The following is a 57,671-nucleotide window of genomic DNA, read 5'->3' as shown; positions in this document are numbered from 1 at the left end:
AGTTTTCAGGTTATTGAAAGTAACTTGTACTTTCTGATCATACTCATTGACGGCATTGACCAGGCCACTTTGCGCCTCGCCAGTCAGCGACACCGCATTACCATCCTTATCTGCCGTAAACTGGAACTCCCCGCCACTAAAGGCCACATTTTCGTCGCCTTTCTCGTAGTTCAGCGGTTTGAGGGAGAGATCGGAACGGGTATCCCCACTGTAGCCAATACGGGAATTAATGATGAATGGCGTCTCACCTTTGGCAATATCAAACAGCGGTTTCGTCACGTCGTTATTGACCAGCGTCGTTTTCACGGAGGCCATTGCCGGAACAAGATTCAGTGATTTCAGCTGAGCCAGCGGGAAAGGACCGTGATCAACGGTTTCATTCAGGACGATGCTTTGTCCCGGTTTCAGCCAGGAATCTGCCTGCCCGGCAACAGGTTTCACCACCAACTGCAGTTGGCTATTGAACACGCCGCGCTGGTAGTTTTGATAACTCAGTTCAATGCCCGCCTCTGGGGAGTAGCGTTTTAACTGATCGTTTGCCTGCGTCACCATCTCGGCGAGATGCGTTTCGAGTTTCTTTCCTGTGTACCAGGCGCCGCCCGTCCAGACGATACCCAGTGCAACCACCACACCCGCAGCTACCAGCGATTTTTTCATTTTGATATCCATAAAATAAAACCAGGCGTTTGAAGACGCCTGGAGGAGTGACATGTCTTTAACTCACTACAGCTTAGCAAGAGTTGTTAAAAATATCAGTATCTTGCTACAGCTTGTTATAAACCCGAGCTAAACGGCCCGTGCCGCTGATGTTTACCGGCGATTCATTCGCGCTAATAAAGGCCGACTCACCCGGCTGCAGCACCAGACGCTGCTCGCCCTTGCTCAGCACGGCTTCACCTTCGATGCAGAACAAAATGGCCGCACTTTGCTGGCTGATATCTGCGCCATTGGCGGTCAGTTCATGTAAGGAGAACGCGAAATCGTCGACCGGAATGGGGAAGTCCAGTTCGCTGTCAGTCTTAACTGGCGTGGTCAGCAGTTGATTGGCTGGCTTGGCGACAAACTTAACGTTGGCGACCAGCTCCGGGATATCAATGTATTTTGGCGTCAGTCCGGCGCGCAGCACGTTGTCCGAGTTAGCCATTACCTCCAGCGCCACACCTTGCAGGTAGGCGTGTGGGGTTTCGGCAAATAAGAACATCGCTTCGCCAGGATTGAGTTTCACCACATTGAGCAGCAGCGGTGAGAAGAGCCCGCTGTCATTCGGATAGAAATCGGCGATCAGGCGAATGGTTTGCCACGGTTCACCCTGCTGGCTGTTCAGCGCCGATTTCAGGATCGCCAGCGCATGGGATTTCTCCTCATCCTGCATATTCAGCAAGCTGGCGAAAAGATAGCTCAGACGTTCCGCGCTCGGTTCCTGCAGGAAATGCGCTATAGCCGGATGCGCGGCGGACACCGGTTGTAACAATGCGACAATGTCTGAGAACTCGCGGAATGCGTTCATCGCCAGGAACGGTGTCAAAGCAAAAACCAGTTCCGGTTTGTGGTTAGGATCTTTGTAATTGCGCTCGGCGGCATCCATCGGGATCCCCGCCGCGTTTTCTTTGGCAAATCCGATTTCAGAGTTGTGCTTGTTAGGATGAACCTGGATCGAAAGAGGTTGCGCGGCGCACAGCACTTTAAACAGGAAAGGCAGTTCACCAAAGCGTTTCGCAACGGCATCGCCTAACAGTGCGGATTTATCGTGTTCGATGACATCACGCAGAGCGACCGTCTGGCCGTCAGCGTTCAGAACCTGCGAACTGCTTTTCGGATGCGCGCCCATCCACAGCTCAGCCATCGGTTGCTGACTGGGGTTGGCAATCCCATAAAGTTCCGTTAACGCAGTTTTACTTCCCCAGGCGTAGTTCTGCACTGAGTTGATGAGTTTTTGCATTCTCAAGCCCTGTTTCAATGTGGAATTTTCTACGGCTATTAAACCAAGAAACCCTGAGCGAAGTAACCTGCACATGTAAAAAGTCGTACTTGTCTCAGTTTTTGTTAAAAAATTGTGTAGGATATGGTGACTCGCTTTTAATACCCTGAGTAATTCCGGTTGCAGAAAGCCTTTCCTTCTACAACCCGACCTGCGGCAGGGAAGCAGGGCAATGGAACATCTGCCCAGAGAATAACCAGACCGAGCAGTAAGTGAGAGCACAATGTCAAACAAACCCTTTCATTATCAGCATCCTTTCCCCCTCAAAAAGGATGATACCGAATACTATCTGCTGACCAGCGACCATGTCTCCGTTGCCGAATTTGAAGGGCAGGAGATCGTTAAAGTCGCGCCGCAAGCCTTAACGCTGCTGGCTCGTCAGGCCTTCCATGATGCATCGTTTATGCTGCGTCCTGCGCATCAGCAGCAGGTGGCCGACATTCTGCGTGACCCGGAGGCCAGCGAAAACGACAAATATGTGGCCCTGCAATTCCTGCGTAACTCTGATATTGCGGCAAAAGGTATTTTGCCGACCTGTCAGGACACCGGCACCGCGATTATCGTGGGTAAAAAAGGTCAGCGCGTCTGGACCGGCGGCGGTGATGAAGCTGCGCTGGCGCGCGGTGTGTATAACACCTACATCGAAGATAACCTGCGCTATTCACAAAACGCCGCGCTGGATATGTATAAAGAGGTGAACACCGGTACCAACCTGCCGGCACAGATAGATTTGTATACCGTCGATGGCGATGAATACAAATTCCTGTGTATTGCCAAAGGCGGTGGTTCGGCGAACAAAACCTATCTGTACCAGGAGACTAAAGCGCTGCTCACGCCGGGCAAATTAAAAAATTACCTGGTTGAGAAAATGCGAACGCTGGGAACAGCGGCCTGTCCGCCGTATCACATTGCGTTTGTGATCGGTGGAACGTCAGCGGAAGCCACGCTGAAAACGGTGAAACTGGCGTCGGCTAAATATTACGATGAGCTGCCGACCGAAGGTAACGAACATGGTCAGGCATTCCGCGATGTGGCGCTGGAAAAAGAGCTGCTGATTGAGGCACAGAATTTGGGGCTGGGCGCGCAGTTCGGCGGGAAGTATTTCGCTCATGATATCCGCGTGATCCGCCTGCCGCGTCACGGTGCGTCGTGTCCGGTTGGTATGGGCGTTTCTTGCTCAGCCGATCGAAATATCAAAGCTAAGATCAACCGTGAAGGTATCTGGATCGAAAAACTGGAGCATAATCCAGGCAAATATATACCAGAAGAGTTGCGCCAGGCGGGAGAAGGCGAAGCGGTACGCGTTGACCTCAATCGTCCGATGAAAGAGATCCTGGCTCAGCTGTCGCAGTACCCGGTTTCTACACGTCTGTCGCTTAACGGTACCATCATTGTTGGCCGTGATATTGCGCATGCGAAACTGAAAGAACGGCTGGATAACGGCGAAAGTTTGCCGCAGTATGTTAAAGATCATCCGATCTATTACGCTGGCCCGGCAAAAACGCCGGAAGGCTATGCCTCTGGTTCGCTTGGACCAACCACGGCAGGGCGTATGGATTCGTATGTTGACCAGCTTCAGTCCGCAGGTGGCAGCATGATCATGCTGGCGAAAGGCAACCGCAGCCAGCAGGTGACCGATGCCTGTCATAAGCATGGCGGCTTCTACTTAGGCAGTATCGGCGGCCCGGCAGCGGTGCTGGCCCAGGGCAGTATCAAGAGTCTGGAGTGTGTGGAATACCCTGAACTGGGGATGGAAGCCATCTGGAAAATTGAAGTGGAAGATTTCCCGGCGTTTATCCTGGTGGATGACAAAGGCAACGATTTCTTCAAGCAGATTCAGACGTCGCAGTGCGCACGCTGCGTTAAGTAACGTCAGCCGCCCTTCGGGGCGGTTTTTTTTTACCGCACGAACCACCAAACGACAGATTAATCCTCGTTAATACTCATAAGACCAATGCAAATGGGCAATGTCGAAACATAACCTAATCAATTGTTAATGTAAGGAGCAGGTAATGGTAACGGTACGCCGCGAGAATGATTCAATGGGGGCGATTGATGTTCCAGCCGATAAGCTTTGGGGCGCGCAAACCCAACGTTCACTGGAGCATTTTCGTATCTCTACGGAGAAAATGCCGGTCTCGCTGATCCATGCGCTGGCGCTGACGAAACGCGCCGCAGCAAAGGTTAACCAGGATCTCGGGCTGCTGGCGGAGGATAAAGCCAGGGCTATTATGCAGGCCGCAGATGAGGTGTTGGCGGATAAACACCGCGATGAGTTTCCGCTGGCCATCTGGCAAACCGGGTCAGGTACACAAAGCAATATGAACATGAACGAGGTGCTGGCAAACCGGGCCAGCGAGTTGCTGGGCGGCGTGCGGGGGATGGAACGGAAAGTTCACCCCAACGATGATGTAAATAAAAGCCAAAGCTCGAATGATGTGTTCCCGACCGCAATGCACGTTGCCGCTCTGCTGGTGCTGCGTAACTCACTGATCCCGCAGTTAAATGTGTTAACTAAAACGCTCAGTGATAAATCACACGCTTTCGCGGATATCGTCAAAATTGGTCGTACACATCTGCAAGATGCAACCCCGCTTACGCTCGGCCAGGAGATTTCCGGCTGGGTGGCAATGCTTGAACATAACCTCAGACACATTGAAAACAGCTTACCCCACGTGGCGGAACTGGCGCTGGGAGGAACCGCGGTAGGGACCGGACTGAACACGCATCCGGAATATGCCCGTCGGGTCGCGGATGAATTGCGGGACATTACCTGTGCGCCGTTCGTTACCGCACCGAATAAATTTGAAGCGCTAGCTACCTGCGATGCACTGGTTCATGCCCACGGCGCGCTAAAAGGGTTGGCGGCATCGCTGATGAAAATCGCCAACGATGTGCGCTGGCTGGCATCCGGTCCGCGTTGCGGGATTGGCGAAATTTCGATTCCAGAAAATGAACCGGGCAGCTCCATTATGCCGGGTAAGGTCAATCCTACCCAGTGTGAAGCGCTCACCATGCTTTGCTGTCAGGTAATGGGCAACGATGTCGCCATCAACATGGGCGGAGCGTCAGGTAATTTTGAGCTCAACGTTTACCGACCAATGGTCATCCACAATTTCCTGCAGTCGGTGCGTCTGCTGGCTGACGGTATGGAAAGCTTTAACGAGCACTGCGCGACAGGAATCGAGCCTAATCGTGAACGAATCGATCAACTGCTCAACGAGTCGCTAATGCTGGTGACCGCGCTCAATACCCATATCGGTTATGATAAAGCCGCTGAAATTGCCAAAAAGGCGCACAAAGAGGGGCTGACGTTAAAAGCTTCCGCCCTGGCGCTGGGGTATCTAACCGAAGCGGAGTTTGACAGCTGGGTACGCCCGGAACTGATGGTTGGCAGTATGCGGCCAGGCAGTTAATCCGCAACGTACAGGTGCAGCCGGGGAATAATCAATCTCAACGGCTGCGCCTGAGGTTTAAAACGATGCTGAACATTGTCGGCATCATAATTCAGTAACTCGCCGATATCTGGTACGGTCATACCGTTTTCATTGTTGAGCAACGCGATCAAGGGCGTCGGGCAGGCATATTGCACCTGCTTTTGTTCTCCTTTGTACCAGACGCGGGCGATGGGCTGCACTTTTACAGGCCGTTTAATCTTCAGGCGCGCCTGCTGGCCCAGGGCGGCGACATCCTGATATTCCCGTTCAAGTTTCGCCTGCCACTCTTCCCGCGTCCAGGGATGTACGCTGCGCGGCGACGTCAGGCTTTTTTCCAGTTGTTGCAGTACTTCATCGCGTTTCAGATTTTTAATAATGTGTTTGTTGGCCCAGCCAAATCGCAGGGTGGCAGGCTCTCTGACAAGGGTGAGCGTACGATAGGCATTCAGTGTAATCAGTCCCGGCAGGTGACGATGCACCCATTCAAAACGCGCTGCCGGTGCCAGCCCTGATTCCACCGTGACAATGCGCTCGAAGGTGGTTTTTAGCTGGTTAATACGCTGTATATGCTCTTCCAGAGCGCGCTGAGCTGCGTTATCTACCTGATAACACAGTACGCCTGGCAGGCGGACGGCCGCTTTGCTGCTACGATTCTCGGACTGTTGCTGGATAAACAGATGACGATAGTGGCGTAGCGCCAGCGTTTCAGCCTCTTTACCTAAATGCTGCTTAACATCAATGTTCTGCAGTGGGGCATGCTCTGCCTCTTTGGCCACTTCCGGTAACGAGAAGACGCGCGCAATCAGCAGCGTCTGCTGCAAAAGATTGTCGTTCAGAAGCGCCAGCTCTTGCTCCATCTGGCGGAAGGTGCCGTTCAGGCGGTCGACGATATCGTAACGGGCCATAGATTTACCATTTTAGTTACAACATACTTTTTTATAGCACAACCTCTACCATTTGACCACCGAGCCGAATGGGTCATGCAGCTGAAATTTCAGGAATGTTATGCCAGACGGGCCAACTGAAACAAAAGCGGGCGCCGCCGAGTTCACTTTCATCACAGACGACCGTACCGCCCATAGCCAATGCGATCGAGTGAACAATGGCTAGCCCAAGCCCGCAACCACCGGTCGCCCGGTCACGGCTGGGGTCAAGGCGTACAAACGGTTCAAAAACCTGTTCGCGCGCGTCTGGAGCAATTCCGGGACCGTCATCTTCCACAACCAGCGTCGCCTGATTGCCATTCAATAACAGGCTCGCTTGCACCGTAGACTGGCAATAGCGCAGGGCGTTATTCAGTAGATTATCCAGTACGCGCTCCATCAGGCGCATATCCAGCGCGCCGTAGTCGCCAATATTAAGATGGCGTAAGCGCACCGCACGCTCAGGGTTTACGCTTTGCACATCCTCCAGATGGGTTGTCAGCCAAACGGCCAGGTCTGGTACGCTGAGCTTCAGTTCATTTTGCGGGCGGTCCAGCCGGGCATAGGTCAGTAATTCTTCGATTAACCCTTCCAGTTGGCCAATATCGCGATTTAGCGCCTGGGATTCCTGCGCGGTGAGGTTATCACTCATTTCCAGCCGGTAACGTAAGCGTACCAGTGGGGTACGAAGCTCATGGGCAATGCCATCGATAAGTTGTTTCTTACTGGCGATTAGCGCATTGATATTGTCTGCCATCTGGTTAAACGCGATACCCAATCGCTCAAAGCTGGAACCGCTGTCAAAATGGAGGCGTTCGCCCAGATGTCCTTCCCCAAAACGCTGTGCAGCAGCTTCCAGTCGCAGCATTTCCTGCCAGTGCGGACGCATCCAGATAAGTACCGGAAAGGCCAGCGAGATGGCAATAAATGCCATCAACGCGATGTCCAGCAAGCGCATTTGATGAAGAAAATAGAGATAGGGAAGTGGGCCGACGGCCAGCACGTAATGGCTGCGTGGGATCCGTTGAATAAATGTGTATTGATCGTCAAGCGCCACGATATCGCCTTCGCGCAAACGTTGCATTGTTTGAACGTCCAGCGTGTACTTATTTAGCGGTTCAACGCGCAGGTCAAAGGAGAGGTTCAAATCCATCTCCTTCAGCGTTTTACCCCAGTCACGTGGCGGGATCTCGCGAAGCTCGCTGCGCATCAGGTATAACGAGCTTTTCATTAAATCGTCAAGCGATTGTCTGCCTGCGCGCTCTGCGGTGAATTTATAGACCAGGCCGACCAGCAGGGTCATCACCAGAAAGCAGACAAACAGCAGGAGATAAAACTGTACAAACAGCTTCTTCATGAAATACCACCGGAACTTCAATACGTTAACTAGTGCGCATCTTCCTCTGGGGGCGGCTGGGGGACACTGCTGTATCCACCGATTCGCTGGTTCAGGAATGCTATCTGATCACCATCAAGCGCGTTTATCCAGGCAGAGTACACTGTATAAACCATTTCTGCATTCTCGTGCCCCATCTGATTTGCAATAAACGCAGGGTTGGCTCCAGCGGAGAGCATCCAGCATGCATAAATATGCCGGGTTTGATATGGACGACGATGACGCACGCCAGAACGCCTGATGGTTGTCTCCCAGAGTGAGCTTATCGAATTAACAGGCCTGTTCGCCTTTCTCCTGCCGTGGCATAAATACGAAGTGAAGCTGGTGGATCTAAGTTTTTCCGAATTCACGTATCTGGATTTCTACAGGAACTTTGGGGAAGTTACTCGTTAATATATGTTGGGCCCTCATGGCCTCACCTGTTGGCGACGCGAGCATCATGCTACTGCAACAAACAGGTTTATCAGCGGTTAGTGTATGATGGTTTCACACCTCGCTCGTTACGTTCAACTGAATGGCTGTTATGAGCGAGGTGCGAATTAGGCTTCCTGACTGTTTATATTATAACTTATCTACTTACAGTAGGAATGTGCATTGTCTCTATTTCAATTCGCACTGATTTTCAAGCAACTTCTGGAGCAGCATTAGAATATTTACAAAATCCTTAATCCACGGAATCCATCTTAGTAATATGTCAGCCGCAGGAGAATTCAGGGTTGCTAGAATTTCATCAAGTGGTTTTTTAACATTTTTGTTGTAGTATATACATACATCTTCAAAATCTTTCGGAGCTACATTGTTAACTGAGTCACTTAGTTTTTTTATATCATCAAGGAGATTGATTACAATATCTTGGCTTTTATTGTCAGACATAGATACCTCGGCTATATATTTGAATATCCAGCGGAATGCTTTCTTATCACTAACATGATAGTTAACTCTCAGATGTTGGTATTAAAGTATGGTTGTTAGGTTTATCCCATATAGTTAAGTTGGCGAGTCTAAGTTTTTCAAAAATACCCATGTTTTTATTTATGGTAATGTCTTGTTTTTTAGTGTTAAAATTTAATTAGTTAAATAAATCGTTTTTATGTCAGGTTGTTTATTAATGGCTCGGCTACATCCTCGGGTTTAGGATGAAGATCCACTTAGGTGATGTGGCCTAACAAAGCGAATTGGTGTCTTATTAATATTAGTGAGTTGACCACTCCAGGCAAGTTGATATAAGTTTTTTAAATCTTTCTTGTCTGTGTCTGTTAGTTCACTAAGTGCACCATAGTTCATAATAGAAAACGCGGTATGTGTACCAAATACTTCTGCTGGCCAAGCTTGTTCTTGGAGTAGTGCGAAGAAATGACGAAGCCCGAATACATGGCCAAATTCATGGGTGAGTGTATCTGTTTGCTCTTTTTCAGACTGTTCGAATATTTTTGGATAGATAACCAACTCATGCTGGCCAGCATCTGGGAAGAAGGCACTTGCTAATGTACAACCGTTGATGTCGCAATCATCTGCATTACGAACTGCGATTTCAAAATCCCAGTTATCTATATGCTCAGAGAACATAACCGGAACCGCATCACCCCATGCCAAAAGTGCTTTTCCAATGAGCGTTCTGACTTTATCTTTTATTCCTCCAGGGTCTACTAATGCCGCAAGTGATGACTCCTGAAATCTCCAATGAAGAGTGGTTCCTTTTTCCCAGAGAGCTATGAAGCCATCCGGTTTGTTAATGACAAGTTCCAACGGACTCTTGTTGTCCGGCGTTATGTATCCGCGAGTCTCTGTTTGACACTTAAAACCTTTACCAAAGGTATGGACATGACTCACTGTGGCCTTCTGGAGATCTTTTCCTGTAAGAAACTGCAAAGTGTGGGTTATGGTTTTCGCTGGTTTTGTGTTATTACTTACCTTCATATAAACCCCCATTAGTTTTTGGCTTTTTCAAGTGACTCTGCGCGATATGGTTATTTAGCGCACACTTTTGGAAAGCAAATTATCATGAGATATAAAATGATCATAAAACATAGCTATGAACATTGGGCATTAACTAGATCTGGTAAAACGAACTGTCATCCAAGGATGTAAAATACATGCTCTACATAAAGATTATCTAGTATATTACTATTATGGTTTAAAGGTAAATGAAAGAAATAATACGATTATATTAATTTCATTTTTCACATTAGTAATGATGTTGTAATGTGTTAGTGAAAGGCATGCAATAACTCGAAGACAAAAGTATGATGACTGGAATCAGCTAATGGGATGCTTACGAGAGCGGTACTGTTCACCCCGTTCGGTTATTGGGCGTTTTTGCAATACTTTAGGGCGAGATTCTGGAGCAAATTTGTGGTCATTAGGACATAAAAAGGGGAATTAACCTGTCAGTTTTTGTTTGAGTTTGTCAGTTAATGAACTTGAAGTATTTCATTATTTAGTAGGCATATTTTTGATAGTTAAATAATTTCTCTTTACTTCGCTATCTAAAAATGTAAAACACTTTCTTCATCTAAATCATCAGACGCTCAAAAGCTTAGCAAATCTAATCGAGAATTTGCAGGTGTGGGATAACCATTGAACGCCGTCAAGAACATAAGTGCAGTAGATTACACTGTATCAATTATTTCTGCGTTCTCATGGTACACTCGGCGCTCTGGTGCTTATGACGATAATGCGACTTCGATACACTCTGAGATATTTCGCGACTAAAAATATGAATTTCAATCGCTGTTGTTATTTACTACTCATTTTCACGGCGTTAGGCTGCATTTTCACCTCGCATCCCTTTGTTATATGGTTTTTGCTCGCCAACATACTGACGTTGGCAATGTACGGTGCGGATAAAATGGCAGCGCGCAGGGCCTGGCGCCGAGTGCCGGAGTCCACTTTGCTGCTGTTTGGCGTTGTTGGCGGGTGGGGTGGCGCGATAGCCGCTCAACAACTCTTTCGCCATAAAACACAAAAACAGCCATTCAAAACCTACTTCATTATCAGTGTGATAGTGAATGTGTCTGTCATCGGAGCGGCCTATCATTTCTATCCCATTTCATCCTGGTGAACGTCAGTGACAGGCAGCCTGCTTACTTGAGACAGGAAACGTACTTTTCACCTGAGAGCTGCACGATGTCATCGGCATTTTTCGTTATGTCTTTCCCTTCAAACGCGCCATAGAGTTGCTTAAATTTCACCGTACTCAGGCGGTGGGTAATGTCGCTGACCGTTGCGGCTGGCAATGGCAACATATTGGGGTAGCTCCACATAAAGGAGACGGCATGCGCCCCAGGGGTGACCTGAACGATATCGCCGGAAAGCACCACGCCTTCATCTCGCGCCCAGTGCAGAACGCAGCCGCCAGCAAAGTGTCCGCCGAGGCGTATCACACTGACGTCGCGTGTCAGTTCCAGGGTGTTGCCATCCCAAAATTTAATCCACGGGCTGTCGCGCATTACCCACTTGCGGTCGTTGGCATGGAGATAAATGGGAGCGTTAAATTCGTCAGCCCAGTCTTGCATGGTGGTGTAGTAATGAGGATGCGAAATCGCGATGGCCTTAAGCCCGCCCAGGGACGTTATTAGCATTTTTGTGGCGTCGTCGAGCGTGGCAATGCAGTCCCATAAAATATTGCCTTCCGGAGTACGCAGAATAAACGCCCGTTGATCAATTGCAAAACCAGGAACGGTGCGGATGCTGAGGAGGTCGCTATCATGCTGCCGCCACTTATTTGTGTGCGAAGCACAAAGTGCGGCAAAATCGACCCATTCCTGCCCGGTCGCGGGAACATACTGACGTTCGTCCTGGCAGATATCGCAATGTTCAGGAAGGGCGTCTGCCACCTCATAGGATGTTCCACAGGCTTTGCATAACGTGATCATCGTGTCTTCCTCTATTGAAAAAACACAGTCAGCATGGCACACCGATACGCAAGGGTGTGGTCTTTCGTGCTCTACACGATAAGCCAGGAATGGTGGGCGTGGGTCGTTGTGGCCCAACCAGCAGAAAGCAGGAATAATGTCTACACCGTCCCTGTCGAGAGTCATTTCCAGCGAAAAATGAGGATAATGTTTGGAAAATAGTCTGTTCAACACCTGGCTCAGCCGTTGGGGACTTACTCCTGATGGCCAACCGTTTGAGACGCACACATCACAGCTTTTGCCCGTGGTGACCAAAGATGGTCAGAAAGCCATACTCAAACTCACCGACGATGACAGTGAACGAAACGGCTGCGAACTAATGGTCTGGTGGAACGGGAATGGTGCTGCGAAAGTGCTTGCTCATGCAGCAGGGGCGATTCTGTTAGAACGTGCAACAGGGGCGGGGTCTTTAGCGGACATGTCCTGGTCTGGCAATGATGCGCAGGCCTGTCGCATTATTTGCCATGCAGCCAGTCGACTCCATCTCCCCCGGAATGCGTCAACGCCTGCGTTAACACCGCTACTTTATTGGTTTCGCTGTCTGGCTCCTGCCGCGAAAAAGCATGGCGGTATCCTGACGCATTGTGCAGAGGTGGCAAACGTATTGCTCTCCTCTCCCCAGAATGAAGTCGTATTGCACGGTGACTTACACCACGGCAATATTCTCGATTTCGGAACGAAAGGATGGCTGGCTATCGATCCTAAAGGGCTGGTGGGCGAGCGTGGCTTTGATTACGCCAATATTTTTACTAATCCCGATCTTGCCGACCCCACCAAACCTGTCGCCATTGAGCCAGAAAGATTCACACAACGGGTAAATATTGTGTCTGAAATCGCGAGGATTGAACGGCAACGTTTGCTGATGTGGATTATTGCCTGGGGTGGGTTGTCGTCTGCCTGGTTTCTGCAAGAAGGAGACTGCGCCACGATACCCCTGCGCATCGCAGAGTTAGCGAGCGCGGAACTCGCTTTTGGGGGTAATCAATTTTGATCTACGACACTGGGCTGGTAATTCTTTAGAGTTATCATTAGCCTGGTAAATGTTTTATTAATCAATCAGTGAACGGCGGTGTAGTGTGTTTTTTAGCGCAAATTTGACAGGCTGTGAGCAATGAACGCATTGTTTTTATTATTAAAAAAGCGCCCGAACATTATTTTGTTGATGGTCTTACTCATCGGGGCAAACATCGTGGCGTGGCTGTGGGCTTACAGCGCGTTTAGCAACAACACGTCGTTACTGGCGCTTAGTCTGATCGCATGGTGCTATGGTTTGCGCCATGCTGTTGATGCCGATCATATCGCCGCGATAGATAGCGCTACGCGCAAACTTATGCAGCAGCAAAAACGCGCCCTGACGACGGGAGCCTGGTTTTCCCTGGGGCATTCCACCATTGTGGTACTGGCAAGCATTGGCATTGCGTTGACCACCAGCGTGTTTAAGCAACACATGGCATGGTTTCAGAATGTCGGCGGTCTGATAGGTACCACGGTCTCTGCCGTATTTCTGCTGATTCTGGCTACCATTAATCTCGTTATATTCTGTCATGTCTGGAAGGCTTTTCGTCATCTAAAACGCACCGGTACTTACGATGGCACCACAGAGGAAATGACAGTTTCAGGCCCGCTGAACTGGCTTTTCCGCTCGGCGTTTCGGCTGGTAGGCAAAGACTGGCATATGTATTTTGTCGGCTTTTTGTTTGGCCTGGGTTTTGATACCGCTACTGAAATTTCTCTGCTCGGAATTTCAGCTTCAAGCGCGTCCAGTGGCATGTCGGTGTGGTCAATTCTCGTGTTCCCGGCGCTGTTTACCTGCGGCATGGCGCTGATTGACTGCCTCGACAGTATCCTGATGGTTGAGGCCTACGGATGGGCATTCAATAAGCCGCAGCGTAAGCTCTATTACAATATGACCATCACCGGGACCTCGGTAATTGTTGCGCTATTTATTGGCGGGCTGGAGGCGCTGGGGCTTCTCTCTGACGCATTTTCGCTCCAGGGAGGTTTGTGGGATACCGTCAGCGAGTTGAGTGACCATATGGGGAATGTCGGGTTTGCGATTATTGGCGTCTTTATCGGCTGCTGGATTATTTCTGCAGTAAATTACCGTTGGAAAAAATACGACGGGCTGACGTTTAGTTAACACAAAAGAAAGCCTTCCGTGAAAGGGAAGGCTCGGATCTTACTTGAGGGCTGACTAATTCGCGGTGATGATACACACCATCTTCATCACCCAAATCTGGGTGATATTATAAGTGACGGTGTAACGTATAATGGTCGGCCCGATGGGATTACATTTGAGGTTCATCGTCCCAGGCGTGCGGTGCGAACAGATAACCTTTGTTGCGCACCGTTTTGATTCGATAGGGTTCAGTCGCGTTATCGAGCAGTTTTTTGCGTAACCGGGAAATCGCGACATCAACGCTGCGATCCATGCCGTCATAACTTACGCCGCGCAGGTTCTTCAGCAGCGCATCGCGGTCCATAATTTGCCCGGCATGGGTTGCCAGCTCCCACAGTAATTCAAAATCTGCGGTGGAAAGAGAGACTTGCTCGCCGCCGAGCAGCACGGAACGATTTGTTGGGTCGATAGTGAGTGTGCCAAAGCGCAGCGTCGTGTGCGGCGTGATGGTTGCCGCCTGAATGCCTTTAGACTGGACTGAATGTTCATTCTGGCGCAGATGCAGACGCAGGCGAGCAAGCAGCACTGCTGGCGGCGTTGTCTTCAGAATATAGTCACAGGCACCCATTTCCAGCGCCAGGATATGGTTCATATCGCTGTCCAGCGAGGTGAGCAGGACAATTGGACCCTGCCAGCGTCCGCGCAAATCGCGGCAGATAGTCATCCCATCTTTGCCCGGCAGCATGATATCTAATAACACCAAATCGGGTTGAACTTGCAGGATTTTCTCCTCGGCCAAATCACCTCGAGGCTCAACGATAACCTCAATATCATGCCGGGCCAGATAGGCTGCAATCAGCGAGCCAACTTCGGGATCATCTTCAACAAATACGATGGTGTTCATATCATTCATTTTGAATATAAAACGCCAACATACACCGCCCCGGTTTTTCCTTCCATTAATCTTTTCTAAACAAGAACGCTTCCGTTATGCTAGAGGCTGATGTTATTGATGTGTTAAGGCAGGGTGATGGGACTCGTTATAAAAGCGGCGCTCGGTGCGCTGGTGGTGGTGTTAATTGGTGTGCTGGCGAAAACAAAGAACTACTATATTGCCGGATTAATTCCGTTGTTCCCGACCTTTGCGTTGATTGCCCACTATATCGTGGCCAGTGAACGTGGGATCGAAGCGTTGCGTACAACCATTGTCTTCAGCATGTGGTCGATTATTCCCTATTTTGTCTACCTCGTTTCGCTGTGGTATTTCATCGGATTTATGCGCTTACCCGTTGCGCTCGGCGGTTCAGTGGTGTGCTGGGGCCTGAGCGCATGGTTGCTTATTTTTTGTTGGATTAAACTGCACTAACGCAGATGACGTCCGCCATCAAGGGCAAAACTACGCCCGGTGACAAAACAGCTGGTCAACAGATAGTCAATTAAATCAATGACCTCTTTTTCACCCGGCGCTGTTTTCATCAGTGATTTGTTCAATGCCTGCTGACGATACTCTGCATCGTCACCCTCGTTAAACAGGATTAGCGAGGGGGCAATCGCGTTCACTTTCACTTCCGGTGCCAGTTTGCGCGCGAACGAGCGGGTCATGTTGTCCAGCGCCGCTTTGCTGGCAGCATAAGCAATGTGCTTATCGCTGCCACGCTCTACAACATAATCCGTAAAATGGATAATATCGCTGGCCGCGTGTCCATGCCCGCGCAGCAATCCTTCCAGCGCGTGGTTGAGCAGGTAGGGGGTATTGACGTGAATCTGCATCATGGCCGACAGCACTTCGGTTAACGGCGCACCGGGCTTTTCTGCAAGCCAGGCACTGGCATTATGCACAATACCGCGCAGGCCATCCGTCTGTGCTTTGACCTCATCCGCAAAGGCCAGTACGCCCTCATCGGTGGAAAAATCAGCCTGGATACACAGCGCGCCCGCATCTCGCAGGCCATCAATAGCCGGATAATGCGTGCGGTAGCTGACAATAACTGGCTGTTTTTGATTAATAAAGTGCCATGCGACGGCGAGGCCGATACGTCGACCTCCTCCGGTGATAAGAATTGGCAAAGGGGGTTTTTTACCCATCGTAATCTCCATGTGTCGCGAACGATGGGGACAATGTTACCCCATCAACATCCAGGTCGCCGGAACAGCAGCAACTAGCAGCAGGCCGATCAGCGCCATTTCCTGGCGTTTTAATACGTTTTCATGCGCGTGTGTTTTACGGGCATAAAGGAAGACCAGCAGCCCTGGCGCATACAGCACCACAGACAGCAGCAGGTGCATCGGACCTGACGCATACAATAACCATATGCCATAAATACTCGCTCCGATACCGACAGCCTTATGAATTGGACGAGTGGCAATTTTCAGCAGAAATGCGCCGACCAGTAAATAGGGCACCAGAATCATTTCTGAGGCGATGGTTAATAACGTATTGTAGTCGGAACCTGTGAGCCAGATCAGCACCAGGCAAATCTGTACGCAGATATTGGTCAGCCACAGCGACGCCGATGGCGCGCCTTGTGCGTTCTGCCGCGCAAAAATGCGTGGAAACGCTTTGTGCGTGGAGGCGAGGAACGGCACTTCCGCCGCCATAATCGTCCAGCTTAAATAAGCACCGCACACGGAGACAATCAGGCCTGCGGCAATAATAATTTCACCCCATGGCCCCATCATTTTCACCATCAGACCGGCCATTGACGGGTTGCGGATCTCCGCCAGTTCGGGACGCGCGACAACGCCCAGAGACAGCAGGGTGACAAGCAGATAAACGCCCAGCGCGGCGAGTACCGCCAGCAGCGTAGCGCGTCCGACATCGCGTTTGTTTCTGGCACGAGCTGAAACCACCACCGCGCCTTCCACACCGATGAAAACCCACAGGGTGATGAGCATGGTGTTTTTTACCTGCTCCCAGACGGGAACGCCCAACGCTACGCCGGTAAAATCGAGGGTAAAGGTGTCGAGCTTAAACAGCATAAACGCCAGCACGATAAACAGACCAAGCGGCAGTAATTTCGCCAGCGTCGCCACCAGGTTAATACTGGCTGCCGTTTGCACACCACGCAGCACCAGAAAATGGACCACCCACAACAGCACCGATGCGCCAACAATCGACTGCCAGGTATTACCATCGCCAAACAGACGTAACTCCGGCGTGTCGGTAAAGAAGCTGAGCGCAGAGAAAACAATCACCAGATACGAAACGTTAGCGATAACAGCACACAGCCAATATCCCCACGCGGAGCAAAAGCCAATCAGCTCACCAAAACCTTCACGTGCATAGGTAAATATGCCGCCATCCAGTTCAGGACGGATACGCGTCAGAATCAGCATGGCAAAGGCGAGCAAAAGGATACCCGCACCGGTAATCGCCCAACCAATCAGTAATGCAGCCGGGCTTGCTACCGCCGCCATATTTTGTGGCAGGCTGAAAACACCAGCGCCGAGCATTGAGCTTAAAACCAGCGCGGTGAGTGCGCTCAGACCCAATTTCTTTTCCATTTGTATCCAGTGACAAAAACGAGAGTGAGAGAATAATTATTTTGGCAAACCGCATAAAAATGGTGAAAGCCACTAAGGCGCGGGATTTTACGGAGAGAAGAGAACGCATGCAATGGGGATAGAGAGATTTGTGACTAATAGTGTGAAAAGTAGTCTTAATACTGCTGTTTTTGTTTCGCCCGAGGGGAGGATGGCGGGAAATTATCAGGTCTACAAGGCTGTAGACCTGATAAGGTACTGAGTATTACTTATACAGGTCAGCGCTGATGGTCATGTTATTACCACGTTCAGACCACTGGCGGGTGATGTGATAATACTTAGCGCCTTTCTTCGCTGCGCGTTTGGCAACCTGGTAAGAGATTTCAGTCATGTTGCCATAGTTACCGGTGAACTTGATGCTGTCGAACGGCACCATCATAGCGGCGGTTGCTTTGTTCAGTTCTTCAACTTTGGTTCCATCCGGTAGCGTGACAGTGTAACGCCCACCTTTGGTGGATTGCGTTTCGAAGAAACGACCGACTTCAGCGCTCGGAGACGCGGTAGTCGCAACGCCTGGGATCTCAACTTTCTTCGCGGCTTCGCCACCGGCGGCTAATGCGGCACGTCCGGCATCTGAATCTGCTGGGATCGCATCAGGGCTTTGTACTACGCGTTTTTTCGCATCAGCTTTATAGATGAATGCGGTAATACGCTGGTTGCCGCCCTGGTTGGCATCGACCTGGCGCACGATGTAGAAGGAGTAAGCGCCTTTCTCTTTCGCTGCTTTGGTGATGGCATCGTTCACTTCAGGCTGGCTGCGGTAGAAGCCCTGCACCGTAACGGTATCGAATGGTTCTATCAGAACGGCCTGATCTTTCGGTAATTCCATCACGCCGTTAATGACACGGTTTTTGGACGCTTCCGCTTTTTCAGCATCGGCTTTATAGATGTCGGCTACAACGCGCCAGTTACCGCCGCTGCCAAAATCTGAGGTATCAACAACATAAAAGGAGGCTGCACCGTCTTTATCTGCACGGCGTGATACGGCGGTCACCGCGTCACCGATAGCATTAAAACGACCGGTAACCACAATGCGGTCATAGGGTTTCAGGGCAGCCGCTTGCTCCGGCGTCAATTCTGTCGCTGCATTTACAGAAAAAGCAGTCGCAGAAATAAGTGCGGACGCCAGGAGAGTGTTCTTAAGCTTCATAAAAATAATCCTTCGCCTTGCGCAAACCAGGTACTGGTATTGTTATTGACTAGAAACGTCGCTGATTATTGCATTTAAATTGTGTCAGTGTCTGCGTCAATTTTCACTCATCGTGCCATGTGACGTAACAACACAGATAACATTTTGTGATATGTCGAAAATTTCGGCGTTTGGCGACCAAAACTGATAAAGCAGTTGAATTTCATAAGTTAATTTAATGTTAATCAATTGTTTTTTGCAGGCACGTAATCATGTTTTGCCGCTTCGCTTGAGCGAATTATCGGCCTTTGTGGGCTATTTTTAGGGTATTTTATCTGCCAGCGATTCGATTCATCTCTATTTCGCGAATTTCATAATAAATACTGTTTTTTGGCGCTAGATCACAGGCGTCATTTTCAGTAGGTTATACAGAGTTTGTTACTGTTTTATTTTATTGGGGTAACACTGACCTCTTTCGAGAGTGCGCGCATGCCTCGTGCGAACATTGATAAACCATCATCACAAATACAGATGGAAGGGAACATTATGCGAATTGGCATACCAAGAGAACGGTTAACCAATGAAACCCGCGTCGCAGCTACGCCGAAGACGGTTGAGCAGCTGCTTAAGTTGGGTTTCAGCGTCGCGGTTGAAAGCGGTGCAGGTCAACTGGCAAGTTTTGACGATAAGGCGTTTGTACAAGCAGGCGCAGAAATTGTTGACGGAAATGCCGTCTGGCAGTCAGAGATCATCCTGAAGGTCAACGCGCCGGAAGAGGCGGAAATCCCGTTGCTCAACCCGGGCACGACGCTGGTGAGTTTTCTTTGGCCCGCGCAAAACCCTGAGTTATTGCAAAAGCTGGCAGAGCGCAACGTGACGGTTATGGCGATGGACTCCGTGCCGCGTATTTCGCGCGCGCAGTCGCTTGATGCCTTAAGCTCGATGGCGAATATCGCCGGGTATCGGGCCATTGTTGAAGCCGCTCATGAATTTGGCCGCTTCTTCACCGGCCAGATCACCGCCGCGGGCAAGGTTCCACCTGCCAAGGTCATGGTGATTGGTGCGGGTGTGGCAGGTCTGGCTGCTATCGGTGCGGCAAACAGCCTGGGCGCTATCGTTCGTGCTTTTGACACCCGTCCGGAAGTGAAAGAGCAAGTTCAGAGTATGGGCGCTGAGTTCCTCGAACTGGACTTTAAAGAAGAGGCCGGCAGCGGCGACGGTTACGCCAAGGTGATGTCCGAAGCGTTCATCAAAGCCGAAATGGCGCTCTTCGCCGCACAGGCGAAAGACGTTGATATTATCGTTACCACCGCGTTGATTCCGGGCAAACCGGCACCGAAACTGATCACCCGCGAAATGGTCGATTCGATGAAGGCGGGCAGCGTGATTGTCGATCTCGCCGCGCAAAACGGCGGTAACTGCGAATATACCGTGCCCAACCAGGTGACCACCACCGAGAACGGGGTGAAGGTTATCGGTTATACCGATCTGCCAGGTCGACTGCCGACGCAGTCTTCCCAGCTTTATGGCACGAACCTCGTTAACCTGCTCAAGCTGTTGTGCAAAGAGAAAGACGGCAATATCACCGTCGATTTTGACGACGTAGTCGTACGTGGCGTTACGGTAGTTCGCGAGGGTGAAATCACCTGGCCTGCGCCGCCTATCCAGGTTTCTGCTCAGCCGCAGGCTGCGCCAAAAGCCGCGCCCGCGCCGAAAGAAGAGAAAAAACCGGCCTCACCGTGGCGCAAATATGCGTTGATGGCACTGGTCGTCATACTGTTTGGCTGGCTTGCTGATGTCGCGCCGAAAGAGTTCCTGGGTCACTTTACGGTGTTCGCGCTTTCCTGTGTAGTGGGTTACTACGTGGTCTGGAATGTGTCGCACGCGCTACACACTCCACTGATGTCCGTGACGAACGCTATCTCCGGGATCATCGTTGTCGGGGCGTTATTGCAAATTGGCCAGGGTGGCTGGGTGAGTTTCCTGAGCTTTATCGCGGTGCTTATTGCCAGCATTAATATTTTCGGTGGCTTCACCGTGACTCAGCGCATGCTGAAAATGTTCCGGAAAAACTAAGGGGTAACATATGTCTGGAGGATTAGTTACAGCTGCATACATTGTTGCCGCGATCCTGTTTATTTTCAGCCTGGCGGGGCTTTCGAAACACGAAACCTCTCAACAGGGTAACAACTACGGTATCGCCGGGATGGCGATTGCGCTGATTGCCACGATTTTTGGCCCTGAGACCGGCAACGTTGCGTGGATCCTGGTGGCGATGATCATCGGCGGCGCGATTGGTATTCGTCTGGCGAAGAAAGTCGAGATGACCGAGATGCCGGAGCTGGTGGCGATTCTGCACAGCTTCGTCGGTCTGGCGGCGGTACTGGTGGGTTTCAACAGCTACCTGTATCACGACACGGGCCTGGAACCGATTCTGGTGAACATTCACCTGACGGAAGTGTTCCTTGGTATCTTCATCGGTGCGGTGACCTTTACCGGTTCCGTGGTGGCGTTTGGCAAACTGCGCGGTAAGATCTCCTCTAAACCGCTGATGCTGCCGAATCGTCACAAAATGAACCTGGCGGCGCTGGTTGTTTCTTTCCTGCTGCTGGTGGTGTTTGTTCGTACCGAAAGCGTGGGTCTGCAGGTTCTGGCGCTGCTGGTGATGACCATTATTGCGTTAGCCTTTGGCTGGCATCTGGTGGCGTCCATCGGCGGTGCGGATATGCCGGTCGTCGTTTCAATGCTTAACTCCTATTCAGGATGGGCGGCGGCGGCGGCGGGCTTTATGCTCAGCAACGATCTGCTGATCGTCACCGGTGCGCTGGTCGGTTCTTCCGGTGCGATCCTGTCTTACATCATGTGTAAGGCGATGAACCGTTCGTTTATCAGCGTGATTGCCGGTGGCTTTGGTTCTGACGGTTCTTCTACGGGGTCTGATGAAGAAGTCGGTGAGCATCGTGAGATTAATGCGGAAGACACGGCAGAAATGCTGAAGAATTCGCACTCCGTGATAATCACCCCGGGCTATGGCATGGCCGTGGCACAGGCGCAATATCCGGTTGCTGAAATCACCGAGAAACTGCGCGCGCGCGGCATCAAGGTACGTTTCGGTATTCACCCGGTAGCAGGGCGCTTACCAGGTCATATGAACGTACTGCTGGCGGAAGCCAAAGTACCCTATGACATCGTGCTGGAAATGGATGAAATCAATGATGATTTCGCCGATACCGATACCGTGCTGGTGATTGGCGCCAACGATACGGTAAACCCGGCGGCGCAGGACGATCCGCGTAGCCCAATCGCCGGTATGCCGGTGCTGGAAGTATGGAAAGCGCAGAACGTTATCGTGTTCAAACGCTCTATGAACACCGGCTATGCTGGCGTGCAGAACCCGCTGTTCTTTAAAGAAAACACCCATATGCTGTTTGGCGATGCCAAAGCCAGCGTGGATGCGATCCTGAAAGCGCTGTAATCGTCAGCGCAAACCAAGACGGCCTCTGCGGAGGCCGTCTTTTTAATACTCCGCTATTCATGATTACCGCTCATAAACCCATACGGTTTTAACCGTCTAATCACCGTAAAACGCCGTGTATATACTGCTTCCTGACTTTTTAGAACATAACAGGGCGCTATGAGTACACGTAAACATGCCTCGTCGGCGGCTATAGCAAGCCAGACTGGTCTTACTTTTATTCTGATCCTCAGTGGCCTGATGGCCTTTGCCTCGCTTTCCACCGACATTTATCTTCCGGCAATGCCGACAATGGCAGAGGATTTGCATGGCAATGTAGAACTGACGATCACCGGTTTTTTGGTAGGTTTCGCCATTGCGCAATTGATTTGGGGGCCGATAAGCGATCATCTGGGACGGCGTAAACCGCTGTTTATTGGCATGGTGCTTTTTATCATCGGCTCCGCAGGATGTGCGATGTCCACGAGTATTACGCAAATTGTTTTCTGGCGAGTTTTTCAGGCGCTTGGAGCCTGTACCGGACCTATGCTGGCGCGGGCGATGATCCGCGATCTCTTTGCACGTACTCGCGCGGCGCACATGCTTTCAACTCTGGTGCTGGTCATGGCGATTGCGCCAATAGCAGGACCGTTGATTGGCGGACAAATTATTCGCCTGAGCACCTGGCACTCTGTTTTTTGGCTGCTGGCGGTGATAGGGGCGCTGATGTTTATCTCCTTAAACTGGCTGCCGGAAACATTGCCGGAAGAGAAACGGGTGAAAGCTTCTTTAGCTGGCGCATTTCGTAATTATCGTTCGTTATTCGCCAATGGACGTTTTATGCGCTACACCCTGAGCCTGACGTGTTATTACGTTGCCGCGTATGCGTTTATTACCGGTTCGCCGTTTGTTTATATTAGCTATTACCATGTTGAACCACAGCAATACGGCTGGCTGTTTGCGCTCAATATTGTCGGAGTCATGGTCATGAGCGTAGTAAACCGTCGTCTGGTGCAACGGCATTCTCTGGAGCAACTGCTAAAGTATGCGACGATGCTGGCGGCGCTGGCTGCAGTGGCGCTTGCGGTGCTGGTTAAGCTGGAGTCAGGTGGCGTTGAAGCCATTATCATCACCGTTTTTCTGTTTTTCTCAATGAATGGCATTATTGCTGCTACTTCAACCGCTGCTGCGCTGGACGCAGTACCGAGCATCGCCGGTTCAGCCTCCGCGCTGATTGGCGCGTTACAATACGGTAGCGGCATTATCTCGTCATTGCTGCTGGCCGCCTTCAGCGACGGAACGCCATGGACTATGGCCTGGATAATTGCGTTATTTACGTTGTGTAGCGCCGTTCTGGCGCTACGGGCTAAACGATAAAAATGCCCGCAATGGCGGGGCGAATTCACTCTTTATTGAGATCGCTCAGCAACACGGCAATGCTTTGACCGCCGTTGGTTTGCTCAAGCGCGATTTTCACGATGATGGTCAGCGGTACAGAAAGCAGCATCCCGACAGGCCCCAGTAACCAGCCCCAGAAGATTAACGACAGAAACACCACCAGCGTAGACAACCCAAGTCCACGTCCCATAATCCGCGGTTCGAGGATATTCCCGAACACCAGGTTAATGACCAGATAACCTGCGAAAACCACCAGGGCGTCATAAAGGCCGCTAAATACCAGCACCTGAGCAATAGGGGGAATGGCGGCCAGCACCGAACCGATATTAGGAATATAGTTGAGCGCAAAGGCCAGCAGTCCCCAGACAAAAGCGAAACGCACGTCGAGTGCGGCGAGCATGCCCCAGGCCACCAACCCGGTCACAATGCTGATCGCCGTTTTGAGCACCAGATAGTGGGAAACGCTGTCTATGGCGCGTTGAATCGCCGCCATTCCCTCAATGGGACGACTCATCATTTGTTTGAGTTTGTTGGGTAACTGCGGTACTTCCAGCAGCATAAAAACCACCGTCAACAGCAGTAAAAATATCGATGACATGGCATTAGACAACTGCGCCAGTAAATTGGTCACCAGCGTCATTGCTGCGTTCGGGTCGATATATTTGACGAGTTCATCCACGGAAACGCCGATCCCTGCGCGCTGTAACCACGGCTCAAGGTTTTTGAGTGGGATAACCAGTGAAGAGCGATACTGCGGCAGCGTTCGCGCAAGCTCGTTTAAGGATGTACCTAAATACGCTAATAGCAACACCATTAGCATCACAATAATAACAATGAGCAATGATACCGCTATTACGCGCGGTATACGAAGTTTGACCATCCGCTGCACCACGGGGTTAAGCACGACGGCAATAAATAACGCCAGAATAAATGGGACGATGATATCTGCGGCAACGCGGATGCCGCTCAGGATGATAACCAGCATGCCCAGCATAATGACTATTTTTAGGCCGTTAAGCGTGATGATCGGTTTCGCCATGTGTATTCCTGCATTTTTCATTTTTGAATCTGAATAATAATGTGATTTGCGTCGAGCCGTTATAACAAAAATCAAATGGGGCAGGTAAAGAAGTGAAAAGACTTTGAGTTCGCATTGAAGCTATGGTACAAATCATCTGTGTTTAACTACCGAGGACAATTATCATCCGCGATGATGAGAAGCAACACTGCGGATAATTGTAATATTATGGACAATATGTTCAGGATGTTTTTGCGTTTACCTTCACTTCTTCGTACCTCCTCCACTTTCTTGCTTGCGGGTGAGCAACACTGGCGCAACGCGCTTTAGTCCCTTCTTCTGCCTGAGCTGGCGCTGTGCGCTGAGCTAACTAATTTTATTTTTTGGTTTACTGCATGCAGTAGGCCCAAAGGACTATATTCTCAAGCAGGAGAAGCATTATGTTTTACTGGATATTATTAGGTCTGGCCATCGCGGCTGAAATTACTGGTACGCTGTCAATGAAATGGGCAAGCGTCGGCCATGGTAATTCGGGCTTTATTTTAATGCTGGTAATGATTGCCTTATCGTATATTTTTCTCAGTTTTGCCGTTAAAAAAATTGCCCTTGGTGTGGCCTATGCCTTATGGGAAGGTATCGGTATTTTATTTATTACGCTGTTCAGCGTGCTGTTATTTGACGAAACCTTGTCCACGATGAAGGTGGCTGGACTGGTCTCGCTGGTGTTAGGTATTGTGCTGATTAAATCCGGTACACGAAAACCGACAAAGGCGGGCAGAGAGGTGAGCCATGCAGCAGTTTGAGTGGGTTCATGGCGCATGGCTTGGCATAGCCATTGTGCTCGAAATCGTCGCTAACGTCTTTTTGAAATTTTCAGATGGGTTTCGCCGCAAGACTTATGGCGTGCTGTCGCTGGCAGCGGTGTTAGCGGCCTTTAGCGCGCTGTCCCAGGCGGTAAAAGGTATCGACCTTTCTGTTGCCTACGCCTTGTGGGGCGGCTTTGGGATTGCTGCGACGTTAGCGGCAGGTTGGGTATTGTTTGGTCAGCGCCTGAATCATAAAGGCTGGATCGGTTTGGCGCTGCTGCTTGCCGGAATGGTGATGATTAAACTTGCCTGATCTCAGTGCTGCCCGTTACTACGGGCAGCATAGGTTATTCGTTCGCCAACTCATCCAGCTTATCGCGAAAACCGGTCACGGATATGGCGCGATTATCGGCCCGCCAGCGATCTTTCGCCGCCGGAGCGGAGCTTTGTACGCCAATCAACTGCCAGCCAGTATCTGTCTTCAACATCAATGGCGAACCGCTGTCGCCCGGGAGTGTGTCGCACTGGTGCGACAAAACGGTATTCTGTGCCCAACCGGTCACCACGCAATCCTGATGCGTGTACAAGTCATCGAGATGATCTTCCGGGTAACCCGACTGCGTAACTTTACGATCTGCGGTTTTCAGCGCCGCGGTTAATGCCGCTTTATCACCTTCAAATAATGGCAGCGGTGTGATGCCAGAAGGTGGGTAACGCAGCACCACCAGACCAAAATCCCACGGGGCCGCGGAAGGCGGCACAATCCAGCCATCGCCATCGGCTTTTAAACGTTTTCCGAGTGAGGGATCAACCCGTCCTTCAATGCCGTGGATCTCGTAGCGCCAGACACCCTTTTTCGACACGAAGCGTAATGCCACGGCTTTATCCGGCTTGCCTTTCGGGGGGGTGAGTAAGCAGTGTCCGGCAGTCAGTGCCAGTCGTGGTGAAATGAGCGTGGCAGTACACAGGTTACCGCTGGCGGTTTCCAGTTGCCCGATAGCGTCCCAAGGAGATTGCGTTGGGTCAGTCACTTTTATGCGATCGTCATGACCAAAAAACAGCGTTTTTACGTTTTCTGCTTCAGCGCTGGCCGTTGCAGGCTGGTCCGCATGCGCAACGACAGGAAGTAAACAAATTGAACCCAGTAACACAGCAATGGTTTTATGCATATCACACTCTGGTGGGGAATTATGATTTTTAACAGCAAACCCTCAGTTAATACTATAGACGGGACGGCGGGAAAGTGGGAGTAAAATCAGATAACTACACTCAGGAAAGATAAAAATGCATGGCAATGAGGGCGCAAATTATCAGGGTAATAAGAATGAACTCAAAGCGGTAATGTGACACCATTTTACCCTCCAAAAGGCGGCGCTAAATCAACCTGATTTAGCGCCGTATGCTATGGCGTGGGGGACGCCATAGTAACTACAAATGTGTTATGCAGCTGGTTGAGCAGCGGGTTTAGCGGTGTCGTGTTTTACGGCTTTTTTGGTGTGTTTTTTTGCTGCCTGAGCTTTCTGCTCTGGTGCTTTTTGTTCTGCAGCGGGTTTGGTCGCTGCTTTTTTGGTGTGTTTCTTAGCTGCTTGCGCTTTCTGCTCTGGCGCTTTCTGTTCTACAGCCGGTTTTGTGGTGGATTTTTTAGCGTGTTTCTTGGCAGCCTGCGCTTTCTGCGGCGCTGCTTTGTGCTGTTTTTTATGATGAGTGGTTTTTGCCGGAGCTGCTTTGGTGGTTGCAGCAGCAGCCGGAGCGGTGGTAGCAGTTGTTTCAGCAGCAAATGCAGCAGAAGACAGACCCATAGCAGCGGCAACAACCAGAGCTAATACTTTTTTCATTCTCATACCCTCGATTTGGTTTTTCATTCAACCCCACTGCGGGGCCGTTGAAATAACTATATCGCTGTAATCACAGGGCTTCCGTGAGTCATTGGTTTCGGCTTGTAACGATATGTACAATGACTCACGGTATGAGATTACAAATAGCGGGCTTCCAGATGAGCGCGGAAATAACGACTGCTGAGCGGCTCTCCGGTGGCCTGGGTAATAAGTTGTTCAGTGGTGAAACGGCTGCCATGCTGCCAAATATTCTGACGTAACCAGTCAAACAGGGCACCAAACTCACCTTGCGCAATAGACTGCTCTAAATCAGGCAATGCGCGCTTAGCGGCACTGAATAACTGCGCCGCATACATGGCGCCTAAAGTATAGGAAGGGAAGTAGCCAAAGCCGCCATCGGTCCAGTGAATATCCTGCATACAACCATTACGATAGTTGCCGATGGTTGACAGCCCCAGCCAGGACTGCATTTTCTCATTCCACAATGCCGGGATATCATCCACTTCAATATCGCCATTAATGAGCGCGCGTTCGATTTCATAACGCAGGATAACGTGAGCAGGATAGCTCACCTCGTCGGCATCAACACGGATAAAACCGGGTTTAACCTGCTGGTTCCAGGCGATGAAATTGCTTTCTTCAAACGCAGCCTGATCGCCAAAGTGGCGCGTCACAGCAGGAATTAACCGCGTCAGAAATGCTTTACTGCGCCCCAGTTGCATCTCAAAGAACAGACTCTGGGACTCATGAATAGCGGTTGAGCGTGCCAGTGCGATAGGTTGCCCTGACCAACTGTGCGGCAGATTTTGCTCATAGCGGGCGTGACCGGTTTCATGGATCACGCCAAACAGCGCGCTAAGTAATTCGTTTTCATCATAGCGGGTGGTGATACGCACATCTTCAGGTACGCCACCACAGAAGGGGTGCGCACTGATATCCAGTCGACCAGCCGTAAAATCGAATCCCAACTGCGCCATCGTTTCAAGACCCAACTCTCGCTGGATTGCGGTTGGGAAAGGACCAACCGGGGCGATGAGCGACTGCTGAGACTGCTTTACCACCACCTTGTTGAGCAGATCCGGTAACCAGCTTTTAACGTCTGCAAACAGGACATCCAATTGGGCACTGGTCATCCCTGGTTCGAATATGTCCAGTAGCGCGTCATAAGGCGAACAGCCTGTGGCTTCCGCACGCAGCCGGGCTTCTTCACGACTGTGCTTCACGACCTCTTTCAGGTTTTCGGAAAATCCCTCCCAGTCATTGGCTGGTCGCTGGCTGCGCCAGGCATGCTCGCAGCGGCTACCCGCGAGTGATTTCGCTTCTACCAACGATTCAGGTAGTAAGGATGCCTGATGATGCAGTCGCGACATTTCGCGCAGGTTGGCCTGCTCAACATCGTTAAGGTCCTCCTGTTGGGCTGCGGCGATCCACGTTGCCACCTTCGGGTCGGTTAACAGTTGGTGCTCAAGCACGCTCAGCTCGGCCAGTGCTTCGCCGCGAGCTTTGCTGCCGCCAGATGGCATCATGGTAAACATGTCCCAACTGGCGATTGCCGAGAGGTGGGAGAAGCGAGAGAGCCGCTGGAACGTGCGGGTGAGCTGATGGTAATTATCATTGTTACTCATTTTTTGTTCTCGTTCTGTTTAGGTGTGATGAGAAGTTTACCGTGATTCATTCACTTTTCATAAACACACCTTTGTACGCGACTTTGCGTAACAGCTTTTTATAGCGAAAAGCCAGTAGCACGATAAAACAGAGGGCATAAATAATGGGGAGCGGTGATAACACTTTTACCGACCACAGATAATGCAGCGGAAGCAAAACGGCCGCCAGGTAGACGTAGTTGTGCAACGTTTGCCAGCGTTTGCCCATTTTACGTTGCGCGGCTTGCGTGGAGGTCAGCGTCAGCAGGAATAAGATTATCCAACCAGTCATGCCCAACGTTAACCATGGGCGTGAAACCAGTTCACGTCCCAATAATCCCAGATTTTGTATACCCAACTCCAGCAGCGCATAGCTGGTCATATGCAGCGTGGCCCATGCAAAACACCATAACCCTAATAATCGACGGGTGCGATACAACAACGGCTGCTTTGCGTAGCGGGCAAGCGGTGACACCAGCAGGGTAGCAAGCAGAAACTTCAGCGCGGTGATGCCCGTAAAGTGCTGGATATCTTTACCCGGGTCGGCCCCCAACTCACCACGCTGCGCGGCCCAGAAGAGCCATAGCAGGGGTAATAAACCGGCGAGATGCAGCAGTACTTTCAGGCCGGTTATCTGTTTTGCGGTTAACCTCACTTAAAAATACTCCCGTAGATCCATGCCCTGATATAAAGAAGCCACCTCATCGGCATAACCATTAAAAGGCAACGTGGGCTGTCGCTGCACATCGAGAATGCCACCCGAACCGATAAAACGCTCTGTGGCCTGAGACCAGCGGGGGTGATCGACTTGCGGATTGACGTTGGCGTAAAAACCGTATTCGTTAGGTGCCGACATATTCCAGGTCGTCGGCGGCTGTTCACGCGTCAGCTTAATACTGACTATCGATTTAATGCCCTTGAAGCCGTACTTCCAGGGTACGGTCAGGCGTATTGGCGCTCCGTTTTGCGGCGGCAACGCTTTGCCATACACGCCCACGGTCAGAAGGGTAAGCGGGTGCATGGCCTCGTCCAGACGTAAACCTTCAACATAGGGATACTTCAACCCGCCACCAATGAAGCGATCTTTCTGGCCGGGCATTTCATCAGGCGCGTAGCGTGTTTCAAAGGCGACGTATTTGGCATGGCTGGTGGGTTCAACCAGCGCCAATAATTTATGCAAAGGAAAGCCGACCCACGGTACAACCATCGACCACGCCTCAACGCAGCGCATCCGGTAAATACGCTCTTCTAATGGAAAACGAGTCGTCAGCGCATCATGATCCAACGTTAAAGGTTTGTTCACTTCACCGCTGATGGTTAAAGTCCAGGGATCGGTTTTCAGGCTACCGGCATTCGCGGCAGGATCGGCTTTATCCAGACCAAATTCGTAGAAATTGTTGTAGCCCATTACCTTGTCTTCCGGCGTCAAGGGCAGATTGTTTTGCCAGATCTCGGGTTTTGTGAACTCGAGCGGTTTGCCCGCTGGTGCAGACGGGCGATCGTTGCCTTTAAACCAATTCAGCAGACCGGCCTGTGTCGGGGAAGAGAACGAAGCCGCCGCCGCACCTATCCCAAGAGCTTTGAGGATCTGTCGTCGTTGCATAAAAAAAACGGACTCGGCGGTAACATCAGCTTCCCGAAGTGGATGTTTTTTCTGCATAACTTTTCCTTTTTATTTTCATGTTAAGGAAAACAAATCGACGTTTCCCTGTTGATGCCTGACCTATCTATAACGACATACTGGACGCATGCGTATCCCTGATTCCTCACGAAAAGTTAAAAATTTTGTGATAACTTCCGCCCCTTGCCTGAGGTAAGCTTTCAGCATGACGAGAGGGGGATGACACTCATGGCAGGCGCAAAAAAGATATTTTTGGTGGAAGATGACAGCGATATTGCCTCACTTTTGCAACTTAGCCTGAAGGATGAGGGGTACGAAATTATTCATGAGGCTGATGGGGCACGAGCGGTCGAGCTACTGGAGAAGCACGTCTGGGATGCCGTTATCCTCGATTTAATGCTGCCGGGCGTGGACGGTCTGGAGATATGTCGTCGCATTCGACAAATGAGTTTCTATCTACCTGTCATTATTATCAGCGCTCGCACCAGTGAAACTCACCGCGTACTGGGGCTGGAAATGGGCGCCGATGATTATTTAGCCAAACCTTTCTCGGTGCTGGAATTGATGGCCCGGGTGAAGGCGTTGTTTCGCCGTCAGGAGGCGATGAGTCAGAACCTGCGTATGGAGGCGGGGATTATCACCGTCCATGGTGTGGAGATTGATCCATTAGCCCGGGAAGTCCGCCTGCAGGGTAAATCCCTCGATTTAACGCCGCGGGAATTCGATCTGCTCTATTTTTTCGCCCGCCATCCCGGGGAGGTCTTTTCGCGTCAGGCGTTGTTAGACCAGGTGTGGGGCTACCAGCACGAAGGATATGAGCATACGGTGAACAGTCATATCAATCGCCTGCGGACCAAAATTGAAAAAGATGCTGCGGAGCCGGAAATTATTCTTACCGTTTGGGGACGGGGCTATAAGCTTGCTGCGGTTAACGCGGAGCATCAACCATGATTTATCGATTGTCGCTGAGCCAGCGTCTGACCCTGGTCTTTACCGCTATTATGTTGATTTGCGCGGTTGCGGTCAGCGTTGTCCAGATCCGCAGCAGTAAACAGTATGGCGACGCCATGGTGCAAAGGCTCTCGCTGGAATTGGCGAGCAAGATTGTCAAAAGTGAGTCGCTTATTGATGCCAGCGGGCAGGTTGATCGGCAGACCTTAAAAGGACTGTTTAATCACCTGATGACGCTCAACCCTAGCGTGGAGCTGTATCTGGTTTCACCGTCAGGCGAGATACTTGCTGATGCCGCTCCGCCTGGGCATATTCAGCGCCAGAACATTAGCGTACAGCCGATCCAGGTTTTCCTTAATTCGGACGAGCTGCCCGTTTATGGCAATGATCCGCGCAGCAGCCAGCAAAAGGTATTCAGCGCCGCGCCAGTTTTATTTAATGGCAAGCTGCATGGCTATTTGTACATTATTCTCCAGGGCGAAGATCTCAATATGCTGGCGAATACCGCCTGGCAAAAAACGCTTTGGAACACCGTGACCGGGACGTTAATACTGGTTTTATTAGCCGGTGCAATCGCGGGGTACCTGGTGTGGAGATGGGTGACGAATCCGGTGAAAAGGCTGACCGGTCAGGTGGTTAATCTGGAGCAGGACAGCATTAGCGTCATCAAACAGTTGGCGCAGAAAAAGCCCGATTTAGCTCCGGCGAATGAAATTGCGTTGCTGAACAATGCATTTATTGAGTTAGCACAGAAAATTGCCCACCAATGGGATTTATTAGCTGACAGCGATCGTCAGCGCAGAGAGTTTATCGCCAATATTTCGCACGATTTACGTACGCCGCTCACTTCACTGCTGGGGTATCTGGAAATGCTGTCGCTGAAAGCCGATACGATGACGCCGGAGGAAAACCGGCATTATCTTAGCATTGCACTGCGCCAGGTGCATAAGGTTCGCCATCTGTCACAACAGCTTTTTGAGCTGGCGAGACTTGAGCATGGCGGCATAAAACCACAGCGTGAACGTTTTGTTATTGGCGAGCTGATCCAGGATGTGGCGCAGAAATTTGATCTACCCGTTGCCACGCGTCATTTGCAGTTGCACCTTGACGTAATTGGTCCATTACCGCTGGTGAATGCCGATTTATCGATGATGGAAAGAATCGTCACGAATTTGCTGGATAACGCTATCCGTCATACGCCTGACGGGGGCGAAGTGTGGTTAAAAGTCTGGCGTGAGGAAGACCGCTTGTTAGCAGAAGTGCAGGACAGCGGGCCTGGCGTCGAAGAGGCTGTTCGCGAAGTATTATTTCAGCGCCCGACGGCGTTACTACCCCGTGAACAGCGGGCTGAGCGTGGTGGTCTGGGCTTACTGATCGTGCGCAGAATGCTCGAACTGCATGGGGGAGATATCCGCCTGATTAATTCAACGGCAGGGGCCTGTTTCCGTTTTTCGTTGCCGCTGGCGGAATCCCCACTGAGTAGCTGATGAGAATGTTCCGCTGAAAAGAGTCTGTAACACTATACGCGTTGTAAACCGTGGGCATTGCGTAAAAGTTGGTAGGTTGTCAGTGATAATGAGAATTTTTATCATATATTGATAATTCATCAAGTTATCTTTGATAAGCGCAAGGAGATCGTATGTCACAGGATGCCGACAACCTGTATATCGTCAGGACCAAAGCGGTTGCTGGCTGTTTTACCATGTTTTTGCTGATGTTTGGCCTCACGTTTCTTCCGTTGTTTTTCCCCGCCAGCCAGGTTCTGCTTGCCAAAGGGCTACTTTTTCCGCTGCTGTTTACGCTGGAATTTGTTGTGCTGGTCCCGCTGTATTACTTCTTCTTCAGAAAAAGAGAGGGGCTGGGAAAGGGAATTTTCAACGCCAGGTGGTTTGCCATTTTGTTCGTGGCGCTGCTGTTTATTCAGCTTATCCTGCCATGGTTTCTGGGCCTCAGACAAACCGAAGCGTGGGTGACCAGCCAGATATCCCTAAACAGCTACGCGCTGTGGTTATCCACTCTGACCCTGATATTTATTGCGCCAGTGTATGAAGAAATTGTTTTCAGGGGCTGTTTATTCAACGCATTCCAGTATTGGTTCAATAATAAAACCTGGCTGTCGTCGGTGGTGGTATCGGTCATTTTTGCCATCATGCATACCCAGTATGTGGATCTGCGCACGTTGCTGATGCTGTTTCTTGTGTCGCAGGTTTTGATCATCGCCAGACTGAAAAGCAATGGCCTGCTGATGCCGGTTATGCTGCATATAGCGATGAACGGGACGGTTATTGCCCTGCAAATGGGTGCTCAGACGTTACAGCCTGGTTGATGAAGGCGATGCCCGGAACCCGGGCATCGTGGATTATACGTGCAGACGATGGTGCAGACGTGCACCGACCAGCAACGCCAGCACCAGCATCAGGGCGATAAATCCGCCCACGCCGTTCCAGCCGTAGCTGTGCCAGAATACGCCACCCAGCGTACCGGCAATACTGGAACCCAGATAATAGCTGAACAGATACAGGGAAGATGCCTGGCCTTTAGCGCGTTTTGCCCGTGGTCCAATCCAACTGCTTGCCACAGAGTGCGCGGCAAAGAACCCGGCTGAAAAGAGCAGCATCCCGGCGAAGATCAGCCACAGCGACGTGAACAGGGTCATCAACAGTCCAATCAGCATCACGCCGGTTGAAAAGAGCATTACCGGACCACGTCCATAGCGGGTGGTCATCGACCCCGCTTTCGGTGAGCTCCAGGTCCCGGTCAGATAGGCTACGGACAACAGACCGACAACCGCCTGGCTGAGTTCCCACGGCGAGAGCATCAGACGGTAGCCGATGTAATTAAACAGCGTGACAAACGACCCCATCAGTAAAAAACCTTCCGCAAACAGCAGCGGCAACCCTCTGTCGCGCCAGTGCAAACGAAAGTTGATAAACAGCGTTTTCGGTCGCAGCGACGTTGGTCTGAAATGACGAGATTCCGGCAAGATTTTCCAGAACATCAGCGCGGAGGCGAGGGCAAAACAACCGATCGCCGCCAGCGCGATACGCCAGTTAAAAAAGTCGGTAAACACGCCGCTTATCAAACGGCCACTCATACCACCAATCGAGTTACCGCTGATATATAAGCCCATTGAGAAGGCGACGAAGCTGGGATGTATTTCCTCGCTCAGATAGGTCATTCCCACTGCCGCCACGCCGCTGAGCGAAAGACCTATCAGCGCACGCATGATTAAAATACCGTGCCAGCTGGTCATCATCGTCGAAAGCAACGTACAGCAGGACGCGAGCAGCAGGGCGGTAACCATCACCGGCTTACGGCCTATCGCATCGGAAAGTGGACCGGTAAACAGTAAACCGATCGCGAGCATCGCCGTTGAGATGGAAAGCGAAATACTGCTGCTGGCGGGAGAGACCCCAAACTCGTGAGAGAGCACTGGCAGTATGGGTTGCACGCAATAGAGGAGAGCAAATGTCGCCAGTCCGGCAGAAAACAGCGCCAGCGTGACGCGCATAAATGGGGATGTTCCGCGTTTGATAAAACTATCCGGCGGGGTAACTCTCTGTTCATCAACATCGCTTGTCGGCGCGGTATCGACAGTGGTTGTACGGCTCACTTGAAATCCTTGCTCAATCAATTACCTCTACATGACTAGCTTTAAGAGTATGAAAATCGCATTATTCTGTCTAATATATTAATAATCTCAAATGATATCTTAAAAATATGAATATCGAGCTGCGTCATTTACGTTACTTTGTAGCGGTTGCCGAAGAATTGCATTTTGGCCGGGCGGCGGCACGGCTGAATATTTCGCAACCGCCGCTGAGCCAGCAAATCCAGATCCTCGAGCAGCAGGTCGGCGCCCGACTTCTGGCGCGCACTAACCGCAGCGTGGCGCTGACCTCTGCCGGAAAGCAGTTTCTGGCAGACAGTCGTCAGATCCTGGGGCTGGTTAATGAGGCCGCTGCCAGGGCTGAGCGTCTGCATCTGGGAGAAGCGGGGGAATTGCGTATCGGCTTTACGTCATCGGCACCGTTTATCAAAGCGGTTTCAGATACGTTATCCCTCTTTCGCCAGAGCTACCCCGCTGTACATATGCAAACCCGTGAAATGAACACGCGCGAGCAAATTGCTCCGCTCAATGAAGGAACGCTGGATTTGGGACTTCTGCGCAACACGCAGCTTCCGGAAACGCTGGAGCGTGAAATCATTCTGCATGAGCCGCTGATGGCAATGATCCCGCGCGCGCATCCGCTGGCGCAAAAGCCGGTGGTCACATTGGCGGAGTTGGCCAATGAGCCATTTGTTTTTTTTGATCCGCATGTGGGGACGGGGTTGTATGACGATATTCTTGGCCTCATGCGTCGCTATGGACTGAAGCCGACTATCACTCAGGAGGTTGGCGAGGCGATGACTATCATCGGGCTGGTGGCCGCAGGATTAGGCGTTTCCATTCTTCCCGCTTCCTTTAAACGGGTGCAATTGTATGAAATGTGTTGGATCCCGATAGCGGAAGAAGATGCCGTTTCGGAAATGTGGCTAGTGTGGTCAAAACATCATGAGCAAAGTCACGCCGCGCAACGCTTTCGCGAGCAACTGCTGGCGGCCGTTCAGGCGATTAATTTAGTTTAAAAATGGGCGAAAATGTGCAGTAAATCACAAGGCTAAGTAAAAAGTTGACGGAAGCCATTGAAGTGCTTCACCATAGCCCGCAGATTATTTCGGAGCGCGAAAATAAAGGGAGTAAGTGGTGGTTGCTGATAGTCAGCCTGGGCATATCGATCAAATTAAGCAGACCAATGCGGGCGCGGTTTATCGCCTGATTGATCAGCTGGGTCCGGTATCGCGTATTGATCTCTCTCGCCTGGCACAATTGGCGCCTGCCAGTATTACTAAAATTGTCCGCGAAATGCTCGAAGCGCACCTGGTGCAAGAGTTGGAAATCAAGGAAGCGGGCAGCCGTGGACGTCCGGCCGTTGGGCTGGTTGTGGAAACGGAAGCCTGGCACTATTTATCCATTCGTATCAGTCGCGGCGAGATCTTTCTGGCGCTGCGCGATCTGAGCAGCAAACTGGTGGTTGAAGATTGTCTTGAAATGGCGCTGGTCAGTGAAACACCATTGCTGGAACGCGTTATTACCCAGGTCGATCAGTTTTTCATCCGCCACCAGCAAAAGCTGGAGCGCTTAACCTCCATCGCCATTACCTTACCCGGCATTATTGATACTGAAAACGGTATCGTTCATCGCATGCCATTCTACGACGATGTCAAAGAGATGCCGCTGGGTGAAGCGCTTGAAAATCATACCGGCGTGCCGGTCTATATTCAGCACGATATCAGCGCCTGGACTATGGCCGAGGCGCTTTTTGGCGCATCGCGCGGCGCGCGCGACGTCATTCAGGTGGTGATCGATCATAACGTGGGGGCCGGAGTAATCACCGACGGTCATCTACTGCATGCCGGCAGCAGTAGCCTGGTGGAAATTGGTCATACCCAGGTGGACCCCTACGGCAAACGCTGCTATTGCGGCAACCATGGTTGCCTGGAAACGATCGCCAGCGTCGACAGCGTGCTCGAACTGGCACAGGTACGTTTGAAGCAATCAATGAGTTCTTCTCTACACGGGCAACCGTTAACGGTAGACGCGCTGTGTCTGGCGGCGATGCAGGGGGATTTATTGGCGAAAGATATCATTAGCGGCGTCGGGACCCATGTCGGACGGATTCTGGCCATCATGGTGAATTTGTTCAACCCGCAAAAGATATTGATTGGTTCTCCGCTCAGTAAAGCGGCGGATATTTTGTTTCCCACTATTGCTGACAGCATTCGTCAGCAAGCGCTCCCGGCCTACAGTCAGCATATTGTCGTCGAAAGTACGCAGTTCACCAATCAAGGGACGATGGCAGGGGCGGCGCTCGTGAAGGACGCGATGTATAACGGTTCTTTGTTGATTCGTCTATTACAGGGTTAACATTTTTTAACTGTTGTACGAAAAATTGCGCTATCTCAAGCCGATTCTCGTCGTCATACCTTAGACTTTCTCCACTGTATTATTTTCCTGACTTATATTTTCAAAGCATAACGGTGGAGTTAGTGATGCTGAAGCGTTTCTTTATTACAGGTACAGACACTTCTGTTGGGAAGACCGTGGTTTCCCGCGCATTACTACAAGCGTTAGCGTCAGGGGGTAAAAGCGTTGCGGGCTACAAACCCGTGGCCAAAGGAAGCAAAGAGACACCTGAAGGTCTGCGCAACAAAGATGCGCTGGTGCTGCAAAGCGTGTCCACTATCGAATTGCCCTACGAGGCGGTCAACCCGATAGCGTTGAGTGAGGATGAAAGCAGCGTAGCGCATAGTGGTCCGGTCAATTACACCCTGTTATCCAACGGCCTCGCAAGCCTCAGCGAAAAAGTGGATCACGTAGTTGTGGAAGGCACCGGAGGCTGGCGGAGCCTGATGAACGATCTGCGTCCGTTATCTGAATGGGTGGTGCAGGAACAACTGCCGGTGCTGATGGTGGTGGGTATCCAGGAAGGCTGTATTAATCATGCCATTCTCACCGCGCAGGCGATTGCCAGCGACGGACTGCCTTTGATTGGCTGGGTCGCGAACCGAATCAACCCGGGGCTAGCGCATTATGCGGAAATCATTGATGTGCTGGGCAAAAAATTACCCGCACCGCTGATCGGTGAACTGCCTTATCTGCCTCGCGCAGAGCAACGCGAGCTGTCTCAGTACATCCGTCTGTCAATGCTCGGCAGCGTGTTGTCGGTAGATAGAGTCCTGGCGTAACGTTCGCGACAGCACAGACGCCACCACACAGGCAATCAGCAATCCGGGGAGCAGACGATACTCCCCGGTCATTTCACAAACCATCAGTGTCGACATTATTGGCGCATGCGTGGTCGCTGCCAACAGCGTGGCCATCCCTGTTAATCCCAGCAGAATGGCAATCTCATCCGGACCCGGAAGCCATAATCCCCACACTCGTCCCAGCAGCATACCCACCGAAAGACCGACAAACAGCGTTGGCGTAAACACACCGCCAGGCGCACCGGAACCACTGCTGGCAAGCACCGCCAGTAATTTGCAGATGAAGATCCCGCTCACCACGGCCAGTAGCGGTGGGGAGAGCAAATATGACTGCACCACGCTGTAGCCGTTACCCCAGACCGCAGGCGTGAGCAATGACAGCAGGCCAACGATCAGCCCGCCAAGCGCCAGTTGCCACGGGGGCGAGAGTTTTAAGCGCAAAAAACCATTATGGCTGGCGGTCATCAACCACATGAATAGCGGTCCGCAAACGCCGGCAGCCAGACCGGTGCTGATGATCATGACGTATTCCAGCGCATGCAGTTCCCGTGTGAAGTGCACGGCATACAACAGCGCATTGCTGGCGCTCAGCATATTGGTGGTGAGCAAGGCGACGACGGCGGATACCACCACCGGTCCCAGTGACGCGAGGATCAGCGTGCCAAACAACACTTCAGCAATAAATAGACTGCCCGCCAGTGGGGCATGATACGCTCCGGCCATACCCGCAGCGGCTCCGCAGGCAATCCATAACTTCCATTCCGTGCGCGGGGTGAAGCGTTGAGCAAAGCAGGAGGCCGCCAGCGCTGCCAGTAAAATCATGGCACCTTCGCGCCCGATGGCACTCCCGCTGGAGACGACCAGTAACGAGGCCAGCGATTTCACCAGGCTTGCACTGACGTCAAATTGTCCGTTAGTTTGCAAGGCTTCCATGTAATCAGTGGGAGCCTGCGGGCGTAACCGGTTGAACGTTTGCCATCCCCAAAGCAGCAAACCCGCCGCCAGCCCTCCTAACGCAGGTGTCAGCATGCGTCTTACAGGGGAAAGGTTTGTTGCCGCGTTGACCAGACTCCCTGTGTCATTGCTCAGGAACAACCATTCAAGAAGGAGCATGGCGTGGCGAAATCCTGCGACAGCCAACGCAGCAAGGATACCAATCAGCGCAGCAATCAGCAGGCGGCGGAACATGGCGCGCAGGTCAGGATAAGCATGTAAATGATGCATGAGTGGCCAGACAGGAAATTTCAGACGCTTTATTTTGCGGCTATTTGGCAACAGAAGCAAAAGCTCAGCGTGCGCAACGGAATGCTACACAGGCAGGACACATCCTGCCTGTGGTGAAACTAACGAAAAAGTGGCTTATCGGCTATCGGGATCAGTAACTGCGACTGCCATTGCGCCAGCGTCATACGGGCCAGCTCCCCCAGCGCCTGGTAAAACGGGTGATCAGCTTTTTCGATAAACACATCAAGGAAGCGGGATGACCACGGGAACAGATGCCAGGCCAGCAGTTGTTCGCACTCGGTGTGGCGTTCATTTTCAGCAAGCCAGGCCGTCAGCAACAGCAGTGAACCAAAGTGATCTTCTGGCTCATTTTGCTGCATGGCAAACTGGATGCCGTTGTCCCGCATCCACTGACGAAGTGCCAGCGTAGAGTCGCCAAACAACACGTTTTCGCGATCCAGCCAGACAGATCCCCAGGGCGGAGAGGGTAGCGCATATGGACCGACAAACAGGCGTTGCCAGGCCTGCGGGAGAGGCTCATCGACCTCGGCTTGTAGCCGTGCAGCCAGCGGGAAAAGCATTGCCTGATCGAGCGGCCACTGCGCCTGCCAGCCATCGGCTCTTAACGCGCTGACTAATGCAGAGGCTTCCGCGCTATCTGGCGCATAGTAAAACAGTGCGCCGAGTACGCGCGCCGCGGTAGAAAAGTTGTCAACTTGCGAAAAATGGGTCATGCAAACAATCCTGAACAGTGCGGGTTGCCCCGCACCCGAAAGTTAACCTGCAACAGCCATTCCGACTGTCATATGTAAACCGTAAAACAATCCGCGGCCAATGATTTCACCGGCGAGGACTAACACTAAGCCCAGCGCCAGGCCGCCGACAGATGGTGCTTTACGACGGATCAGCGGGCATATCCAGCAGCACAGACCGGCGGCCAGCAGAATGATGCGCCAGACCTGCAAGCTTCCGTAGTCGGGAACCAGCGCGCTGGCGGATTGCACCGAACTGTGGATCCCGCCGAGAGACAGCCCCTGCAGAACAATAACCACCACGATCACCAGTAGGGCCAAAACGCTTACGTAGGCGAATCTGGCGGTGCCAAAGGAAACACCCGCAGCACGCAGCAGCAGGGCGGCAAACAGCGGTCCGCTCAGCAACATCGTCATAAAAAATGCCACCGTAGTGTAGCCGTTATACCAGGTCGGGACAGTGTCTATCTGGTAGACGCTGGTCATCGCCAGCATAAATACCAGACCCAGCAGCATGCCCACCAGCAGCCAGATTTTACCTAACACTGCGGGCATTTTACCGAGAAACGCCACCAGCCACCACAGGCCACCGACGGCGAAAAACAGTGAACCACTGGCGATTTCGTTACTCAGCGCAGATGCGCCAACTCTGTTCAGCGAGTTAAAGGCGCGCAGTGGCGAACCCAGGTGCATTACCGAGGCGAGAAAGGCGATGCCCATCACCAGCCACAGAAAAAACATGCTGCGCACGATACGTTGTTTTGCCACCTCGTCTTTAGCGGTCAGCCAGCCATAACCACTCACTATCAGCGCCCCGGCCACGCACTGGCCCAGCACCGTAAACAGGACCAGCGGCCATTCATGCCATCCATTGCCCATGTTACACCTCCTGCGGATTCGCCAGATAACCCGTGGTATCCCCGGTCGGGCGGCTATTGGCGTTGGGTTTGATCACAATGTTCGGTTTGGTGAAGTGCGCACCTGGCAGCGGAGCGACCGCCGCCAGTTCACCGTGCTTTTTGCGCAGCTCATCAATTGGACCAAAGTCCAGCGCGCGCAGCGGACAGGACTCGACGCAGATGGGCTTTTTGCCGTCGGCCACGCGGTCATGACAGCCATCGCACTTGGTCATATGACCTTTGGCGGCATTGTACTGCGGTGCGCCGTACGGGCAGGCCATGTGGCAGTAGCGACAGCCTATGCATACGTCTTCATCCACCACCACAAAACCATCTTCACGCTTATGCATAGCGCCGCTGGGGCAAACCTTGGTGCAGGCCGGATCTTCGCAGTGGTTACAGGCAATGGAGAGGTAATAGGCGAAGACATTCTGTTGCCAGACGCCGTTATCTTCCAGCCAGTCGCCTCCGGCGTATTCGTAAATACGCCGGAAACTGACGTCGGGAGTGAGATCCTTGTAATCTTTGCAGGCCAGCTCGCAGGTTTTACACCCCGTGCAACGGCTGGAATCAATAAAAAATCCATACTGAGTTGTCATGGGTTAGTCCTTATGCCTTTTCAACCTGAACGAGATTACTGTGGGATGGATTCCCCTTCGCTAATGGAGAAGGTCGATGCGACGTGAGAATATTTATGGAACCACCATGATCGATCTGGTCGCCGAACATATCGGCATTGAGCCAGGCTCCTTGTCCGATGGCAGTGACGCCGGGCAAAATACGCGGTGTGACTTTCGCGCTGATCAGCATCTGGCCGATATTATTAAACACCCTAACTGTGTCGCCATTACGGATGCCGCGCGTCCTGGCATCGACGGGGTTTATCCAGATCTCCTGCGGGCAAGCCTGCTGTAAAACATCGATATTGCCGTAGCTGGAGTGGGTTCTCGCCTTATAGTGGAAACCCGTGAGCTGCAATGGATACGTTTTGCGCTTAGGATCGTCCCAACCGTCAAAGCCTGGTGCATAAGCTGGAAGAGGATGAACAATCTCATCGTCTTTGAGTTCCCATGTTTCTGCAATGGTTGCTAGCCGTTCAGAGTAAATCTCAATTTTCCCTGATGGCGTTTTCAATGGGTTAGCCCCAGGATCTTCTCTGAAAGAACGGAAAGCAACATAGTGTTCTTCGGGGCATTTTTTCTTGAAAATACCTGTCGTTTTCATTTCGTCGTAATCCGGCATTTCCGGGTTACGCTCTTTGGTCTTGGCATGCAGGTATTTCACCCATTCATGCTGCGTACGACCCTCGGTGAATTTTTGATATACATCCGGACCTAGACGTTTGGCGACTTCACTTAACATCCAGTAAATGGGTTTACGTTCAAATTTTGGCGATGTCGCAGGTTGACCAAGGATGACATAGCCCATGTTCCCGGCAGACTCGTGTGAGATGAGATCTTCTTGTTCAGTTGGCATCAGGTCAGGTAGCAGAATGTCGCAGTATTTTGCGGAGGCAGTCATAAAATGCTCAATACCGACGATCATTTCGCACTTGCTGTCATCCTGTAAGACATCATGGGTATGCGCGATATTGCCATGCTGGTTGATGAGCGTATTGCTGGCATAACACCAGATAAACTTGATAGGCACGTCCAGCTTATCTTTACCGCGAACACCGTCCTTGGTCGCGGTCATCTCTGCACCATGATCAATAGCATCCGTCCAGGTAAAGACTGATATCTGCGTTTTAACCGGGTTTTCTAGCATGGAGAACCATTCCACGCCCAGATCCCAGGTCCCTTCGCGCATCCCTGAGTTACCACCGTTTATCCCCACATTGCCGGTTAAAACGGAGAGCATCGCAATCGCGCGAGCGGTTTGTTCACCGTTGGAGTGACGCTGCGGTCCCCAACCCTGGCAGATATAAGCGGGTTTCGCTGCGCCGATTTCACGCGCTAACTGGATAATTTTCTCAGCCGGAATGCTGGTAATGTGGGAAGCCCAGTCCGGTGTTTTGGCTATCCCGTCTGGTCCATCGCCTAAAATATAGGCTTTATAGTGTGCATTCCGCGGTGCACTGGCGGGAAGAGTGGTTTCATCGAAGCCGACACAGTATTTATCAAGAAAAGGTTTATCAATCAGATCTTCGGTGATCAGTACCCAGGCGATCGCCGCAGCCAATGCAGCGTCAGTTCCTGGTCGGATAGGCAGCCATTCATCCTCACGACCAGCGGCAGTATCGTTATATCGAGGATCGATAACGATCATTCGTGCGTTAGAACGTTCGCGGGCTTGCTCAACATACCAGGTTACACCGCCGCCGCTCATACGGGTTTCGGCAGGGTTATTGCCAAACATGACGAGCAGTTTTGTATTGGCGATGTCGTCAGGACTGTTGCCGTCGTTAGCACCAAACATATAACCCATTGCGGCGCTGATTTGCGCGGTACTATAACTACCGTAGCGGCTCAAATAGCCGCCGCAAGAGTTCATCAGGCGGTAGGGGACGTTGGAGTTAGTAATATTCCCACCATCTACACCTGTACCGTACAGCACGTGAACCGCTTCGTTACCGTAATCCTGCAGGATCCGCTTCAAATTACCACTAATGGTGTCCAGTGCTTCATCCCAGGTGATCCTTTCAAATTTTCCTTCTCCACGCTTGCCTACACGTTTCATTGGATATTTTAGGCGGTCAGGGTGATTCATACGGCGACGGATCGATCGGCCACGCAAGCAGGCACGTACCTGATGATTACCGTAGGTATCATCGCCCGTTGTGTCCGACTCTACCCAATAGACGGAGTCATCCTTAACGTGCAGACGTAAAAGACAACGACTACCACAGTTAACGGTACAAGAACTCCAGACAACCTTCTCTTCAACGGGTTGTATCGCCTGCTGTACCGCTGCGGCGGCAGTGCGCATTCCGAAAGGTAACGACAGCCCACCCGCGGCAAGCGCCAGCGAACCGATTGCCGAGGATTTCACTAACGTCCTGCGGCTAATGCCTCCATATTGCTCAGTTTTTGACATTACTCACCCCATTATAGTTATCGCTATATATTAATTCCTATAACGAAATTAATAGCATGCTAATAATGGTTTGAGTTTACCCACTTATGGGTATGTCATCTTAATGCATATCAAACTGGAGTGACCCTCCGCGCACGGAGGGCGTGATTTATTGCGGTTCGGCGACGTGCCCGTCCTGGGCAGGGGTGCTATTGGCAGGGGCGTTGCCACTGTTGGTTCGGGTATAGAGAATTTTGTGCGTATCGTTTGCACAATGTCCCACGACCAGTGAATCAGGCTGATCGGCCTGATCGTTGGGAACAATGTTCAGCGTAAAGCTGGATTCAGCAACGCCATTATTAATGATGCGCTGTTCGATATCGCTTTTCACGCGTTCACATGACGCCGGTGCCGCCAAAACCTGCGGGGACGCGACGGCCAGTAAGAGCGCGGCAATTCCTGTTATGTATTTCATCATCAGCTCCTTTATGATCGACCTGGACTAAGATTAGCATTTCTGGTGTAAATAACTGTATTTGCTAATATGATTGAGAATTATCTTCTTATCCCGGTGAAAAATGTGAAGAAAAAGATCTTATTAGGTTTCCTGTGCGTCGTGTTGGCCGGGTGTGATAACGCCAAAGGCCTGGATTCCTTTACGCCGGAAATGGCCAGTTTTTCCAATGAATTTGATTTCGATCCGCTGCGCGGGCCGGTAAAAGATTTCAGCCAGACGCTGCTTAATGACAAAGGTGAAGTCACCAAGCGCGTTGTCGGTACGCTCTCACTGGAAGGGTGCTTCGATACGCTTGAATTGCATGATATCGAAAGCAATACCGGCATGGCGCTGGTCCTGGATGCTAACTATTACCGGGACGCCAAAACGCTGGAAAAACGGATCCGCTTACAGGGTAAATGTCAGTTAGCAGAACTGCCTGCGGCGGGCGTGGTATGGGATACCGACGATAACGGTTTTGTCGTTTCCGCCACGGGAAAAGAGATGAAGGTGCAATATCGCTATGATGCGGAAGGCTACCCGCTGGGTAAAACCACCGTCAATAAGGACAATACCTTGCAGGTTGATGCCAAACCGTCGGTTGACCCGTTGAAGAAGCTGGATTACACCGCGGTAAGCCTGCTTAATAACCATCCGTTAGGTAATGTAAAACAAACGTGCAAGTATGATGACTATGCTAATCCGGTCAACTGCCAGCTTGTTATCGTTGACGAGAGCGTGAAGCCGGCAGTTGAACACCATTACTCGATTGAAAACACCATCGATTACTATTAGTTAGTCTTTACTGAGCGGTAGGTTGCAGCAGGTTAGGACCTGACGTTTTATGTTCTGCCAGATACTGCTGCTGGAAGATACACATGCGGATAGTGTTGCGGTATTGACCGTTGATAAAGAATTCATGAATCAGTTCGCCTTCGACCATAAACCCGAGTTTACGGTAGATGTGGATGGCTTTTTCGTTCTCTTTATCAACGATCAGATACAGCTTATATAAGTTAAGTACGGTAAAGCCGTAATCCATCGCCAGCTTAGCAGCCCGGGAAGCCAAACCTTTGCCCTGATATTCCGGCGAAATAATGATCTGGAATTCTGCCCGGCGGTGCACATGGTTAATTTCAACCAGCTCCACCAGTCCGGCTTTTTCACCGTCGCATTCCACAACAAAGCGACGTTCACTTTGGTCGTGGATATGCTTGTCATACAGATCTGACAGCTCAACAAATGCTTCGTAAGGTTCTTCAAACCAGTAACGCATTACGCTGGCGTTGTTATCAAGCTGATGGACAAATCGTAAATCTTCACGCTCCAGCGGGCGCAGCTTAACACTGAGGGCGCTAGTCATATCGTATCCTTTCAATATCTTTCAAAGTGCAATCATTATGGGGCAACGGTGCGGCCAGTGCGGCGGTCGAGGCAGCGCAGGGTGTTGGGCTCCCAGTACGCATTAATATTAGCGCTCTGTTCGCATTTATCACGGCTATCGAAAGCAGCGTCGGTTTTGTCCCACTCTTTCTCTGCACGCTTGTTGACCTTCTGGCGTAGCTGACGCGTATCGTTCCATTGTTCCTTTTCCATTGCTGCCTGTTGACGACTTTGCGCACTGTCCCCGGATTCAATGATCAGTTTACTGGTTTCAGCAAATGCGGAAGAGGTGTACACAGCCGCAGCCAGCGTCAGCATAGCCGTCAGGCACAGGCGTTTGGTCAGTGTAATATTCATGGCGAGTTCCTTTTATGGGAAAGGGAAAAAACAATAAAACAGGGCTAAATTCTACACTATTCTGGCTTGCGGGCATACCCACTCAGCGGAGATGGATACGCTAACGACATTCTGTCGTATCATGGTTAAACCGAAGGTAACTGAATAACATCAATGCTTAAGACCACATTCCTTTTTTTCATCACCGCGTTATGCGAAATCATTGGCTGCTTTTTACCCTGGCTCTGGCTTAAGCGAGGGGCTACGGCCTGGCTGCTGATACCCGCCGGGATGTCACTGGCCTTATTCGTCTGGTTACTGACGCTGCATCCGGCAGCAAGCGGGCGTGTGTACGCGGCCTATGGTGGAGTTTACGTGGTGACTGCGCTGCTATGGCTACGCATTGTTGACGGTGTAAAACTTAGCCTGTACGACTGGTCAGGCGCGCTGGTGGCATTGTGCGGCATGCTGATTATTGTGGCTGGGTGGGGGCGCGCATAGCGCCTTTTTTGTGATCAATCAGCGTTTTTTTGATCTTCATACTTGTATGGTAGTAGCTCAGTTGGGTAAATTTCCTGCATCACAAGAACAAATGCAAGGAATAAGAGATGAAGATTGTTGGGGCTGAAGTGTTTGTCACCTGTCCGGGGCGTAATTTTGTCACGTTGAAAATTACCACAGACGATGGGATCACTGGGCTGGGAGATGCCACGTTAAACGGACGCGAGTTATCCGTAGCGTCCTATCTGAAAGATCATGTTTGTCCGCAACTGATTGGTCGCGATGCGCACCGAATTGAGGACATCTGGCAGTTTTTCTACAAAGGCGCGTACTGGCGTCGTGGTCCAGTCACCATGTCGGCGATTTCCGCGGTGGATATGGCATTGTGGGACATCAAAGCGAAAGCGGCGAATATGCCGTTGTACCAGCTGCTCGGCGGTGCATCTCGTGAAGGCGTTATGGTTTACTGTCACACCACAGGCCATACCGTAGATGACGTACTCGAAGATTATGCGCGCCATAAAGAGATGGGCTTTAAAGCAATTCGCGTGCAGTGCGGCGTGCCGGGTATGAAAACCACTTACGGTATGTCTAAAGGCAAAGGACTGGCCTACGAACCCGCCACCAAAGGGCAGTGGCCAGAAGAGCAGTTATGGTCAACGGAGAAGTACCTCGATTTCACACCAACACTGTTTGAAGCCGTGCGCGACAAGTTTGGTTTCAACGAACATCTTCTGCACGATATGCACCACCGTCTGACGCCAATTGAAGCGGCCCGTTTCGGCAAAAGCATTGAGCAATACCGTCTGTTCTGGATGGAAGACCCAACCCCGGCTGAAAACCAGGAATGCTTCCGCCTGATCCGCCAGCATACGGTCACGCCGATTGCGGTAGGGGAAGTTTTCAACAGCATCTGGGACTGCAAACAGCTTATCGAAGAGCAATTGATCGACTATATCCGCACCACCATCACCCATGCGGGCGGTATCACTGGCATGCGTCGAATTGCCGATTTCGCGTCGCTGTATCAGGTACGTACCGGTTCGCATGGACCTTCCGATCTGTCTCCAGTATGCATGGCCGCCGCGTTGCACTTTGATCTGTGGGTGCCGAACTTCGGCGTACAGGAATATATGGGGTATTCCGAGCAAATGTTGGAAGTGTTCCCGCATAACTGGACCTTTGATAACGGCTATATGCATCCTGGAGACAAACCAGGTCTTGGGATCGAGTTTGACGAAAAGCTGGCGGCGAAATATCCGTATGACCCTGCATATCTGCCTGTTGCTCGTCTGGAAGATGGCACGTTGTGGAACTGGTAAGGAGTGATTTGCTATGAAAAGTATTGTGATTGAAAAACCAAATACGCTGAATATTGCCGAGCTACCGGTACCAGAACCCTCTGCAGGCGAAGTCAGGGTTAGGGTGAAACTGGCGGGAATTTGTGGTTCTGACAGCCATATTTATCGCGGACACAATCCATTTGCAAAATACCCACGTGTGATTGGCCACGAGTTTTTTGGCGTGATTGATGCGGTAGGTGAAGGTGTTGACCGTTCGCGAATGGGCGAGCGAGTATCCGTTGATCCGGTTATCAGTTGCGGACATTGTTATCCCTGTTCAATTGGTAAACCTAACGTTTGCACATCGCTGGTGGTGCTGGGCGTGCATCGCGATGGCGGTTTTAGCGAGTACGCTGTCGTGCCAGAAAAAAATGCCTGGACGATCCCCGATGCCGTGCCTGATGAGCATGCCGTTATGGTTGAGCCTTTTACCATCGCCGCAAACGTAACCGGGCAAATAAATCCAACAGAAAACGATATTGCGCTGATTTATGGCGCGGGTCCTATGGGACTGACCACCGTACAGGCGCTTAAACGTGTCTATAAAGTAAAAACCGTGGTGATTGCTGACAGAATCGATGAACGCCTTAGCATGGCGAAGCAGTGCGGTGCAGACTGGGCAGTCAATAATAGTCAGCAATCGTTGCAAGATTTCCTGACGGAAAAAGGGCTAAAACCGACCATCATCGTGGATGCAGCTTGCCATCCATCTATTTTACAGGAGGCTATCACGCTGGCATCGCCAGCCGCGCGGATTGTTCTGATGGGCTTCTCCAGCGATCCTTGTCAGATTGTTCAACAAGGCATTACCGGGAAAGAACTTTCAATTTATTCCTCAAGATTAAATGCGAACAAATTCCCGGTTGTTTTTGATTGGTTAGTCAACGGACTTATCGATCCTAACCAACTTATTACCCATACTTTTGACTATCACCACGTTACCGACGCAATTGAATTGTTTGAGAAAGATCAGCAGCACTGCTGCAAAGTTTTACTCACATTCACTGAATAATATAAATAACTGCGAGTAAGTGGTACGCATCTTACCTCTTAGAGATAGCCAATATGAATCAAGAAAAACACGAAAGATCAACGAAGGATCTGGTCAGAGCCGCCGTATCCGGATGGTTAGGTACTGCGCTCGAATTTATGGATTTCCAATTATATTCTCTGGGTGCCGCGCTGGTATTCCATGAGATATTTTTCCCGGAACAGTCTGCAGCGATGGCGCTCATTTTAGCAATGGGTACCTATGGTGCAGGATATATTGCTCGTATCGTCGGAGCATTTATATTTGGCAAAATGGGAGACAGCATTGGGCGTAAAAAGGTGCTGTTTATTACCATCACCATGATGGGGATCTGCACAACATTAATCGGCGTACTGCCAACGTATGCGCAAATCGGTATCTTTGCTCCCGTATTGCTGGTGACGCTGCGTATCGTACAAGGGCTTGGCGCGGGGGCTGAAATCTCGGGCGCAGGGACTATGCTTGCTGAGTATGCGCCAAAAGGCAAACGCGGCATCATTTCCTCGCTTGTCGCCATGGGGACAAACTGTGGAACCCTTAGTGCAACTGCTATCTGGGCGGTGATGTTCTTTGCTCTTGACCGGGAAGAACTGTTAGCCTGGGGCTGGCGAATTCCGTTCCTGGCAAGTGTCGTGGTAATGATTTTTGCCATCTGGTTACGTATGAACCTCAAAGAAAGTCCGGTATTTGAGAAAGTTAATGATGAGGAAAATTCTCCAGCATTAAATAATTCGTCGGAAAATACACTAGGGGCGATGTTTACCAGTAAATCCTTCTGGCTGGCAACCGGTTTACGGTTTGGACAGGCGGGTAACTCTGGGTTAATCCAAACCTTCCTTGCTGGGTATTTAGTGCAGACGTTGTTATTTGATAAATCAATACCCACCGATGCTTTAATGATTAGTTCGGTACTAGGATTTATTACGATACCGCTTCTCGGCTGGTTGTCTGATAAATTTGGTCGCCGGTTGCCTTATATTATTCTGAATATTTCGGCAATTATTCTGGCTTACCCAATGCTCTCAATCGTCGTGGATAAAACGTATAGTCCGGGCGTTATTATGACGGCACTGATTGTTATTCATAACTTTGCCGTATTGGGATTATTTGCTCTCGAAAATATTACCATGGCTGAAATGTTCGGTGCCCGTAACCGATTCACACGCATGGCGATTTCAAAAGAGGCGGGTGGGCTGGTTGCCGTTGGTTTTGGTCCGGTTCTGGCTGGTATCTTCTGCAACATGACTAACTCCTGGTGGCCAATTCTGGTGATGGTCATTGCCTACTCACTGATCGGTTTGGTTTCCGCGCTGCTGATGCCAGAAGTGAAAGACCGCGATCTGAGTGCGCTTGAGGATGCTGCTGAGGTGAGTAAAGCCGATAAGATGCGTTGTTCAGCGACCCAGACAAGCTAATCCACAGCCGCAGCATGAACGGAGGCGCTCGTTCTCCGTTTATGCTGGTACACAGCTTTAAGTGATGTCATACCAATCATTAAAAGCTTAATGCAAATCAAAACATACAACCATACAGGCGTTACTCTGAATCAATCCTGATTTCATTGATAAGTAGGTCATACCATGCAAAACAAGCTCTTAACGGCAAAGGCTGCAGTTCCCGACTACGATCGTACAAAACTGGTTCCGCGTATTGTTCATCTGGGGTTTGGCGCATTTCACCGCGCACATCAGGGGGTTTACGCTGACATTCTCGCTGCAGATCACGGCAGTGACTGGGGCTATTGCGAAGTGAACCTGATTGGCGGCGAGCAGCAGATTGCCGATCTGAAACAGCAAGATAACCTGTATACCGTTGCAGAAATGTCTGCGGATGCTTGGACTGCAAGAGTCGTGGGCGTGGTGAAAAATGCGCTGCATGCGCAGGTTGATGGTCTGGAAAGCGTACTGGCTGCGATGAGTGAACCGCAGGTTGCGATTGTTTCCCTGACCATTACCGAGAAAGGGTATTGCCATTCTCCGGCGACCGGTCAATTGATGTTAGACAACCCAATGATTGCCGCCGATCTACAAAACCCAAAACAGCCAAAAACTGCGCCAGGCGTTGTGGTTGAGGCGCTTGCACGCCGCAAAGCTGCGGGGTTACCCGCTTTTACCGTGATGTCCTGCGACAACATGCCGGAAAACGGTCATGTGATGCGCAATGTTGTCACCGCGTATGCCCGGGCGGTGGATGCGGAACTGGCTGCGTGGATCGAACAACATGTCACATTCCCGTCGACTATGGTTGACCGTATTGTCCCTGCAGTTACCCAGGATACGCTGGACAAAATTGAACACATCACCGGCGTACGCGACCCGGCAGGCGTGGCATGTGAACCGTTCCGTCAGTGGGTTATAGAAGATAACTTTGTCGCTGGCCGCCCTGAATGGGAGAAGGCGGGAGCGGAGCTGGTTGCTGATGTCATTCCGTTTGAAGAGATGAAACTGCGTATGCTCAACGGCAGCCACTCTTTCCTTGCTTATCTGGGGTATCTGGCGGGATATCAGCACATTAACGATTGCATGGGCGATGAAAATTATCGCCTCGCCGCGCGCGCGCTGATGTTGCAGGAACAAGCGCCCACGTTAAAAGTGAAAGGTGTGGATCTTCCGCACTATGCCGATCTGTTAATTGAGCGCTACAGCAACCCGGCACTGCGTCATCGCACCTGGCAGATCGCGATGGACGGCAGTCAAAAACTGCCGCAGCGTATGCTGGACTCCGTTCGCTGGCACATTGTGCACGGTAGCCACTTTGAACTGCTGGCGCTGGGCGTGGCTGGCTGGATGCGTTACGTCGGCGGTGTGGATGATCAGGGCCAGGCGATTGAAATCAGCGATCCGCTGTTACCGGTGATCCAGAAAGCGGTGCATAGCAGTAACGAGGGCGAAGATCGTGTCCAGGCGCTGCTGGCGATCGATGCTATTTTTGGTCGTGAACTGCCGCAGGTAGAATTGTTCAAGAATCAGGTCACACAAGCCTATCTTGCTTTACTGGCTGAAGGGGCGAAAGCAACCGTTGCGAAGTATGCAGCAAAACTGAAGTAACGAGAACATCATTTAAGTCGCCATCTGGCTATAAACAGGCCAGATGGCGCATTGTTTTTTGGCATTCACACCAATTAGTTCATGCCCAAACGAATCAGTTCGAGGGGAGCATATTTACCTTCACACCCTTCGATTTCCACTGTTTTCCCGCGGCGAATTTGCTCAGCGGTCAGGCCATCGGTATCTATCGCTGTAATGCGGCCTGTAAGTCCGGTGTCGCTAATCATGACGCGGCTGCCAGTGGTGATTGCGTTACGGTTACGATCGTATGTTTTCATGGTGTTTTCTCCTTTCCAACTTACCGTCAAAGCCCGTGGGCTCTAGTCCCACGTAACGGGCGCAATATAAATACGCTTCTCGTTAATGATTTTTTTTGTTTTCGATCAAAATCACAGCTTTTTTTGTGCAGATGTGCGGGAGAGGGGAAGGCAGGAGAAACTCACCTCGGTGTGAGGTGAGCGTAATATTAATCTTCGCTGAACCAGTCGCTATTTTCCTGACGGATTAGCTGAACGGACTCACCAATTTCCTGGAGATGCAGCATCATTGCTCGCTCAACGGCATCGCCATCATGTTTCTCAAGTGCGGTAAAAATATCGTGATGCTGACGCAGCAGCATTTCAGGCGGAGAGATATGATCCAGGCTCATATAGCGAACGCGGTCAATCGTGGCCTTAATATTCTCAACGGTGTCCCAGGCGAGCTGGCACTCGGCGATTAAAGCCAGTTTCTGATGAAATTCGTCATCTAGCTGGAAGAAATCATTGATTTGTTTTCGATCAATCGCAATGCGCTGCTGATGCAGATTTTGTTCGAGCTGATAGCACTGTTTGTCGGTGATCAGTGATGCGGCGCGGCGGACCACGGCACATTCAATTGCCTGGCGAACAAAACAGCCGTTTTGCACCTGCGACAGCGAAATTTTGTTTACGTAGCTGCCACGCTGCGGGCGGATCTGAATCAGACCGTTCTCTGCCAGTTTGATGAATGCTTCTCGTACCGGCTGGCGTGACACATTAAAGCGTACGGAAACCTCTTTCTCCGACAGCGGCGTACCGGGTGCAATCAGACAGTGCACGATATCACGACGAAGAATACGGTAAATCTGTTGATTTACCGGTTGTGTAGGGTTGAGCTGCGTTTCTACGGTCATTCATTCTTACTTTTTAGAGAGTTAACCCGGAGATCTTATCACTTATTTCAGGCTATCTATACCCGGCGCAAGGCCGGGCAGAGAAATTAGCTCCGATGAATACTCAGTCCGGCAAAAGACTGTGTGACAGGCATCATTTCAAGGGTGTTAATGTTGACATGAGCGGGTAAGGACGCCACCCACCATACCGCTTCTGTAACATCTTGCGGGGTCAGCGCAGTGGTATTTTCGTAGGCTTTTTCAGCTTTAGCGTCATCGCCTTTGAAACGTACGTTAGAGAATTCCGTACCGCCAACCAGACCCGGTTCAATGTCGGTAACGCGAATCGCAGTGCCGTGTAAGTCAGTACGTAAATTCAGGCTAAACTGGCGAACAAACGCTTTGGTCGCACCGTAGACGTTCCCGCCAGCGTATGGCCAACTACCCGCGGTAGAACCGATATTGATAATATGACCGCGGTTGCGCTCAACCATGCCTGGCAGAACGGCACGGGTCATATAAACCAGGCCTTTGTTGTTGGTGTCGATCATATTTTCCCAGTCTTCAACGCTGGCCTTGTGGGCTGGCTCAAGGCCCAGCGCCAGACCCGCGTTGTTGACCAGAACATCAATATCGCGCCATTCAGCGGGTAAGGCGTTCAGCATCTCTTCAATTGATGCACGATTACGTACGTCCAGTTGCGCGGTATAGAGGCGGTCACCCAGCTCATCTTTGAGTTCCTGCAGGCGCTCCTGGCGGCGTCCGGTGGCAATAACTTTATGCCCATTCTCAATAAAACGACGCGTAATGCACTCACCAAAACCTGCGGTTGCTCCGGTTACTAAAACGATCATCTCACTGTTCCTCAACGCTTTTTATGTAGTACTACCATAGCACGTCATTTCCGTTCAGAGCTATTCCTGCTTAACGCGATTGCGGTCGATTCCCGGGAAGTCTACTCTGGTAAACAAATCGTTTTCAGGAGTGAAAGATGTCGTTAACGAATCCATTTTTACACCACAGCACATTGCCGTATCAGGCGCCGCAGTTTGATCAGATCGACGTGCAGCATTATCGTCCAGCGTTTGATGAAGGCGTGCGGCAAAAACGCGCCGAGATCGACGCTATTGTGCAAAACTCACAGGTTCCTGATTTTGCTAATACGTTGCTGGCGCTTGAACAAAGCGGGGTGCTGCTCACGCGCGTGACCAGCGTTTTCTTCGCGATGACGGCGGCGCACACCAACGATGAACTACAGCGCCTTGACGAAGAGTTTTCCGCAGAGCTGGCGAACCTTGCCAATGATATTTATCTCAATGGCGCGCTTTTCGCCCGTGTCGAAGCCGTCTGGCAGAGGCGTGGTACGTTAAGTCTGGATAGCGAATCAATACGTCTGCTGGAGGTCGTGTATCAGCGTTTTGTACTGGCCGGCGCCCGTCTGAATGAGACCGATAAAGCCAAACTTAAAGCGCTCAATACGGAGTCAGCCACGCTGACCAGCCAGTTTAATCAACGGTTGCTGGCAGCAAACACGTCAGGTGCTATGGTGGTGGATGATATCCGGCATCTGGAGGGGCTGAGCACAGAAGAAATTGCCGTTGCCGCCGAAGCTGCAAGGGCGAAAGGGCTTGAAGCGCGTTGGGTTATCCCGCTATTAAACACAACACAGCAACCGGCGCTTGCGGTTTTACGCGATCGTCAGACCCGCGAAAAACTGTTCACCCGCGCATGGACGCGGGCTGAAAATGATGATGGCAACGACACGCGAGCTATTATTCAGCGACTGGTAGCAATCCGGATGCAGCAGGCGCAACTGCTTGGTTTTGCCAATTACGCAGCCTGGAAAATTGCCGACCAGATGGCAAAAACGCCGGAAGCGGCACTGACATTTATGCGATCTATTGTTCCAGCCGCGCGGGCGCGGGCGTTGGATGAGCAGGCTGAAATCCAGAACGTTATCTTTCAAGAACACGAGTCGTTTAGCGCCGAGGCCTGGGACTGGTCGTTTTATGCCGAGCAGGTCCGTCGTGAGAAATATGACCTTGATGAGGCACAGCTCAAACCTTACTTTGCCCTTGATTCGGTGCTGAACGAGGGCGTTTTCTGGACGGCCAATCAACTCTTTGGCATCAAATTCGTTGAGCGATTCGACATTCCGGTTTATCACACGGATGTTCGGGTATGGGAAATATTCGATCATGATGGCGTAGGGTTGGCGCTATTTTACGGTGATTTCTTTGCCCGGGAATCAAAAAGCGGCGGAGCCTGGATGGGCAATTTTGTTGAGCAATCGCTGCTTAACGAAACCAGACCGGTTATTTACAACGTCTGTAATTATCAAAAACCTGCGCAGGATCAGCCTGCATTGCTGCTGTGGGATGATGTTATTACGCTATTTCATGAATTTGGACATACATTGCACGGTCTGTTCGCCACTCAGCGTTATGCCACGCTTTCTGGGACCAACACTCCGCGTGATTTTGTTGAGTTTCCTTCACAGATCAACGAACACTGGGCGAGCCATCCTCAGGTCTTTGCCCGTTTTGCCCGACATGTTGATACCAGGGAGCAAATGCCGCAGGCATTGCGGGATAAAATGCAGCGGGCCAGTCTGTTTAACAAAGGTTACGACATGACCGAACTGCTCAGCGCGGCATTGCTGGATATGCGCTGGCACTCTCTGGAGTTGAGCGAGTCATCTCATCCGGTCGATCAATTTGAACTGCAGGCGCTGGCGGCGGAAGGTTTGGATCTCAAGGCCGTGCCGCCGCGTTATCGCAGCAGTTATTTTGCCCATATCTTCGGTGGCGGTTATGCCGCAGGTTATTATGCCTATCTGTGGACGCAAATGCTGGCCGATGACGGCTACCAGTGGTTCGTAGAGCAGGGCGGATTAACCCGTGAAAACGGACAGAAATTCCGCGAAGCAATTTTGTCCCGCGGAAACAGCACTGATTTAACTGAACTTTATCGCCAGTGGAGCGGGCGTGAACCGCGCATGGAACCCATGCTGGAACATCGTGGCTTGAGCGCTTAAGACAGGTCAGCCAGAAAATTGAACCGGGCGTGGTGCCCGGTTGTTAGCTGGATTTTTTCTTCAGCAAAATGAATCGTTGTTGGGTATTGATGCCTTGCATCTCATAGAGACGCTCGGGTAGGGAGTGCTGCTGGTGAAAGGTCGGCATTGTTTTCCTGTTCTTACGTTACTTGACTGGTTTGCTTTGGGAAGGAAGGTAGGTATTGCCGCAGTTGGGGCAGACTAACGTTATGTTGTTTTTTATTCTCGACAGGCTGTGCATTGACTGGCGGCAGCAGTGAGGACAGGTACTTTTCACTGGTCGTAAAGTACGCATCTTAATATCTTTGAGTATCGACATATTGATTGTCCTTGTGATGGGGTGCTTACCATACACTATGAAGCAATAAATAGCTCATTTTATAACCATTGCGATGACATGGATTACTGTACGGTTTGCAAGAATCTCATTAGCGGCCAACATGTCTTATAGAAGGTAGTTACGTTTCGTTTAACGTTCATTGGGGTTGTCGATGATAGATTAGCCAACTATCCGTTATCTTCGCAGGGAATTGCCAGGTAGCGTATAAAAGCAAAACACAAATCTATCCATGCAAGCATTTACCGCTGGTTTATCCGGCGGTTTTTTTTATCTGTACATCAGGGAAAAGGTGCCGGAAGGGGGTATTCAGGTAAAAAAATGGCCCCTTGTGCAGCTACGCAGCAAGGGGCCGGGTCGGTTCAGGACTATCTCCGTTCATCAATCATCCCATCTGTGGCTAAAATACGCGGCCAGGAAACCGGAAAATAAAATAATTCCCAGAACAGCCATAAAAATATTCATATTACCCAGCATAGTAAATGCTCCTTTATTTGTGAGTTTCCTCTCTTACCTTAAGTTCACCTCGCTTATGACTATAGTAGCAATTCAATCTTAAACAAAGGCTGAACTGTGTGATTATTTCGGCGGAAAAGTAAAATTTTTACGTGATTACGTCGGGAAAAATAAATAATAGTGACAAGGGACGGTTATCTGCGAACAAATAACCATGTTTTTATACCGGGGCACGCCGTTATGACCGTGTGTGACAGACACAGATTGTTGCACGTTTATAATGCAGAGTTGTCTCATTGTGGTTCAATCTTTCACGCGATTAATCCTTCTGGCGGCAAAATTTAATACTGCTTTTTGTGCCTAAAATTCTAACTCATTGATTTTATATGATGTTTAAATATCTGGCATCGTTTTTGCCTTATCACTTCTGAATACCCTTAATTTGCACCGTTTTGTCTGCCCGGCTGCACCGGAGCTTTCAACAAGACTAATTTCAGGAGTGAAACTATGCAGCGTCGTACATTTTTAAAAGCTTTTGCGCTTTCCGCCTCTGTTGTCGCAATGGGAATGAGTTTTAGCGTTCAGGCGGCCGACACTATTAAGGTTGGCATCATGCATTCGTTATCCGGCACCATGGCTATTTCCGAAACGCCGCTGAAAGATGTGGCGTTGATGACTATTAATGAA

56 protein-coding genes (2 of these 56 cut by a window edge) are annotated in these 57,671 nt (G+C 50.9%); 25 read left to right on the top strand and 31 right to left on the bottom strand.

What is annotated here, in order from left to right; all coding sequences use genetic code 11:
* Both HV229_RS13000 and manA read right to left on the bottom strand, forming a co-directional pair.
* Nucleotides 1-657, bottom strand: partial view of a YdgA family protein gene (locus HV229_RS13000; RefSeq protein WP_181545628.1) — the 5' end (the start) only. The gene continues 852 nt to the left of window position 1, outside the view; 657 of the gene's 1,509 nt are visible here — the first part of the coding sequence; it begins with the start codon at nt 655-657; its stop codon lies beyond the left edge, outside the window.
* A gap of 106 nt (nt 658-763) precedes the next feature.
* On the bottom strand, nt 764-1,939 hold the full coding sequence (gene manA / locus HV229_RS12995; protein WP_181545627.1) for a mannose-6-phosphate isomerase: 1,176 nt from the start codon (nt 1,937-1,939) through the stop codon (nt 764-766).
* Between the two features lie 262 nt (nt 1,940-2,201).
* On the opposite strand from manA, the gene fumB reads away from it, so the two are divergent.
* Nucleotides 2,202-3,848 carry a class I fumarate hydratase gene (fumB, locus tag HV229_RS12990; protein WP_053389101.1) on the top strand — a complete coding sequence of 549 codons (1,647 nt, stop codon included), beginning with the start codon at nt 2,202-2,204 and terminating at the stop codon, nt 3,846-3,848.
* A 142-nt stretch (nt 3,849-3,990) separates the two neighbouring features.
* Complete coding sequence (fumC, locus tag HV229_RS12985) at nt 3,991-5,394, top strand: class II fumarate hydratase (RefSeq protein ID WP_181545626.1); 1,404 nt, start codon at nt 3,991-3,993, stop codon at nt 5,392-5,394.
* Here fumC and tus read toward each other — a convergent pair.
* The 5 genes from tus to HV229_RS12960 all read right to left on the bottom strand — a co-directional run bounded on the left by tus (nt 5,391) and on the right by HV229_RS12960 (nt 9,651).
* Nucleotides 5,391-6,320 carry a DNA replication terminus site-binding protein gene (tus, locus tag HV229_RS12980; RefSeq protein ID WP_181545625.1) on the bottom strand — a complete coding sequence of 310 codons (930 nt, stop codon included), beginning with the start codon at nt 6,318-6,320 and terminating at the stop codon, nt 5,391-5,393. The genes fumC and tus overlap by 4 nt on opposite strands.
* Before the next feature lie 73 nt (nt 6,321-6,393).
* Complete coding sequence (gene rstB, locus HV229_RS12975; protein WP_016153020.1) at nt 6,394-7,695, bottom strand: two-component system sensor histidine kinase RstB; 1,302 nt, start codon at nt 7,693-7,695, stop codon at nt 6,394-6,396.
* A gap of 29 nt (nt 7,696-7,724) precedes the next feature.
* On the bottom strand, nt 7,725-8,084 hold the full coding sequence (locus tag HV229_RS12970) for a tyrosine-type recombinase/integrase (RefSeq protein ID WP_249417750.1): 360 nt from the start codon (nt 8,082-8,084) through the stop codon (nt 7,725-7,727).
* A 250-nt stretch (nt 8,085-8,334) separates the two neighbouring features.
* Entirely contained in the window at nt 8,335-8,607 is a 273-nt protein-coding gene (locus tag HV229_RS12965; protein WP_181545624.1) for a hypothetical protein, read from the bottom strand.
* 258 nt (nt 8,608-8,865) lie between these two features.
* Nucleotides 8,866-9,651 carry a matrixin family metalloprotease gene (locus HV229_RS12960; protein WP_181545623.1) on the bottom strand — a complete coding sequence of 262 codons (786 nt, stop codon included), beginning with the start codon at nt 9,649-9,651 and terminating at the stop codon, nt 8,866-8,868.
* Nucleotides 9,652-10,450: 799 nt separating this feature from the next.
* Here HV229_RS12960 and HV229_RS12955 point away from each other — a divergent pair.
* On the top strand, nt 10,451-10,795 hold the full coding sequence (locus HV229_RS12955; protein ID WP_149381836.1) for a DUF1294 domain-containing protein: 345 nt from the start codon (nt 10,451-10,453) through the stop codon (nt 10,793-10,795).
* A 22-nt stretch (nt 10,796-10,817) separates the two neighbouring features.
* Here the strand turns inward: HV229_RS12955 and HV229_RS12950 are convergent, their stop codons facing one another.
* Nucleotides 10,818-11,609 carry an MBL fold metallo-hydrolase gene (locus tag HV229_RS12950; RefSeq protein ID WP_181545622.1) on the bottom strand — a complete coding sequence of 264 codons (792 nt, stop codon included), beginning with the start codon at nt 11,607-11,609 and terminating at the stop codon, nt 10,818-10,820.
* Between the two features lie 190 nt (nt 11,610-11,799).
* Between HV229_RS12950 and HV229_RS12945 the strand changes: the two genes are divergently transcribed.
* Both HV229_RS12945 and HV229_RS12940 read left to right on the top strand, forming a co-directional pair.
* A complete protein-coding gene (locus HV229_RS12945) occupies nt 11,800-12,639 on the top strand; it encodes an aminoglycoside phosphotransferase family protein (protein ID WP_181545621.1) in 840 nt (279 codons plus the stop codon).
* Nucleotides 12,640-12,759: 120 nt separating this feature from the next.
* On the top strand, nt 12,760-13,788 hold the full coding sequence (locus HV229_RS12940) for a HoxN/HupN/NixA family nickel/cobalt transporter (protein ID WP_065554466.1): 1,029 nt from the start codon (nt 12,760-12,762) through the stop codon (nt 13,786-13,788).
* A gap of 148 nt (nt 13,789-13,936) precedes the next feature.
* On the opposite strand, the gene rstA is transcribed toward HV229_RS12940, so the two are convergent.
* A complete protein-coding gene (rstA, locus tag HV229_RS12935) occupies nt 13,937-14,680 on the bottom strand; it encodes a two-component system response regulator RstA (RefSeq protein WP_016153025.1) in 744 nt (247 codons plus the stop codon).
* 117 nt (nt 14,681-14,797) lie between these two features.
* Here rstA and HV229_RS12930 point away from each other — a divergent pair, with 117 nt between their 5' ends.
* Entirely contained in the window at nt 14,798-15,133 is a 336-nt protein-coding gene (locus HV229_RS12930) for a GlpM family protein (protein WP_181545620.1), read from the top strand.
* Here the strand turns inward: HV229_RS12930 and folM are convergent.
* The 3 genes from folM to ydgH all read right to left on the bottom strand — a co-directional run bounded on the left by folM (nt 15,130) and on the right by ydgH (nt 18,460).
* Nucleotides 15,130-15,852, bottom strand: coding sequence for a dihydromonapterin reductase (folM, locus tag HV229_RS12925; protein ID WP_019076752.1), 723 nt, complete (start codon nt 15,850-15,852; stop codon nt 15,130-15,132). The two genes, HV229_RS12930 and folM, sit on opposite strands and share 4 nt — an antisense overlap.
* Nucleotides 15,853-15,888: 36 nt before the next feature.
* The gene (locus tag HV229_RS12920; protein WP_016153028.1) at nt 15,889-17,271 is read right to left on the bottom strand and encodes an amino acid permease; all 1,383 of its coding nucleotides are present in this window, start codon (nt 17,269-17,271) and stop codon (nt 15,889-15,891) included.
* Nucleotides 17,272-17,515: 244 nt separating this feature from the next.
* Nucleotides 17,516-18,460, bottom strand: a complete 945-nt coding sequence (ydgH, locus tag HV229_RS12915) for a DUF1471 family protein YdgH (RefSeq protein ID WP_016156455.1) — start codon at nt 18,458-18,460, stop codon at nt 17,516-17,518.
* A 525-nt stretch (nt 18,461-18,985) separates the two neighbouring features.
* Between ydgH and pntA the strand changes: the two genes are divergently transcribed.
* The 3 genes from pntA (at nt 18,986) to HV229_RS12900 (ending at nt 23,270) form a co-directional block, all read left to right on the top strand.
* Entirely contained in the window at nt 18,986-20,515 is a 1,530-nt protein-coding gene (gene pntA, locus HV229_RS12910; protein ID WP_029139532.1) for a Re/Si-specific NAD(P)(+) transhydrogenase subunit alpha, read from the top strand.
* 10 nt (nt 20,516-20,525) lie between these two features.
* A complete protein-coding gene (gene pntB, locus HV229_RS12905; protein WP_016153031.1) occupies nt 20,526-21,914 on the top strand; it encodes a Re/Si-specific NAD(P)(+) transhydrogenase subunit beta in 1,389 nt (462 codons plus the stop codon).
* 159 nt (nt 21,915-22,073) lie between these two features.
* A complete protein-coding gene (locus tag HV229_RS12900; RefSeq protein WP_080858762.1) occupies nt 22,074-23,270 on the top strand; it encodes a multidrug effflux MFS transporter in 1,197 nt (398 codons plus the stop codon).
* Between the two features lie 25 nt (nt 23,271-23,295).
* Here the strand turns inward: HV229_RS12900 and HV229_RS12895 are convergent, their stop codons facing one another.
* Nucleotides 23,296-24,330, bottom strand: coding sequence for an AI-2E family transporter (locus HV229_RS12895; protein WP_019076755.1), 1,035 nt, complete (start codon nt 24,328-24,330; stop codon nt 23,296-23,298).
* A 416-nt stretch (nt 24,331-24,746) separates the two neighbouring features.
* On the opposite strand from HV229_RS12895, the gene mdtJ reads away from it, so the two are divergent.
* A complete protein-coding gene (gene mdtJ / locus HV229_RS12890) occupies nt 24,747-25,112 on the top strand; it encodes a multidrug/spermidine efflux SMR transporter subunit MdtJ (RefSeq protein ID WP_161623250.1) in 366 nt (121 codons plus the stop codon).
* Nucleotides 25,099-25,428: a multidrug/spermidine efflux SMR transporter subunit MdtI gene (gene mdtI, locus HV229_RS12885; RefSeq protein ID WP_016153035.1), complete on the top strand. Its 330-nt coding sequence runs from the start codon at nt 25,099-25,101 to the stop codon at nt 25,426-25,428. Before mdtJ ends, mdtI begins: the two co-directional genes overlap by 14 nt.
* 34 nt (nt 25,429-25,462) lie before the next feature.
* Here mdtI and HV229_RS12880 read toward each other — a convergent pair whose 3' ends face one another.
* The 5 genes from HV229_RS12880 to msrP form a co-directional block, all read right to left on the bottom strand.
* Nucleotides 25,463-26,284 carry a serine protease gene (locus HV229_RS12880; protein ID WP_016156459.1) on the bottom strand — a complete coding sequence of 274 codons (822 nt, stop codon included), beginning with the start codon at nt 26,282-26,284 and terminating at the stop codon, nt 25,463-25,465.
* Between the two features lie 270 nt (nt 26,285-26,554).
* Nucleotides 26,555-26,950 carry an acid resistance repetitive basic protein Asr gene (asr, locus tag HV229_RS12875; protein WP_003028934.1) on the bottom strand — a complete coding sequence of 132 codons (396 nt, stop codon included), beginning with the start codon at nt 26,948-26,950 and terminating at the stop codon, nt 26,555-26,557.
* 137 nt (nt 26,951-27,087) lie between these two features.
* On the bottom strand, nt 27,088-28,575 hold the full coding sequence (locus HV229_RS12870; RefSeq protein ID WP_016153037.1) for a carboxypeptidase M32: 1,488 nt from the start codon (nt 28,573-28,575) through the stop codon (nt 27,088-27,090).
* 46 nt (nt 28,576-28,621) lie between these two features.
* A complete protein-coding gene (gene msrQ / locus HV229_RS12865) occupies nt 28,622-29,248 on the bottom strand; it encodes a protein-methionine-sulfoxide reductase heme-binding subunit MsrQ (protein ID WP_181545619.1) in 627 nt (208 codons plus the stop codon).
* Complete coding sequence (msrP, locus tag HV229_RS12860; RefSeq protein ID WP_181545618.1) at nt 29,249-30,253, bottom strand: protein-methionine-sulfoxide reductase catalytic subunit MsrP; 1,005 nt, start codon at nt 30,251-30,253, stop codon at nt 29,249-29,251.
* A 189-nt stretch (nt 30,254-30,442) separates the two neighbouring features.
* Between msrP and HV229_RS12855 the strand changes: the two genes are divergently transcribed.
* The 3 genes from HV229_RS12855 to HV229_RS12845 all read left to right on the top strand — a co-directional run bounded on the left by HV229_RS12855 (nt 30,443) and on the right by HV229_RS12845 (nt 33,491).
* A complete protein-coding gene (locus HV229_RS12855) occupies nt 30,443-31,165 on the top strand; it encodes a response regulator transcription factor (RefSeq protein WP_016153040.1) in 723 nt (240 codons plus the stop codon).
* Nucleotides 31,162-32,652: an ATP-binding protein gene (locus HV229_RS12850; protein WP_181545617.1), complete on the top strand. Its 1,491-nt coding sequence runs from the start codon at nt 31,162-31,164 to the stop codon at nt 32,650-32,652. Before HV229_RS12855 ends, HV229_RS12850 begins: the two co-directional genes overlap by 4 nt.
* A 152-nt stretch (nt 32,653-32,804) precedes the next feature.
* The gene (locus HV229_RS12845) at nt 32,805-33,491 is read left to right on the top strand and encodes a CPBP family intramembrane glutamic endopeptidase (RefSeq protein WP_181545616.1); all 687 of its coding nucleotides are present in this window, start codon (nt 32,805-32,807) and stop codon (nt 33,489-33,491) included.
* A 33-nt stretch (nt 33,492-33,524) separates the two neighbouring features.
* Here the strand turns inward: HV229_RS12845 and HV229_RS12840 are convergent, their stop codons facing one another.
* The gene (locus HV229_RS12840) at nt 33,525-34,778 is read right to left on the bottom strand and encodes an MFS transporter (protein WP_047500485.1); all 1,254 of its coding nucleotides are present in this window, start codon (nt 34,776-34,778) and stop codon (nt 33,525-33,527) included.
* A 107-nt stretch (nt 34,779-34,885) separates the two neighbouring features.
* On the opposite strand from HV229_RS12840, the gene HV229_RS12835 reads away from it, so the two are divergent.
* The 3 genes from HV229_RS12835 (at nt 34,886) to bioD (ending at nt 37,954) form a co-directional block, all read left to right on the top strand.
* On the top strand, nt 34,886-35,794 hold the full coding sequence (locus HV229_RS12835) for a LysR family transcriptional regulator (RefSeq protein ID WP_181545615.1): 909 nt from the start codon (nt 34,886-34,888) through the stop codon (nt 35,792-35,794).
* A 118-nt stretch (nt 35,795-35,912) separates the two neighbouring features.
* Complete coding sequence (gene mlc, locus HV229_RS12830; RefSeq protein ID WP_016153045.1) at nt 35,913-37,133, top strand: sugar metabolism global transcriptional regulator Mlc; 1,221 nt, start codon at nt 35,913-35,915, stop codon at nt 37,131-37,133.
* 125 nt (nt 37,134-37,258) lie between these two features.
* A complete protein-coding gene (bioD, locus tag HV229_RS12825; RefSeq protein WP_016153046.1) occupies nt 37,259-37,954 on the top strand; it encodes a dethiobiotin synthase in 696 nt (231 codons plus the stop codon).
* On the opposite strand, the gene clcB is transcribed toward bioD, so the two are convergent.
* The 6 genes from clcB to HV229_RS12795 form a co-directional block, all read right to left on the bottom strand.
* Nucleotides 37,910-39,199, bottom strand: a complete 1,290-nt coding sequence (gene clcB / locus HV229_RS12820; RefSeq protein WP_047358409.1) for a voltage-gated ClC-type chloride channel ClcB — start codon at nt 39,197-39,199, stop codon at nt 37,910-37,912. The two genes, bioD and clcB, sit on opposite strands and share 45 nt — an antisense overlap.
* A gap of 119 nt (nt 39,200-39,318) precedes the next feature.
* The gene (gene dmsD / locus HV229_RS12815) at nt 39,319-39,933 is read right to left on the bottom strand and encodes a Tat proofreading chaperone DmsD (protein ID WP_181545614.1); all 615 of its coding nucleotides are present in this window, start codon (nt 39,931-39,933) and stop codon (nt 39,319-39,321) included.
* A gap of 42 nt (nt 39,934-39,975) precedes the next feature.
* Complete coding sequence (locus HV229_RS12810; RefSeq protein WP_181545613.1) at nt 39,976-40,830, bottom strand: DmsC/YnfH family molybdoenzyme membrane anchor subunit; 855 nt, start codon at nt 40,828-40,830, stop codon at nt 39,976-39,978.
* Nucleotide 40,831: 1 nt separating this feature from the next.
* Nucleotides 40,832-41,449, bottom strand: coding sequence for a DMSO/selenate family reductase complex B subunit (locus HV229_RS12805; protein WP_047417533.1), 618 nt, complete (start codon nt 41,447-41,449; stop codon nt 40,832-40,834).
* Between the two features lie 10 nt (nt 41,450-41,459).
* On the bottom strand, nt 41,460-43,886 hold the full coding sequence (gene ynfF, locus HV229_RS12800; protein WP_181545612.1) for a selenate/tellurate reductase subunit YnfF: 2,427 nt from the start codon (nt 43,884-43,886) through the stop codon (nt 41,460-41,462).
* A gap of 148 nt (nt 43,887-44,034) precedes the next feature.
* On the bottom strand, nt 44,035-44,343 hold the full coding sequence (locus tag HV229_RS12795; RefSeq protein ID WP_085951053.1) for a DUF1161 domain-containing protein: 309 nt from the start codon (nt 44,341-44,343) through the stop codon (nt 44,035-44,037).
* Between the two features lie 102 nt (nt 44,344-44,445).
* Between HV229_RS12795 and HV229_RS12790 the strand changes: the two genes are divergently transcribed.
* Entirely contained in the window at nt 44,446-45,156 is a 711-nt protein-coding gene (locus tag HV229_RS12790; RefSeq protein ID WP_181545611.1) for a YnfC family lipoprotein, read from the top strand.
* Nucleotides 45,157-45,163: 7 nt separating this feature from the next.
* Here HV229_RS12790 and speG read toward each other — a convergent pair whose 3' ends face one another.
* Both speG and HV229_RS12780 read right to left on the bottom strand, forming a co-directional pair.
* Nucleotides 45,164-45,724, bottom strand: coding sequence for a spermidine N1-acetyltransferase (speG, locus tag HV229_RS12785; RefSeq protein ID WP_006684613.1), 561 nt, complete (start codon nt 45,722-45,724; stop codon nt 45,164-45,166).
* Nucleotides 45,725-45,759: 35 nt separating this feature from the next.
* Nucleotides 45,760-46,101 carry a DUF1283 family protein gene (locus tag HV229_RS12780; RefSeq protein WP_016153054.1) on the bottom strand — a complete coding sequence of 114 codons (342 nt, stop codon included), beginning with the start codon at nt 46,099-46,101 and terminating at the stop codon, nt 45,760-45,762.
* 153 nt (nt 46,102-46,254) lie between these two features.
* Here HV229_RS12780 and HV229_RS12775 point away from each other — a divergent pair, with 153 nt between their 5' ends.
* The 5 genes from HV229_RS12775 (at nt 46,255) to HV229_RS12755 (ending at nt 52,001) form a co-directional block, all read left to right on the top strand.
* Nucleotides 46,255-46,581, top strand: a complete 327-nt coding sequence (locus HV229_RS12775; RefSeq protein ID WP_016153055.1) for a YnfA family protein — start codon at nt 46,255-46,257, stop codon at nt 46,579-46,581.
* A gap of 107 nt (nt 46,582-46,688) precedes the next feature.
* The gene (gene rspA / locus HV229_RS12770; RefSeq protein WP_016153056.1) at nt 46,689-47,903 is read left to right on the top strand and encodes a starvation-sensing protein RspA; all 1,215 of its coding nucleotides are present in this window, start codon (nt 46,689-46,691) and stop codon (nt 47,901-47,903) included.
* Between the two features lie 13 nt (nt 47,904-47,916).
* On the top strand, nt 47,917-48,936 hold the full coding sequence (locus HV229_RS12765) for a Zn-dependent oxidoreductase (protein WP_181545610.1): 1,020 nt from the start codon (nt 47,917-47,919) through the stop codon (nt 48,934-48,936).
* Between the two features lie 53 nt (nt 48,937-48,989).
* Entirely contained in the window at nt 48,990-50,369 is a 1,380-nt protein-coding gene (locus HV229_RS12760) for an MFS transporter (protein WP_016156475.1), read from the top strand.
* Between the two features lie 165 nt (nt 50,370-50,534).
* A complete protein-coding gene (locus HV229_RS12755; protein WP_019076770.1) occupies nt 50,535-52,001 on the top strand; it encodes a mannitol dehydrogenase family protein in 1,467 nt (488 codons plus the stop codon).
* Nucleotides 52,002-52,075: 74 nt separating this feature from the next.
* On the opposite strand, the gene ydfZ is transcribed toward HV229_RS12755, so the two are convergent.
* The 3 genes from ydfZ to ydfG all read right to left on the bottom strand — a co-directional run bounded on the left by ydfZ (nt 52,076) and on the right by ydfG (nt 53,987).
* Entirely contained in the window at nt 52,076-52,279 is a 204-nt protein-coding gene (gene ydfZ / locus HV229_RS12750; protein WP_003032393.1) for a putative selenium delivery protein YdfZ, read from the bottom strand.
* A gap of 188 nt (nt 52,280-52,467) precedes the next feature.
* Nucleotides 52,468-53,154: a GntR family transcriptional regulator gene (locus tag HV229_RS12745; protein WP_016153060.1), complete on the bottom strand. Its 687-nt coding sequence runs from the start codon at nt 53,152-53,154 to the stop codon at nt 52,468-52,470.
* Between the two features lie 86 nt (nt 53,155-53,240).
* Nucleotides 53,241-53,987 (bottom strand): bifunctional NADP-dependent 3-hydroxy acid dehydrogenase/3-hydroxypropionate dehydrogenase YdfG, encoded by a 747-nt coding sequence (gene ydfG, locus HV229_RS12740; RefSeq protein WP_016153061.1) that lies wholly within the window; start codon nt 53,985-53,987, stop codon nt 53,241-53,243.
* Nucleotides 53,988-54,124: 137 nt separating this feature from the next.
* Between ydfG and dcp the strand changes: the two genes are divergently transcribed.
* A complete protein-coding gene (dcp, locus tag HV229_RS12735) occupies nt 54,125-56,170 on the top strand; it encodes a peptidyl-dipeptidase Dcp (protein ID WP_181545609.1) in 2,046 nt (681 codons plus the stop codon).
* A 739-nt stretch (nt 56,171-56,909) separates the two neighbouring features.
* Here the strand turns inward: dcp and mgtS are convergent.
* On the bottom strand, nt 56,910-57,005 hold the full coding sequence (gene mgtS / locus HV229_RS12730; RefSeq protein WP_003032406.1) for a protein MgtS: 96 nt from the start codon (nt 57,003-57,005) through the stop codon (nt 56,910-56,912).
* Between the two features lie 486 nt (nt 57,006-57,491).
* Here mgtS and urtA point away from each other — a divergent pair, with 486 nt between their 5' ends.
* Nucleotides 57,492-57,671, top strand: partial view of an urea ABC transporter substrate-binding protein gene (urtA, locus tag HV229_RS12725; protein WP_016156478.1) — the 5' end (the start) only. 1,092 nt of this gene lie beyond the right edge of the window; the window shows 180 of its 1,272 coding nt (coding positions 1-180); it begins with the start codon at nt 57,492-57,494; the stop codon falls past the right edge of the window.

This window comes from Citrobacter sp. RHBSTW-00524, assembly GCF_013747755.1.
GTDB classification, from domain to species: domain Bacteria; phylum Pseudomonadota; class Gammaproteobacteria; order Enterobacterales; family Enterobacteriaceae; genus Citrobacter; species Citrobacter braakii.
This window is presented reverse-complemented; position numbering and strand designations above follow the sequence as displayed.

Bases quoted from the DNA above. Each gene is read 5' to 3' on its own strand.
- HV229_RS12755 (WP_019076770.1), top strand. From the start codon at position 50,535: ATGCAAAACAAGCTCTTAACGGCAAAGGCTGCAGTTCCCGACTACGAT.
- msrP (WP_181545618.1), bottom strand. From the start codon at position 30,253: ATGCAGAAAAAACATCCACTTCGGGAAGCTGATGTTACCGCCGAGTCC.
- HV229_RS12940 (WP_065554466.1), top strand. From the start codon at position 12,760: ATGAACGCATTGTTTTTATTATTAAAAAAGCGCCCGAACATTATTTTG.
- HV229_RS12880 (WP_016156459.1), bottom strand. From the start codon at position 26,284: ATGCATAAAACCATTGCTGTGTTACTGGGTTCAATTTGTTTACTTCCT.
- HV229_RS12805 (WP_047417533.1), bottom strand. From the start codon at position 41,449: ATGACAACTCAGTATGGATTTTTTATTGATTCCAGCCGTTGCACGGGG.
- HV229_RS12960 (WP_181545623.1), bottom strand. From the start codon at position 9,651: ATGAAGGTAAGTAATAACACAAAACCAGCGAAAACCATAACCCACACT.
- dcp (WP_181545609.1), top strand. From the start codon at position 54,125: ATGTCGTTAACGAATCCATTTTTACACCACAGCACATTGCCGTATCAG.
- ydfG (WP_016153061.1), bottom strand. From the start codon at position 53,987: ATGATCGTTTTAGTAACCGGAGCAACCGCAGGTTTTGGTGAGTGCATT.
- pntA (WP_029139532.1), top strand. From the start codon at position 18,986: ATGCGAATTGGCATACCAAGAGAACGGTTAACCAATGAAACCCGCGTC.
- HV229_RS12870 (WP_016153037.1), bottom strand. From the start codon at position 28,575: ATGAGTAACAATGATAATTACCATCAGCTCACCCGCACGTTCCAGCGG.
- dmsD (WP_181545614.1), bottom strand. From the start codon at position 39,933: ATGACCCATTTTTCGCAAGTTGACAACTTTTCTACCGCGGCGCGCGTA.
- tus (WP_181545625.1), bottom strand. From the start codon at position 6,320: ATGGCCCGTTACGATATCGTCGACCGCCTGAACGGCACCTTCCGCCAG.
- fumC (WP_181545626.1), top strand. From the start codon at position 3,991: ATGGTAACGGTACGCCGCGAGAATGATTCAATGGGGGCGATTGATGTT.
- HV229_RS12965 (WP_181545624.1), bottom strand. From the start codon at position 8,607: ATGTCTGACAATAAAAGCCAAGATATTGTAATCAATCTCCTTGATGAT.
- HV229_RS12775 (WP_016153055.1), top strand. From the start codon at position 46,255: ATGCTTAAGACCACATTCCTTTTTTTCATCACCGCGTTATGCGAAATC.
- ynfF (WP_181545612.1), bottom strand. From the start codon at position 43,886: ATGTCAAAAACTGAGCAATATGGAGGCATTAGCCGCAGGACGTTAGTG.
- HV229_RS12950 (WP_181545622.1), bottom strand. From the start codon at position 11,609: ATGATCACGTTATGCAAAGCCTGTGGAACATCCTATGAGGTGGCAGAC.
- rspA (WP_016153056.1), top strand. From the start codon at position 46,689: ATGAAGATTGTTGGGGCTGAAGTGTTTGTCACCTGTCCGGGGCGTAAT.
- clcB (WP_047358409.1), bottom strand. From the start codon at position 39,199: ATGCATCATTTACATGCTTATCCTGACCTGCGCGCCATGTTCCGCCGC.
- HV229_RS12760 (WP_016156475.1), top strand. From the start codon at position 48,990: ATGAATCAAGAAAAACACGAAAGATCAACGAAGGATCTGGTCAGAGCC.
- pntB (WP_016153031.1), top strand. From the start codon at position 20,526: ATGTCTGGAGGATTAGTTACAGCTGCATACATTGTTGCCGCGATCCTG.
- mdtI (WP_016153035.1), top strand. From the start codon at position 25,099: ATGCAGCAGTTTGAGTGGGTTCATGGCGCATGGCTTGGCATAGCCATT.
- HV229_RS12855 (WP_016153040.1), top strand. From the start codon at position 30,443: ATGGCAGGCGCAAAAAAGATATTTTTGGTGGAAGATGACAGCGATATT.
- HV229_RS12810 (WP_181545613.1), bottom strand. From the start codon at position 40,830: ATGGGCAATGGATGGCATGAATGGCCGCTGGTCCTGTTTACGGTGCTG.
- HV229_RS12930 (WP_181545620.1), top strand. From the start codon at position 14,798: ATGGGACTCGTTATAAAAGCGGCGCTCGGTGCGCTGGTGGTGGTGTTA.
- manA (WP_181545627.1), bottom strand. From the start codon at position 1,939: ATGCAAAAACTCATCAACTCAGTGCAGAACTACGCCTGGGGAAGTAAA.
- HV229_RS12920 (WP_016153028.1), bottom strand. From the start codon at position 17,271: ATGGAAAAGAAATTGGGTCTGAGCGCACTCACCGCGCTGGTTTTAAGC.
- HV229_RS12900 (WP_080858762.1), top strand. From the start codon at position 22,074: ATGAGTACACGTAAACATGCCTCGTCGGCGGCTATAGCAAGCCAGACT.
- fumB (WP_053389101.1), top strand. From the start codon at position 2,202: ATGTCAAACAAACCCTTTCATTATCAGCATCCTTTCCCCCTCAAAAAG.
- HV229_RS12845 (WP_181545616.1), top strand. From the start codon at position 32,805: ATGTCACAGGATGCCGACAACCTGTATATCGTCAGGACCAAAGCGGTT.
- rstA (WP_016153025.1), bottom strand. From the start codon at position 14,680: ATGAATGATATGAACACCATCGTATTTGTTGAAGATGATCCCGAAGTT.
- HV229_RS12895 (WP_019076755.1), bottom strand. From the start codon at position 24,330: ATGGCGAAACCGATCATCACGCTTAACGGCCTAAAAATAGTCATTATG.
- folM (WP_019076752.1), bottom strand. From the start codon at position 15,852: ATGGGTAAAAAACCCCCTTTGCCAATTCTTATCACCGGAGGAGGTCGA.
- ydfZ (WP_003032393.1), bottom strand. From the start codon at position 52,279: ATGAAAACATACGATCGTAACCGTAACGCAATCACCACTGGCAGCCGC.
- HV229_RS12780 (WP_016153054.1), bottom strand. From the start codon at position 46,101: ATGAATATTACACTGACCAAACGCCTGTGCCTGACGGCTATGCTGACG.
- asr (WP_003028934.1), bottom strand. From the start codon at position 26,950: ATGAAAAAAGTATTAGCTCTGGTTGTTGCCGCTGCTATGGGTCTGTCT.
- HV229_RS12795 (WP_085951053.1), bottom strand. From the start codon at position 44,343: ATGATGAAATACATAACAGGAATTGCCGCGCTCTTACTGGCCGTCGCG.
- HV229_RS12955 (WP_149381836.1), top strand. From the start codon at position 10,451: ATGAATTTCAATCGCTGTTGTTATTTACTACTCATTTTCACGGCGTTA.
- HV229_RS12850 (WP_181545617.1), top strand. From the start codon at position 31,162: ATGATTTATCGATTGTCGCTGAGCCAGCGTCTGACCCTGGTCTTTACC.
- speG (WP_006684613.1), bottom strand. From the start codon at position 45,724: ATGACTAGCGCCCTCAGTGTTAAGCTGCGCCCGCTGGAGCGTGAAGAT.
- HV229_RS12835 (WP_181545615.1), top strand. From the start codon at position 34,886: ATGAATATCGAGCTGCGTCATTTACGTTACTTTGTAGCGGTTGCCGAA.
- bioD (WP_016153046.1), top strand. From the start codon at position 37,259: ATGCTGAAGCGTTTCTTTATTACAGGTACAGACACTTCTGTTGGGAAG.
- HV229_RS12745 (WP_016153060.1), bottom strand. From the start codon at position 53,154: ATGACCGTAGAAACGCAGCTCAACCCTACACAACCGGTAAATCAACAG.
- ydgH (WP_016156455.1), bottom strand. From the start codon at position 18,460: ATGAAGCTTAAGAACACTCTCCTGGCGTCCGCACTTATTTCTGCGACT.
- rstB (WP_016153020.1), bottom strand. From the start codon at position 7,695: ATGAAGAAGCTGTTTGTACAGTTTTATCTCCTGCTGTTTGTCTGCTTT.
- HV229_RS12765 (WP_181545610.1), top strand. From the start codon at position 47,917: ATGAAAAGTATTGTGATTGAAAAACCAAATACGCTGAATATTGCCGAG.
- mgtS (WP_003032406.1), bottom strand. From the start codon at position 57,005: ATGCTGGGTAATATGAATATTTTTATGGCTGTTCTGGGAATTATTTTA.